We start from the raw sequence: 57671 nt of genomic DNA on the forward strand, positions 1-57671 counted from the left end.
AGATACTTCTCTTCGAACACGGTGTAAGCTTCGTCATTGATCGCATCAATCGCATCCTGACGAGCATGCTTCTCCTCAATCCGGACCGCTTCAACAAGACGAGCTTCTGCAAATTCGCGAACTTCGCGATTCACAATTTCATTGACAGCGTGAAGCTTGACTTCCATCTTCTCTTTACCGCAAGCAGCTACGAGTTCTTCGATCTTGGCCACGACTTTCTTAATTTCTTCATGTCCAAACATAATCGCTTCCAGCATAACTTCCTCTGGAACTTCGTTAGCTTCGGCTTCAACCATCATGATCGCATCTTTAGTTCCAGCTACGACCAGATAAATATCGCTTGCTTCCTGCTGTGCAATATTCGGGTTCACGACAAAGTTGCCGTCCACACGGCCAACCGCAACTCCGCCGATCGGACCGTTAAAAGGCACATCGGAGATGCTCAACGCAGCAGAAGTACCAATCATCGCTGCGATTTCCGGCTCACAATCCTGATCTACGCTCATCACCAGATTCAGAACCTGTACGTCATTACGGAATCCTTCCGGAAACAGCGGACGAATCGGACGGTCAGTCAGACGACTTGCAAGAATCGCTTTCTCGCTTGGTCTGCCTTCACGCTTGATGAATCCACCGGGAATTTTTCCGACTGCATACAAACGCTCCTCATAGTTAACCGTCAATGGAAAAAAATCCAGGTCCTTCGGTTCACTGGAAGCTGTCACTGTACACAGGACTGCTGTTTCGCCGTAACGAACCATAACAGCCGCATTTGCCTGCTTCGCAAGGCGCCCTGTTTCAAATACGAGGGGTCTTCCGCCAAGCTCCATTTCAACACGTGTTTCCATGCAATCCCTCCTCATGGGGAACAATTTTTTGATAAATCACTATTTCAGCCTACTCTGCAAAGCACTGTCCGCATTTCTTAATCAGAGCTATCCAAGCGGTCCAACATCTACGAACCTATGTATAGGAACAATCCGAACCGTCTAAGTATATTCTCCGTATAAATTGCCCCTGGTTATACCCTCAAGCGAATTTATGCCAAACTTAACTTACATCCTTCAAGCATAAAAGAATCTATATGAAGATAACCCCACAAAGCGAAGTTTAGCCTATGAAGCGGACGCAGTACTTTGTGGGGTAAATCGACAACATAAATTGTACAATACTGAGAAAAGAGCCCGGCTGTCCGCTGTCGTTCCAAGAAGGACAGTGGACAACCAGGCTGTTTTCGGCACATCTTATAGATGATTAGCGACGCAATCCAAGCTTCTCGATCAAAGCACTGTAACGTTTAACATCCTTGTTTTTCAAGTATGCAAGCAACTTACGGCGTTGGCCGACCATTTTCAACAATCCACGACGGGAATGATGATCCTTCTTGTGCGAACGCAAGTGGTCAGTCAAGTTCGTAATATTTTCCGTTAGGATAGCGATTTGCACCTCTGGAGATCCTGTATCGGACTCATGAGTTTTGTGCTCGTCAATCAGTTGTTGTTTACGTTCTTGAGTCAATGCCATCCTGTTCACCTCCCTCATTATAATCGCCATTGGCCCAGGTACCGACGGTGAGATCGAGCATCCAAGCCAAGGTTAAAATTGCCCGTCTTCCGGGCAACCTCTAAGAGTATAGCATACTTTACCTGAAAAAGAAAATCAGTTTGCCAACAAATTGTCCTAAAATTTTGATTCGCTGGCGTTCAATATTTTACGTGCTTCATCCGCATCGCGCTGAATCCATTCCACCAGTTCTTGAACCGATTCAAATTTATGCTCTTTACGGATATAATGGACCAAATCCACCGTCATGATCTGGTTGTACAGATCCCCATCATAATCAAACAGATGTACTTCGAAGATCGGCTTCGTGATCCCTTCATGAAACGTAGGTTTTACGCCAACATTCATCACACCAGGAATCCAGTTGTCATGATGTTCCATGCGTGCACGGACAGCATACACACCTAAGGCAGGGACCACATAAGGGTCCGTCAATTCCAGGTTAGCCGTTGGAAAACCAATCTTTCTTCCTCGCTTCTCCCCATGGATGACACTGCCGCGGATATGATAATTTCGTCCGAACCAACGGTTAGCATCAGATAACTTGCCAGTCTTTAGCGCAATCCGAATGGCTGAACTCCCTACCTTCTCGCCATCAACCAAGAATGGCGGGACTGTAACGACAGACATCTTACCATCGCCAAGCTTCTGAAGTTCGGCCGCATCGCCTGCTCCCTTATGTCCAAAGCGGAAATCAAAGCCGACCACAGCCGTTTGCAGATTCAGCGGAAACAGCATCTCTTCAACAAATGTGTCCGGACTGATTTGGGAGAACTCCTTATTAAACTCGACAACGTACAATATATCGATGCCCATCTCCTCAAGCAATCTTTGCTTGTCTGGCTGAGGTGTCAGATATCCTTCGTAATTTCCTTTACCGATTACATCTTTCGGATGAGGATAAAAGGTAATAAGTGCAGCGGGCACTCCTTTCTCCCGAGCGATATTGATCGCTGTCGTAAGCACGCTGGCATGTCCCTGATGAAGACCGTCGAATTGACCGATGGCAGCGACCTTCGGCTCGGCAGCTTCTTTTGCGATTTCAGCAGATACAGGATAAGACAAAGAAACAATCCTCATGATCTCTCACCTCCACTCACTAAATCCGGTCTTGCTTAGGAAAATACTTTCACAGGAATGATAGCTCCCGTCTCTTCTTGCTGCTTATAAATCCCTAGAAAATTCCCATTTATATCGTACAAGCGAATAGGCTCCAAGCTGTTAACAGCTGGTTCTACCGCTCTTGCAGACAAGCGTTGTCCCTGCAAGGCCGCGTCCTTCTTCTCTTCGGAAACGGTATGCCTTGGCAGGTATTGAATGGATTGGTCCACCGGTATAAGCCGGGAGTGCAGGCTTTCATCCTTCATAAACTGCTCAATTTGTTCCAGCGTCAAGCACTGTTCTTCCGTAATTCCTGCCGATACCGTCCGCACCAGCTTAACCATAACAGATGGAAGGTCAAGCTTTCTGCCAATATCCACACAGAGCGTACGAATATATGTACCCTTCGAACACAGAACACGGAAAGAAATATCCGTATAGCCATCCCCGGGATGGAAATCCGTCATTTCGATTTCGTGGATCGTTACTTCACGGCTTTTGCGTTCTACCGTCTTTCCTTCTCTGGCAAGCTCATATAATCGTTTGCCGTTGACTTTTACAGCAGAAAACATAGGGGGAACTTGGGATATCCGGCCTGTAAAAGATTGCAATGCTGCAAGCGCTTCGCTCTCAGTCACATTTACTTCATCTGCAGTTTCGATCACGTTACCGGTTATATCCTCGGTATCCGTAGCATAACCGAGCCGCAGAACTGCATAATACTCTTTAGGCAGTTCTTGCAGATACTCTACTACTCTTGTGGCTCTTCCCAGACATAACGGGAGTACCCCTGTAACTTCCGGATCTAGCGTTCCCGTATGTCCAATCCGTTTCAGACGAACAATGCCCCGTACCTTGGCAACCACATCATGCGATGTCCAGCCTGCCGGTTTGTGCACAGCCAAGATGCCTTCTAATTGCGTCATAACTTCAATTTCACCTGCTCTACTACTCTCGGAATGATATCTTGAAGCGAGCCCTCGATGCTGCAACCTGCTGCCCGGACATGACCGCCTCCGCCAAAAGTCTGAGCCAATGACGCAACATCTACCCTTCCAGCAGAACGCATACTAGCCTTGACCATACCCGATTTCAGCGATTTAAACAGAATCCCTACTTCCACGCCCTGAATATTTCGTGGATAATTTACAATCCCTTCGAGATCCTCGCTAACGGCGCCGCATGACTCCATCTGTTCCGGTGTTACGTATACCCAGGCGATCTTACCATCTTCCGACAGAGTCAAGGTATTTAAAGCCTCAACCAAAATCTTCGTCTGCGAGAGTGTCATCTCTTCAAGTAGAGTTTCGGCAATTTCCGGCCCGTTTACACCATAAGATAAAAGATCAGAAGCGATCCGCATCACCTTGGGCGATGTATTGGAATAACGAAACCCGCCGGTATCCGTTAACAGCCCTGTATAAATAGCAGTGGCAATCTCCGAGTCCCAGTTCACTTCGAACAAATTCAGCAAATCATAAAGAATCTCTGCTGTTGCTGCCGCCTCCGGTACAACCAGGTTAACAGCTCCATAACCATCATTCGTCGGATGATGATCAATATTAACGATGCTTGCATCATCTGCAAATAGCTGACTTGTATACCCCACTCTTGCAAAATCCGCACAATCAACACAAATAACATGCGAGAATTTTCTATCCGGCTGCTGCTGTTCAGACAGATTTAGAATGTCCTCAGCATGCCAAAGCATTTTCATGCGTTTCGGGATAGATCCTTCATTTATCATCGTAAATTTCTTGCCCAGACATGAGAGAAGCCAGCCCACCGCAAGGGTGGAACTGACTGCATCTCCGTCGGGCTGAACATGCGACACAACCAAATAATCATCGTGCTCCAGCAGGAATGACTTTACCTGCTGCAGCTCTTGTTCATAGGTCTGCATTCGCCCTCTCCTTTATAAGAAAACGTATAACATCGAAACTCCATAAAACGGATAGCGATCAGGGAATTCTTAAACGAAATCCCTTACTTCTCTTCTTGATCCACAATCTCGGTCAGCAGCTTTTCAATACGGCTTCCGTAAGCAATGGAATCATCGAATTTGAAGATCAACTCGGGTACATGGCGGAGACGAATCCGCTTGCCGAGTTCGGAACGGAGAAAGCCGCTTGCTTTCTCCAGCCCCTTCAAGGAAGCTGCCTTCTGCTCATCGTCGCCGAGAACACTCAGGTATATCTTCGCTTGAGACAAGTCATTGGTTACATCAACGCCAGTCACCGTAATAAAACCGATTCTTGGATCTTTTAACTCCGTTTGGATCAGTTGGCTGAGCTCTTTTTTAATCTGCTCGCCTACGCGCCCAGTTCTAATTTTTGCCATGGTCTGATCACCTCATTCGTTAGCGCTCTACTGTCTCCATGATGAAGGCTTCGATTACGTCTCCTTCTTTCACGTCGCTATAGCTCGCCAAGGTAATACCACACTCGTACCCCTGTGCCACTTCTTTAGCGTCATCCTTAAAACGCTTGAGGGAGTCGATCTTGCCTTCATGAACGACAATGCCGTCACGGATCAAGCGAACTTCTGCGTTACGCGTAATTTTACCGGATGTCACCATACATCCTGCAATCGTACCTACTTTGCTCACTTTAAAGGTGTTGCGGACTTCCGCATGACCGATCACGACTTCTTTATATTCCGGATCGAGCATCCCCTTCATAGCTTGCTCAATTTCCTCGATTACATTATAGATTACACGGTGCAGACGAATATCAACCTTTTCCTGATCGGCAGTTTGTTTCGCTTGAACGTCCGGACGAACGTTAAATCCGATAACAATCGCGTTGGAGGCAGCTGCTAGGATAATATCGGATTCCGTGATCGCACCGGCGCCGCTGTGGATAATCTTGACGCGAACGCCTTCCACTTCGATTTTGTTCAAGGAACCTTTCAGTGCTTCAACAGAGCCCTGAACGTCACCTTTGATGATCACGTTAAGATCCTTGATCTCACCGTCTTTAATGTGTTGGAACAGATCATCCAGCGTCACGCGGGTATTCGTGTTCAATTCGGATTGACGATGAGTAATTGCACGCTTATCAGCGATGTTACGCGCTTTACGCTCATCCTCAAACACCATGAACGGATCGCCGGCACCCGGAACTTCAGTCAAACCGGTAATTTCAACCGGCGTTGAAGGACCTGCTTCTTTTAAACGACGGCCTTTATCGTTCACCATCGCACGAATACGGCCGAAGCAATTGCCTGCTACGAAGGCGTCGCCTACTTTCAGCGTACCATGCTGAACGAGAATACGTGCTACCGGGCCTCTGCCTTTATCCAGCTCGGCTTCAATAACGGTACCGCGTGCGCGCTTGTCAGGATTTGCTTTGTATTCATTCACTTCTGCTACCAGAAGGATCATTTCAAGCAGGTCTTCCAGACCCATCCGCTGTTTCGCCGAAACGTTAACGAAGATGGTGTCTCCGCCCCATTCCTCAGGCACTAATTCATATTCAGTCAATTCTTGTTTCACTTTATCCGGATTGGCTTCCGGCTTATCGATTTTGTTCACGGCAACGATAATCGGCAATCCCGCTGCTTTCGCATGGTTAATAGCTTCCACAGTCTGAGGCATTACACCGTCATCAGCAGCAACTACAATGATTGTCATATCCGTTACTTGTGCACCACGGGCACGCATAGCTGTAAATGCTTCGTGACCCGGAGTATCCAGGAACGTAATCTTCTTGTTGTTGATCTCAACTTGATACGCACCGATATGCTGCGTGATACCGCCTGCTTCACCACTTGATACATTCGCGGAACGGATCGCATCAAGCAGCGTGGTTTTCCCGTGATCGACGTGACCCATAATGGTAACGACCGGTGGACGTTCTTTCAGATCTTCCGGCGCATCGTTTTCTTCTACGGTTTCAAAACGATCTTCCTCCACCGGAATTTTCACTTCGACTTCTACACCAAATTCGCCAGCGAGCAGCAGAATCGTATCGATATCAAGCTCCTGGTTAATGGTGGCCATCACGCCGAGGAAAATCAGCTTCTTGATGACTTCGGAAGCGTCCTTATGAAGCAGCTTCGCCGTTTCACCGACGGTCATGTTGCCACGGACGATAATTTTCTTCGGCGTGTTGTCGATTTTCTCACGAGGCGGCTGCTGATTATGTTGATTCCGTCCACGGTTGTTCTTCCCACCGCGATTGTTGCCACGGAACCCTTGACGATTGTCATCAAAACGCTTGGAGTCTGAACGATTGTTGTTATTATTTCTGGAACCGCGGTTTTGATTGTTCCCGCTATTGTTATTGGAGCTGGAAAATCCACCACCGGTTCCACCCTGCCTGTTCTGAGGACGTGCTCCGCCTTGGTTGTTACTTCCCTGCGGACGCGACCCTCCCTGATTATTCCCTTGCGGACGTGCTCCGCCTTGATTATTGCCTTGCGGACGTGCGCCTCCTTGACTCCCGCCCTGTGGACGTGAGCCGGTCTGCGTGCTGCCGCCCGGTCTGGATGATTGGCTGCGATTGTTCTGCTGGCTTCCTTGTGCGGAGCCGGATTGGTTTCTCCGGCTGTCCTGTCCACTGTTCGGACGCTGGGAGCCTGTACTGTTCTGCGTGTTTTGGTTCGTTCTACTATTCATACCTACCTGCTTTTCCTGTTGTTTTTTGGGCTGGCTTTGACTTTGTTGGCCTGATCCTCGTTGTCCTGAATTATGCGAACCGTCCTGCCCGTTACGGTTGCCTTCTGCATCCACATTTGTGGAATTGCCTGCTGTTTTTGCATTGGATACGGATGCCGCTGCTGCACTTGAACTCGATGGCTTACGGGAAGCGTCTCCACCATCCCGCTTAGCTGCTGCATTCGATTTGATATCCTTAAAAAACTGTTCCACCTTGGATACTGTATCGTTCTCCATTACGCTCATATGATTGTTGACCGGAATGTTCAAACGTTTGAGTATCGTGATGATTTCTTTGCTGCTCATGTTCAACGATTTAGCATATTCGTATACTCGAAGTTTATTGTCTTTGTTTTCCTGTTTACTCAATATACTCCACCTCCGACATTGTCTCCATTTTCTTGGAGATCATTTCTGCGAATCCTTGATCCGTAACTGCCAGCACAACTCGTTCGGGTTTACCTACACTTGTGCCCAGACTTTCCCGGTCAAATCCGATTACCAGAGGGATATTATAAGAACCGCATTTATCGCGGAACTTTTTTGTAGTATTATCTGAGGCGTCACCCGCCAGAATAACCAATTTTGCTTCAGAAGACCGGATGGCTTTGAGCACGATCTCATCTCCGGTAACCACCTTACCTGCCCTCATGGCCAGACCGAGTTGAGAAAGCGCCCTATTCATCATCGGCAGCACTCTCTTTTGCAGCCAGGAATTCATCTTCTACCTTGATAAAATCCTGCGCCAACTGTTCATAGATCTCAGGCTTCACATGTTGTTTCAACGCTCGATCTAGTGCTTTATTTTTGTGTGCCAGCTTGAAGCAGGAAACTTTGCCGCATAAATAAGCTCCCCGTCCCGATTTTTTACCGGTAAGATCGATCAGGACAGCATCCTCTGGAGTTCTTACAATTCGGATAAGCTCTTTCTTGGGCATCATTTCCTGACAAGCTACACATTTACGAAGCGGTATCTTTCTCTGCTTCAAGACGACAACCCCCCGTCATTGGAATTAATCGACAGAGACGGAATCCTGATGCATTTCGCCTGATTGGGATTTCGGTCTGCCAAATTCCTGCTCCGCCTGACTTTCACTCTTGATATCGATCTTCCAGCCGGTCAGCTTCGCCGCGAGACGAGCATTCTGGCCTTTGATTCCAATCGCAAGCGAGAGCTGATAATCCGGAACAATTACACGTGCCATCTTCTCATCCTCAAATACTTGAACTTCGAGAACTTTGGATGGACTCAGTGCATTGGCCACGTATTCTTCGACCTGCTCAGAATAGCGGACAATGTCAATTTTTTCCCCGCGAAGCTCATTTACGATAGTCTGTACGCGCATACCTTTTGGTCCTACGCAAGAGCCTACCGGATCAACTTCGTCGTTGCGGGAATAAACCGCGATTTTAGAACGGAATCCAGCTTCGCGCGCGACCGAGCGAATTTCAACGACCCCGTCAAAAATTTCTGGCACTTCCAGCTCAAACAGGCGTTTCAAGAGGCCGGGATGCGTACGGGACAGCATAATTTGTGGCCCTTTGGTCGTGTTCTCTACCTTGGTGATATACGCTTTAATCCGGTCGCCATGCTTGAACTTCTCGTTAGGCATAAGCTCAGTGAGAGGCAGTGCTGCTTCGATCTTGCCAAGGTCGATATAAATGTTACGCATATCTTGACGCTGCAGCGTCCCTGTTACGATATCATCTTCCTTGTCAATAAAAGCGCTGTAGATCAGGCCGCGTTCGGCTTCTCTAATGCGCTGGGTAACAACCTGCTTTGCCGTTTGCGCTGCAATTCGTCCGAAATCACGCGGTGTAACCTCGATTTCCGCGATATCTTCAATCTGAAAATGCGGATTGATTTCACGGGCGGCATGCAATGAAATTTCGGTCCGCGGATCCAGAACTTCTTCCACGATCAGCTTGCGTGCGAAAACCTTGATAACGCCCGTGTTGCGGTTCATATCGACCCTTACATTTTGCGCCGTGTTAAAATTGCGTTTGTAACTTGAAATCAGTGCCGCTTCAATAGCTTCAAACAGCACATCCTTGCTGATGCCTTTCTCTCTTTCCAACTCATTCATCGCTTCAATAAAATCCATACTCATTGAAAATCGGTTCCCCCTTTCAAAACTTCCGTTTAAAAAATGATGGCCAATCTGGCGCTGGCTACTTTTGTATATGGAATGATGTACTGCTTCTTGACGGTTTGAATGACTAGCTCCTCGTTATCAAAGGATTCCAGCTTGCCTTCAAACTCTTTCAGTCCGTTAATCGGCTCATATACCGTAACAAATACGTTCTTGCCGACCGACTTGGCCACATCCTCTTTCTTCTTCAGAGGACGTTCCGCGCCAGGAGAAGAGACTTCAAGAAAATAAGCTGTCGGAATCGGATCATTCTCGTCCAGCTTTTGGCTCAGGTATTCACTGATTAAACCGCAATCGTCGATGTCGATGCCGCCGTCCTTATCAACAAACACGCGCAAGAACCAATTACTTCCTTCCTTAACGTATTCCACATCTACCAGTTCAAAGCCGTGTTCGTCCAAATACGGCTGCACCATTTCTTCCACAGTCGTTTTAATCTTTGATGTGCTCAAAGAACATAACCTCCAAGTTCATTTCCTATATACCAAAGAGTAAAGAGTGGGTTGCCCCACTCTTTACACAACGGTTTTATCTCCATGATTACCAAAAAAATTATAACATAGTCTGGTAATAGTGACAAGTACGACTCCTTGACTGTCAAGGCGTCACGGCAAGCTAGAGTAAGCTAGAAAAAGTTAGAATCAGAACAATGACAGCTGATTGCTCTCAGGCAGACCGCGGAAGCATCCCATTTGAGTCAGCAGCTCTACGGCGGTTTTACTTGCTTTTGACTTCTGCTGGAAATCCTCTATGGATAAGAACTCCCCATAATCGCGTGCGGCAGCAATGTTCCGGGCGGCATTATCGCCAATCCCTTGAAGAGCTGAGAATGGAGGAATGAGTGAATCTCCTTCCACCTTAAATCTAAGAGCATCCGATTGATAAAGATCGATGTTCTTGAATGTAAAGCCCCTTGCTGTCATCTCCAGCGCCATCTCCAGAATCGGCAGCATCCCTTTTTCCTTGGGGCTGGCCCCGAATCCCAGCTGTTCGATCTCTTCGATCCGGCGATAAATGGCCTCATAGCCCTGACAGCATAATTCGATATCGAAGTCCTCAGCTCGGACCGAAAAATACGTCGCATAGTATTCGATCGGATGGTACAGCTTAAAATAAGCCGTGCGTACCGCTGAAATAACATATGCAGCAGCATGGGCTTTCGGAAACATGTACTGAATTTTGAGACAGGAATCAATGTACCACTGCGGTACCTTGCATTTCTTCATCTCGTCGATCCATTCCTGGGACAAGCCCCGTCCTTTACGCACGCTTTCCGTAATTTTAAATGCGAGGCTCGCCTCCATGCCTGCTTTGTATATCAGGAACAGCATGATGTCATCACGACAACCAATAACGGTTTTGATGTTGCATGTGCCATTCTTGATAAGCTCCTGGGCGTTGCCTAGCCAAACGCCGGTTCCGTGCGACAATCCTGAGATTTGAAGTAAGTCCGCAAAGCTCGACGGCTGCGATTCCACAAGCATCTGGCGAACGAACTTGGTACCCATCTCCGGTACGCCGAAGGTAGCCACCGGAGAGCGTATTTGCTCCGGCGTTACACCCAATGCTTCGGTTGAATTGAACATGCTCATCACTTTTGGATCATTCATCGGAATGGTCGTTGGATCCACTCCGGTTAAATCCTGAAGCATCCTCATCATCGTCGGATCATCATGCCCGAGTATATCGAGCTTGAGCAGATTCGCTTCGAAGGCATGATAATCGAAATGCGTCGTTTTCCACTCGGCGTTCACATCATCGGCAGGATACTGCACAGGTGTAACTTCTTCCACTTCGATATAGTCTGGAACTACAACTATACCGCCGGGATGCTGACCAGTGCTGCGTTTGACGCCGGTACAACCTGACGCCAGGCGGTTCAATTCCGCTCCCCGCCAGCGCTTGTTGTTGTGCTCCTCATATTTCTTGGCAAAGCCGAAAGCCGTTTTCTCCGCCACGGTACCGATAGTACCCGCCCGGAAGACGTTCTTCTCGCCAAACATCTCCTTGGTGAAATTATGGGCATGCGGTTGATATTCGCCAGAGAAGTTCAAGTCGATATCGGGAACCTTATCCCCTTTGAAACCTAGGAAGGTTTCGAACGGAATATCCTGTCCCTCGCCCTTCATCTTGTTTCCGCATTCCGGACAATCCTTGTCAGGCAAGTCGAATCCGCTCGGTATGCTGCCGTCAAGGAACCATTCACTGTGCTTGCAGTCGCTGTTCGTGCATATATAATGCGCAGGCAGCGGGTTAACCTCGGAAATGCCGAGGAATGTGGCAACAACCGAGGAGCCTACGGACCCCCGGGAACCGACCAGATATCCATCCCGGTTTGACTTCTTCACCAATTTCTCGGAAATCAGATAGTTCGCTGAGAATCCGTATTTAATAATCGGTTCGAGCTCTTTTTCCAGCCGGGCAACAACGACTTCAGGAAGATTCTCGCCATAGATTGACTTGGCCGTCTCATAGCAGGTATTTCGAATCTCTTCATCTGCGCCTTCCAGAATCGGTGTGAACAGCTTATCTGGAAAGAGCTCCAGTTCTTCAAAGCGGTCAGCCAATTCGCTTGTATTTGTTACCACGACTTCATAACATTTTTCCGGTCCCAAAAATTCAAACTCTTCGAGCATTTCATCCGTAGTCCGAAAATGCGCGTCCGGCTTGCGCATATCCTTGAGCGGACTGAAACCGGTAATACCATGAATAGTAATGTCACGGAACAGCTTGTCCCGCGGTTCCAGATAATGCACATTTCCTGTAGCAATGACCGGCTTGTTCAGCTTTTCGCCGATACGTACAACTTTGGAAATTGCAGTTTTAATTTCTTCCGGACTTCCTACCAACCCTTTGTCCACCAGATGCATGTACATCGTTAACGGCTGAATTTCCAATACATCATAGAAGTCGGCAATTTCCTCCGCTTCTTCTTCTGTTTTGTTCAGCACCGTTTCGAAGAACTCTCCCTTTTCACAGCCGGAAAGCACCAGCAGTCCATCCCTCATCTCTTGGAGCTTGGATTTAGGGATACACGGCACCCGCTTGAAATACTCGGTATGCGACATGGAGACCAGCTTGTACAGATTCTTCTTGCCTGTCATATTCAATGCATAAATACCACAATGAAAAGGGCGGGTATTAGACAGATCAGTCCCTACATAATCGTTGAGACGATCAAGCATTTTGACGCCTTTTGTTTTTTCTACGTCATTTAAAAGTCCGGTCAAGATTCCAGCCAGTGCAATCGTGTCATCGATCGCCCGGTGATGGCTCTCGAGCAAAACTTTATATTTATCAGCCAATGTGTTCAGGCGGTGATTCTTCATCCCTGGGTGAACCAGTCTGGCCAGCTCCAGTGTATCCAGGGACGGATTGGCAAGCGTATCCATTCCGGCATTTTTGAGTGAAGCCTGAATGAACCCCATATCGAATCGGGCGTTGTGAGCCACAAGCACGCCATCTCCCACGAATTCAACAAACTCCTTCAACACTGGTTCCAGTTCAGGAGCATCCTTAACCATATCGTCATTAATATTGGTCAACTGCTGAATGTGGTACGGTATGCGTTCGTGCGGATTGACAAAAGTCGCGTATCGGCCAATCTCCTTGCCTTCGTGCATCTTAACGGCAGCAAGCTCGATGATCTTGTTTGCCGTAATAGACAAACCGGTGGTTTCAATATCGAATACCACGTAAGTTGCGCTGTTCAGTTCAATCGGCTGGGCTTGTTCCACGATATTTACAGCGTCATTTACGACATTCGCCTCAATACCATACATCATTTTAATGCCATGCTTCTTCGCATTCTTCGCTGCATCCGGATAACACTGGACACCGCCATGATCACTCACCGCAATCGCTTTATGTCCCCAGGCTGCAGCTGTCTTGACATAACGGTCAATCGGCGTGACGGCATCCATCGTGCTCATCGTCGTATGCAAATGGAATTCCACCCGCTTCTCCGCCGCATTATCCTTGCGGGATTTTGGCGAAGGAACTTCGACGAGATCCGAAGGGATCATGACCAGCTCGGGCACCTGCATAAACCGGTCATATTCAACCCGACCGCGTGCCTTTACCCATTTTCCGTTCTCAAGAAGGCTCAGGACCTTCAAGTCATCTTTCGTTTTGCCAAACATTTTCATTTGCAACGAATCGCCGAAATCAGTCAGGTTGAACGTAAACAACGTGCTACCGTTGCGCAGTTCCTTGCGATCTAATCCGAAGATGGTTCCCTGTATCGTAATTTTCTTCTCTTCATCCTGAATCTCCTGGATCGGAACCGGCTGATCCTTGATGTCATACCCAACCTGCAGGCGAACATCGCCTTCTTCCTCATCCTCTGCTTCCAATTCAGCTTCCATACTGCTCATAAGCTGCTCAATGACCTTAAGCTCTTCTTCTCGCTTCTTCTGCTCGAACTCCTCATAAGCTGCCTGTCCGTTATCCCCAACCTGCATCTTAACGCGGAGTGTGAGATCAAAATATTGACCGAAGAAACGGGTGATGGCCTCATCGATCTGCTTCTTACGAGCGAGCTCAAGTGACATGGCATCTGACATGGAGAGAAGGACTTGTCCGTCTTGCACCTCGTGCTTGGCTCTTGCCATCCATCCGTTAACCGAAGGGATTTCGCGATGAGCCCATTCCAGGAACAGTCCCCAATATTCCTGCACGATATCAGCTTCGGAAACGCCGCTTCCATATCGGAATACGAACTTGATCTTTGCGATATGTCCCATTTTTTCCTGAATTCTCAGACAAAATGTGCGGTATACCTCTGCCGGAACCAAGGTTTCCTTAAGCAAGGTTATTCTCCAATCCTTACTGGCCCTGCTCGTCTCTACCCTTTCAATCACACCATCCAAAAAATAGGGTTCCACCAGATTGGCCGGAACTTCTCCCTGCTTGATCAGCAGTTCAAATCGCTTCCTTTTATCTTCTGTTGTGCCCATGGTTCCCTCCCCCTGCATTGCATAAAGCGATAATACAAACTTCTAAGCGACATACATCTAGTGAAGACAAACCTGCATTAAGCAGATATAAAATAGAATAAAGCTTCCATAGCGGCAGCACTCATTCGTCCTGCCCCAAAGGAAGAGCGTCCGCAATACTGCCACCTGGAAGCTTGCTCCAGATGTTAGAGTTCCAGATCCAATGCGAAGCTTGGTAACTTCTTAGCACTTGATCCGAATATCATTATATCATGTTACTAGTAGGCTCTGGCGAACAAAACGGTATGTTTTGCTTCTGCTTCGCATACAAGACATTTGGTTTTCTTCTCAGCAGGTTCAAATGGAATGTTTCTGCTCGTAGCACCGGTTTCTTGCTTCACCGCATCCTCACAAGCTTCCGAACCGCACCAGCCCGCCAAAGTAAAGCCGCGCTTCTCCACCATGCTGTCCTTCATTTCATCCAGTGTCTCCACGGAATAGAAATGATCTTCACGGAACTGCTTCGCACGATCGAACATCTCCTGGTGCACCTGCTCCAGCATATTCTGGACTTCTTGAGTCAGGTTGGCTTGTTCTACGACTTTCTTCTCGCCTGTAATCCGGGAGACAAGGACGCAGACGCCATTCTCCATGTCACGCGGGCCAATCTCAAGACGTACCGGCACTCCACGCATTTCATATTCATTAAACTTCCAGCCAGGACGCACATCCGGATTATCATCTACACGCACACGAATGCCAGCAGATTTCAATTCACGGAACAGCTCATCCGTACGGCCCACTACCGCATCTCGTGTCTTCGGAGGACCGATCGGGATCATGATGACTTGTGTCGGTGCGACTTTAGGAGGCAGCACCAGACCACGATCATCTCCATGAACCATAATCAGAGAGCCAATGAGACGCGTGCTGACACCCCATGATGTTGTATGAGCATATTCAAGCGTATTTTCACGATTCAAATATTGAATCTCGAATGCTTGCGAGAAGTTGGTGCCCATATAATGCGAAGTACCTGCTTGTACAGCGCGTCCGTCTTTCATCATCGCTTCGATTGAGAATGTATCCACAGCACCCGCAAATTTCTCCGAAGGTGTCTTTTGTCCCTTAATAACCGGAATTGCAAGATAATCCTCTACAAATTGCTGATAAATATCAAGCATTTGCATCGTTTCTGCTCTTGCCTCCGTTTCCGTTTCATGAGCGGTATGACCCTCCTGCCACAGAAACTCACTGGTGCGGAGGAACGGCAGTGTACGCTTTTCCCAGCGAACCACATTGGCCCACTGATTAATCTTCACGGGCAGGTCGCGATAGGATTGAATCCATTTGGAATACATATGCCCAAACATCGTCTCCGAAGTAGGACGAATAGCCAGACGCTCTTCAAGCTTCTCACCTGCTGCTTCAGTTACCCATGGCAGCTCGGGATTGAAACCTTCTACATGCTCCTTCTCCTTCTGGAAAAAGCTCTCGGGAATAAACAACGGGAAATAGGCATTCCGGTGTCCCGTTTCCTTGAATCGTCGATCCAGCTCCTGTTGGATATGCTCCCAAATCTCATAACCATCTGGTTTAAAGACGATACAGCCTCTAACCGGAGAATAATCCATCAGATCTGCTTTTTTGATAACATCAATATACCACCGTGAAAAATCTTCTCCTTGCGGCGTGATCTCTGTCACGAATTGTTTATCCTTTGACTCTTTAGACATATAAATCCTGTTCCTCCCATTGATCAAAACATATGTCCGCAGCTCCTAATTGTGAGTGCTGAACAAACGTTATGGCGATATGTGTGAGCAAGGCCAAGACAATAGCCTGCTCTGAATTAGAGCAATTTACAGTATCTGATGCAATAAAAAAGGTACGGCTCCGTTATGGCTGGCACACCGAGCCGTACCTCAAGGCTATCCGGTTATCAACCGTAGAATATCGTTATAGGTGACGGCAATCATTAACAGGAACAGCATCGCGAACCCGATAAAGTGAACCATACCTTCCCTGTTCGGATCAACAGGCTTGCCTCTTAAAGCCTCGATCCCTAAGAACACCAGACGACTTCCATCCAATGCCGGTATTGGAAGCAGATTAAATATGCCAAGATATAGACTGAGAATCGCAGCCCACTTGGTGAGCTGTGCAATTCCTTGCTTGGCAATCTGCCCCGTAACCTCAAAGGTTCGTACAGGACCGCCTAAATCATCCATGGAAAACTTCTGGATCAATTGTCTGAATCCCTGGAAGATGATATTCGTTGTATCTACCATTGCTGTACCGGAGCCGGTAATCGTCTCCCCAAACCCTGCTGGGCGAGTAGGAAGCTCTGGGATGATTCCCACCTTGCCGCCTTCTTCTCCCTCCATCGTCCGAGGAGTCAATGTAAGATCGAAAGATTCATCACCCCGACGAACCTTCCATTCCATCGGCTTGTCCTTGGAAGCGGAGATCAATTCAATCATCTTCTGATAATCAGCACCGATCGCGTTCCCATTAATACTCTCGATGATGTCGCCCTCTTTCAGATTGGCTTCATCTGCAGGCATGCCCTTCGTAATCTCGCCAATCTGAACGTAGGTTGGATTTTCTACCGGGATGCCTACCATCTGGATGTTAAGTGCAAAGAGCACAAATGCCAGAATAAAGTTCATAACTGGACCGGCAAATATCGCAAGCGCTCTTTGGCCAACCGTCTTACTGCCGAACTGACGATCTCTTGGCGCGATTTGCGTCTCAACACCTTTGGCCACCGTATGTGCTTGGGGATGAATTTCATACTGCTGAAATTCACCATCCACATCAAGCCTAACTGACAATCGATCGATCATATCGATAAACTGGACTTCACCGCGGATCACATTCTTGCGGTTATCAAGTTGATCTAAATAAATCTTCTTTACTTGGTTCTCAGCATTTAATCGAACCGCAATCGTTTGACCAGGCTGGATCTCGACAAGTTCCGGATCCTCCCCCGCCATACGTGCATATCCGCCGAATGGCAGAAGACGAAGCGTAAATTGCGTTTCATTGCGTTTATATGAGAACAGCTTTGGACCAAATCCAATCGCGAATTCGCGGACCAAAATCCCGGCACGACGGGCAAAGTAATAATGACCCCATTCATGCACGGTCACAATCACAAAAAACATAAGCACCGTTAAAAAAACGATCCGAACCATTTCCAATTATTTACATCCCCCTTTTCTCTCAGAAACGCAGTATGTCCCTATAGATTATCATTATTCTCCTGTTGTCCACAAGAGAATCACTAGCTATCTGATTTTTTAAGGGAGATTTCAAAAAACGGCTTCAGGCTATAGCCGAGAAGCTAATTGGCGCGCTAACCGGTCATTCTCTTCAATCGTTTCCAGTTCGGGCTCAGGTATAAGCTGGTGCTGCTGCACCACTTCCTCGATGATTTCTTCGATACGCAGAAAAGAGATCTCGCCCCGAAGAAACCGTGCTACTGCAATCTCATTCGCAGCATTGAATACCGTCGGAACTGTCCCACCCATCTTACCACATTCATAAGCAAGCCTTAAACAAGGAAATCGTTCAAGATCCATTTCCCGGAAATTCAGCTGGCCCGCTTCTGCTAAAGACAGCCTTTTGGCAGGTGAAGACCATCGCTCCGGATAAGTCAGCGCATATTGAATCGGAACCCGCATGTCCGGATTGCCAAGCTGCGCAATAATACTCGAATCACGGAATTCGACAAAGGAATGAATGATGCTTTCCGGATGGAGAAGGACGGATATCTGCTCGTACGGGATATTGTACAACCAGTGAGCTTCCATCACTTCAAGCCCTTTATTAACCATCGTCGCGGAATCAATCGTAATTTTCGCTCCCATGGACCAGTTTGGATGTTTCAGCGCATCCTCCACCGTAACATTAACGAGCTGATCACGGGTGTAATCCCGGAATGATCCGCCGGAAGCCGTCAACGTGATCCGTTCAATATCTTCATGCCGTTCTCCGTTTAAACATTGAAAAATAGCGGAATGCTCACTGTCAATCGGCAAGAGCTTTACCCCGTTTGCCGCTGCCCGAGCCGTCACAAGGTGACCAGCAGTAACAAGCGTTTCCTTGTTGGCAAGCCCAATTGTCTTGCCCTCTTCAATGGCAGCAAGTGTAGATGAGAGGCCCATGCTGCCAACAACGGCGGTAACCACTAACTCCGCATCTGTCGCTGCGGCAATCTCTATGAGCCCTTCCTGCCCATGGAACACTTTGGTGCCAGCGGGAAGTTCATGGCGGATGCTGTCAGCAAGCTCTTTCGTGGCAACAGATACTTTGCGTGGTGCAAATTCCGTAATCTGCTGAAGTAATAATTCTTTATTGCTTCCCGCAGCAAGCCCCTCAATCTGAAATTGATCCCGGTGTTTTCTCACAACGTCCAAGGTCTGAGTACCAATAGAACCTGTGGAGCCGAGTACACTGATTTTCTTCATGCACATCGTTCCTTTCGTTAATAAGGCAGGAGACCCAATATATGTACAAATGGAAATACGACGATCCAGCTGTCACACCGGTCCAATATTCCACCATGTCCAGGCAATAGCTTACCCGAATCCTTAATGCCATAGACCCGCTTATAAGCGGACTGCACCAAATCCCCAAGTTGGCCAATAACGGCACAGGAAAACCCGATAAGAACCGCCTGACCAGCCGTCAGGAATCCATCTGAGAAGAATGCAAAGAGCAGCGCTGTTACTACGGCGATCAAAACGCCTCCGAGCGCCCCTTCAACCGTTTTATTCGGGCTAATGGAGGGCCATAATTTATGACGTCCCATTGAGCGACCGACAAAATACGCTCCAGCATCACTTGCCCAGATCGAAACCAGAAGCAAAAAAGTCCAGAATACGCCATGACCGTCAGGCGCATGTCTTGATTCCGCTATGAACGAAAATCCGATGCCGATATAAGCCGAAGCCAAAAACAGTAGAGAAACCCGCTTGATATCGATCGTATTCTTCGTAATCACCGTTACGAGCATGAATAAGAGCAATAATAGCCACAGAACATGCCCCCACGGCATATTAAAATTCAATTGAAGTGGCCCCCAAGGGAAAACAAAAAGAATTACCCCTACATAACCAATCCATGCTGTTCCACCAAATGGTGCCGTATTTGTCATGCGTACAAATTCATAGTAACCGATTAGCGCCATCGCCAGAATAAGAAGATGGTACCATAGACCGCCAATGAAACATAATCCTAAAAAGACCGCTCCCGCTATAATTCCGGTAATCAATCGCTGTTTCAAAACGTTCCATCCTCCATCGGCTACGACAAACCACCGTAGCGCCTAGTTCTTTGTTGATAATTTGCTATCGCCTCAACCAAATGGTCTTTGGTGAACTCGGGCCAATAGACATCTGTAAACCATAGCTCACTATATGCCAGCTGCCATAACATAAAGTTGCTCAAGCGCAGCTCGCCGCTGGTGCGAATCAATAAATCCGGATCCGGTAACTCGCCTGTGAGGAGCCGCTGGCTAATTAGTTCCTCTGTGATATCTTCTGGACGAAGAATCCCATCACGTACTTCTTGCCCCAGCGTCTTAACACTTTCGGTGATCTCTTTACGGCTGCCGTAATTGAGCGCAAAATTCAGAATGAGACCGTTATTACCGGCTGTCTTCGCAACTGCTTCTTCCATGGCAGACAGAGTATGGGAAGGAAGGTCTTCCGGATGCCCCATCATGCGGACCTGGACATTCTTCTCGATCAGCTCCTCCAACTCAATGGCCAAAAACTCTTGGGGAAGTTTCATCAGGAAATCGACCTCATCCTTCGGCCGCGTCCAGTTTTCAGTAGAAAAAGCATACATCGTCAACACTTTGATTCCCAAGTCATTGGCCGCTATGGCCGTCCTTTTGACAGCTTTCATACCATTCTGATGTCCAACGATCCGCGGCATACCACGCCGTTTTGCCCAGCGTCCGTTACCATCCATAATGATGGCAACATGCTCGGGGATGTTGTCCGGAGAGAGCTGATGCGTCTGCTGACTGTTCTCCTGATTCAACCACGATCGAACCCGTTTGATCATTCCATTTCCTCCAGGCATCTTTCTGCAAAAAAAGAGACAAACCCCACCATTGACAGGAGGGGCCATAAGTCTCTTATACTTCCATAATCTCTTTTTCTTTGGCAACGAGGACTTTGTCGACTTCTGCGATAAACTTATCCGTCGTTTTTTGGATATCATCCTGATGTCTCCGGGACTCGTCCTCGGAAATATCTGTTTTCTCCAATTTTTTAATGTCATCGTTGGCATCACGACGAATGTTGCGGATGGCCACTTTCGCTTCTTCGCCGAATTTTTTCGTCATTTTAACCAGATCAGTTCTGCGTTCTTCCGTAAGTGCAGGTACAACGAGACGAATCTGATTGCCATCATTCGCCGGAGTTAATCCGATATCCGATTTCATGATTGCTTTCTCAATGTCGGCTAAGGACGACTTGTCCCAAGGCTGGATCATAAGCGTTCTGGAATCCGGCGTACTAATGTTAGCCAGCTGATTCAGTGGAGTGGGTGCTCCGTAATATTCAACTGTAATCCGGTCAAGAAGCGCTGGAGCTGCCCGCCCTGCACGCAAAGTTGCCAAGTCACGTTTCAAAGCTAAGATCGCTTTTTCCATGCGTTCTTCTGCATTCTTTTTCACCGATTGCGGCATTAGTCTACACTCCCTTTGACGATGGTTCCGATTTTTTCACCCAAAACGACGCGCTTGATATTACCTTGCTCCGTAATAGCGAAGACGATGAGCGGGATGTTGTTGTCCATACATAACGATGAAGCTGTAGAGTCCATTACCCCAAGGTTTTTGTTCAATACGTCTAGATACGTCAGCTGCTCGTACTTCTCGGCAGTTTCATCCTTAAATGGATCAGCAGAGTACACACCGTCCACTTTATTCTTCGCCATAAGAATCACTTCTGCTTCGATTTCCGCCGCGCGAAGCGCTGCAGTCGTATCAGTGGAGAAGTATGGGTTCCCTGTTCCTGCTGCAAAAATAACGACACGGCCTTTTTCCAAATGCCGAATAGCTCTCCGGCGGATATAAGGCTCGGCAATTTGCTGCATTGAGATAGAGGTTTGTACCCGAGTCGGCACATCAATCTGCTCCAAAGCATCCTGAAGGGCCAAAGAGTTCATCACCGTTGCGAGCATACCCATATAGTCTGCTGTCGCACGGTCGATTCCGTTCGCGCTGCCAGCAATGCCGCGCCAGATATTTCCCCCGCCACATACGATGGCGACTTCAACACCAAGCTCGACAACTTCACGAACCTGCTCAGCGATCGAAGAGATCGTCTCAGCATCAATACCATATCCATTCTGCCCTGAAAGGGATTCCCCACTGACTTTCAATATCACTCGTTTATATACAGGCTGTTCCAAATGATAACCCTCCACTTTAAGACGGCGCCTACGTATTCGACGCCCGTTTGAAAAACGACAGACAGACACACCGGCACTGCTTGACGGTTTATAAAAATCGGGTAAAAACATCCGTCTCAAGTAGAAACTACTACTCGTCTAGTCAAGACTAAGGTCTATTCTTTCTTGTGAGATAAGGGTAGCCTTTACACCGAATTTATAACAATCTTATCTCGTTTTTGTTTATTTATCTCTTAAAAAAGAAGGAACACGGGTGTGTTCCACTCTTTTCTATAACTTATATTAGCCTTTATGGCTTATTTATTCACCTGGGACATAACTTCTTCAACGAAGTTGTCTTGTTTTTTCTCCAAGCCTTCGCCAAGTTCAAAGCGAGCAAAACGACGAATGGAGATGTTTTCACCAATCGTGCTGATTTTTTCGTTAAGAAGCGTGTTGATTGTTTTGTCCGGATCTTTGATAAAGGATTGCTCAAGCAAGCAATACTCTTCATAGTACTTGTTGATACGGCCTTCAACCATTTTCTCAACGATTTTCTCAGGCTTGCCTTCATTCAAAGCTTGGTTTTTCAAGATTTCTTTTTCTTTCTCAAGCTCTTCCGTTGGCACTTCTTCACGACGAACATATTTAGGGTTTGCTGCAGCGATGTGCATAGCGATGTCGCGAGCAAACTCTTTAAATTGATCCGTTTTGCCTACGAAGTCGGTTTCACAGTTGATTTCCACGAGAACGCCGATTCTTCCGCCAGCATGAATGTAGGATTCTACAACGCCTTCAGTTGCGATACGTCCAGCTTTGTTAGCTGCTGCAGACAAGCCTTTCTCGCGAAGAACTGCGATTGCTTTTTCGATATCACCATTTGTTTCATCAAGCGCTTTTTTACAATCCAGCATGCCCGCGCCTGTTCTTTCGCGAAGTTCTTTTACCGCACTAGCTGATACTGCCATTAGAATTCCCTCCAAATTGGTAAGTTGATGTTTGCGTTCTGCTTATGATACCGGTCATTTTCATGCACCATTCTCAAAACACAGTCCGCTATAAGTATCTCTTGCATGCCAGAAGAATGTTAATTTCATATGTTATCCGTCCTGACATCTTAAAAAAAGGGCAGTGAGAGGTTATCCACCTACCAACCACCCTTTTCATTAAATTCATTCTTTATACGTTTTAATCCCGATTAAGCTGTTGTCTCTTCACCTTGGTGAGCTTCAACAACGGCATCAGCCATTTTACCAGTCAACAACTTGACAGCGCGGATCGCGTCATCGTTACCTGGGATTACATAGTCGATTTCATCAGGATCACAGTTCGTATCAACGATACCAACGATTGGGATACCCAATTTGCGAGCTTCCGCTACAGCGATACGCTCTTTGCGAGGATCGATAACGAACAATGCGCTAGGAAGACCCTTCATGTTCTTGATTCCGCCCAGGAACTTCTCAAGACGATCTTTCTCTTTGCGGAGAAGGATAACTTCTTTCTTAGGCAGCACTTGGAATGTGCCATCTTCTTCCCAAGCTTCGAGTTGCTTCAAACGATTGATACGCTTTTGGATCGTTTCGAAGTTGGTCAATGTTCCGCCGAGCCAACGTTGGTTGATGTAGAACATACCGCAACGTTCTGCTTCTTCTTTCACGGAATCTTGAGCTTGTTTTTTCGTGCCGACGAACAGGATTGTACCGTTCTCACCAGCTACGTTTTTCACAAAGTTGAAAGCTTCTTCAACTTTCTTGACCGTTTTTTGCAGGTCGATAATGTAGATACCGTTTCTTTCAGTGAAGATAAATTTATCCATTTTTGGGTTCCAGCGACGAGTCTGGTGACCGAAGTGTACACCAGCTTCCAAAAGCTGTTTCATGGAAATTACTGCCATCTTCACGCACCTCCTAAGTTTGGTTTTTGTGTGTCCCTCCGCCAAGATCATTTTCCATTAAGACTCTCATTCCTGAAAGCACCCTCAATGAAATCACTCTGGCGTGTGTTTTAACACCGTCAATTACTATAACATAACCAAGGTCAGGTTGCAATGTCTTTTATGTACATAACCGGAGCTTCCAGCATATTAATTTCTGAGTTGATCCACAAAGAAAAACCACTCTCAACCAAGTGTGCTAGCTGGAGGGTTTTGCTGTGATTTTGGCTATAATCGAATTGTAGCTTTCACCTGCTGTAAACGAATATGTGCCGCTCTGAATGGTTCTGTTGATCTTTTTTTCGGTGGCTTTATTAATAAATGCCTGTTTATCCTCTATTACGCCTGCCGTCAAGAGACTGTTAGCTACATCGCTGAGATTGTTACCTGCAGGAATTCTAACTTGTATAGACGCCTTGACTTTCGCTGGAGTTTTCGGTTCCACTGGCTTATTTACTTGTGGAGATTCTTGCTTGTCCGCATCTGCTCCAGGCTGTTTCGGCTGCTGCGGTATTGCTGGCTTCTCTGAATTAGGCTTCAATGAAGAATCTTTATCGGCTGACTCACTGCCATCATTATCAGCAAGCTTCTTCTCTTCCCACTGCTCCTCTGTCAACAGTTCATCCGAACCTTCAACAACTTGTAGATCCAATGCCTCCGCAGCAGCTGTCAGTTCTTCCTTCGTTAAAGACTGCGTTACCGAAGCCGTTGTGCCTTGACCGACCCACATCAGCTGGAGCAACACTGCACCTATTACAAGACCGGTGCCGACGCCCATCATAAATGTACGGTTCTTGATCACACGGATTCCTCCTGTTTGGCCAACTGGATGATAAGCTGAACTTCGCCCCGTTGAAAGCCCGTGTTCTTGGCAATCACATCAATAGATTTCCCTTGTTCATATAGATCGAACAGCTCCGCGTATCTGGATTTGATGGAAGGAACCGGAGGAGGCATATCTTCAACCTCTGAAGTGGCAGCAGCTAACCCTTCAGACGACGTAGCGGGCTTGGTAAGCTGGTCTTCTGCTATACGCAGCCGGGTGTCGGATTCGGACAGTTTCTGTTCCGCCACAAGCATGCGTTGACGCAATTCGCTAACCTGCTCTTGTTGCGCTTGTTGTTTAGCCGTAAGTTCTTGCTTCATTTGACTAACCAGCTCAACAAGCTGCTCATTCTCATTCTGAACTTCCGCCATATAAGCCTCAAGTGTGCTCTCCACTTCTTTTACCACCCGTTCACTGGACACGGTCTCTTCGCGGCGTTTCGGCAGCATCAGAGCATATAATACTGCCGCTATACCGAGCAGCACGATATATATCCAAGGTTTCAAATCTATTACCCCTTTGTGCCTTAAATTGTCTAGAGTGAAACATCAAAATTCTTGCCTTTATACGGGTGCTCCGCCGGATGCTCCATCATTTCGTCCGATTTCGCTTCTCCCCCGTCTTGTTGTTTACCAGAGGATTGGCGGCTTCCATCATCACGTACGGCCGTTTCTGCCGTCTCACTTACTTCCGAGCTGCGCTGAGCATCCGCCCGGCTGTTCTTAAGTTGCTCACCTGCAAGCAGTGCCTGATCGTTCATCGGACGTTGCTGAAATTCATTATGCACCTTCCCCGCTTCATGGGTTCTGGGTACCGCAATTTGCATTTCTACCGATTTCATACTCAATGGAATCACCTCATGAGATAGGATCGTTTCCACACACATACGATATCTCTTTTATCCTACAATAGCGGTACCATGGTGATATCTCCCTCATGATAGTAAAAAGAAACCCGTTGTGTGGGGTCCTTAATATACCGGGTATACCGCCCGATGACGATTTTGGCACCTCCATAAATCGTCTTTACTACATTCACTCTTGCCTTACCGGTATCCTCGAGCATCTTTTCTATCTCCAGCATTCGGTCTTTGAGATCAGATTGTTCCGCCATGTTGGATTTTTTGGTGGCATTCAATTTCACTCGGAGCGCCAGCTTATCCGTCGACAATTGACCTGAGGAAGCCAGCTGATTCAAGAGATAAAGCGCTTTATCCGTTTTATCCATACTTTCTATAGAAAGCTTCAACTGGGCTCTTAAATCCGCCAGTTCATTCCGCAGCTCGGGAAGTACACCAACCTCTAATACAGTGGCTGTTGACATGCTGTTACCGATCGTGCGCGCAACCACTTTCTCTCCAGCCTGCAGAATACCGCCAACTACAAGTCCCTTCGTTCCGTTGCACTCGATATTTTGAGCAGCTCGGATATTGGAATGCATGATGCTCTGTGAGACAAATACACTAGCACCAGCAATCACATTCCCATCTTGGATGAATGAGCTTTTGACATCCTGGCCAGCCTGAACATGGCCCTTGTTATAACCGATAATACCACCGGATATATCGATTGAGCCTCCAGCATCCAGCTCCGCTCCTTCAACAAAGCCCGTTACACGGATATCGCCAGCCGCTTTAATTCGGAATCCGGTAAGCACATTGCCACGTATGACCACTGTGCCAACAAAGTCGATGTTGCCTATACTATAATCAACATCACCATTAATCTCGTAAACCGGAAAAACATTGATCTTTCCTTTTTCGGTTTTGGTAAGAAGTCCGTCCAGCGCAGCATACATGGCGCTGTTCTCGGCATTGACAACAACGTTTTTCCCAACCTTGAAATGAGCTTCCTTCCCAGGCTTGCTCGGAATCTCTTCTCCTGTCACTGCCGTTCCGGGAACTCCCTTGGTGGGCGGAATACGGGTCGCGATTAATTGCCCCTTCTTTACGTTATTTAAACGAATGACTTCCTTATAATCGACTTTGCCATCTTCAATCTCTAGTGGCTTTAGATTTGCTTCATTTCCAAAATCAACGGTAAATTGAATTTTTCCGTTATGCCCGTGCACAGGTTCCGTTCCCATTGCTATTGGCGTCTTGCTATACTGATATTCTTCCGCATGCTCTGCAATTCGCTGCAGTATATCATGCTGAAGACCATAGCGTACCTGATGACTTCTTAAGAATTGTTCAAGGGCCTCGACGGTGCACGCAAAATCCTTCTCCCAATTGGTGAACTGTATATAGGCGACAACCTTGTCATCCGATAGCGTAACGCTAAAGTATTGATCCAATGCATAATCTACAGACAATCCAGGAACCCCCTTCATAAATGGCAAGCGTCAGTCGTTTTGCATTAGCAAATCCCGATCTTTATCGAGCGCGCCCCGAAGTCTCAAAATCGCCTTAGAGTGAAGCTGAGATATTCGTGAAGGTGATAGCGACATCACTTCAGCAATTTCGCTGAGTGACAAATCCTCATAATATAGCAAGGAAACAACGGTCCGCTCTTTCGGAGTTAATTTACCGATTCCCTTCATCAGGGCTTCTCTCAGAAAAAATTCATGGACCTTATGATCGGGATTCTTCGCCTTCTCATCAATTAAAAGCGACATTCGGGTCTCAGACTCCTCCTCGCGAATCGGATCTTCCAGCGATGTCAATGTCATGACCGCTACTTCCTGCAGCATATGCCGGAACTCCTTCTCGGTCACGTCAAGATAATCGCTCATCTCGGAATCACTGACGCTGCGTAAATATTTCTGTTCCAACTTCTGATATGCAGTTTCTATCTTCTTCGCCTTCTCACGGACAGAACGTGGCACCCAATCCCCTTGACGCAACGAATCCAGAATAGCTCCTCGAACGCGCCAAGATGCATAAGTTTCAAATTGCAGCCCTCGTTTGTAGTCAAACTTCTCGATGGCGTCAATCAAACCCATTACCCCATTGCTGGCCAAATCTCCCTTAGAAACGTTCTTCGGAAGACCGATGGCCAATCGGCTTGAAACATAGTCTACGATGTGCAAATGATATTCGATTAGTTTCTTCTTCGCTTCATGGTCTCCATCTTCCTTCCACGCACTCCATAATTCCCCATGGTTCAGCACAGAAGCTTTACGTTCGTCCAATTGCCTTCACCCTCCTTATTCTTCCGTAAGGTGACGAACGGCCTTGGCCAGTTCTTCAGGATCTTTCGTTGAGACCAGCTTAGGTGGATTCAGCGGTACAAATTCTCCGCCTTCTTTACGGCTGGATTCGGATTGAATCAAATCCATCAACTCCCGATCCTCATCAGGCGTAGATAAATCAAGAACAGTTCCTCGTTCGTGAGCATTCTGCATCTCTTCATCATCTGATCCATCGACCCGCGGTCCCGTTATGGCTGCTAGCACCCAATTCAACAGGAACGCTAGAAGAAACCAGATCGCACATGCAAGAAGTGCCCGGTACATACTGGTCATCCACAGATTGTTACGGATGGAAAAAATAAATGTGAACACAAACCCGACTATTCCAGCTATCAGATTAAAACGGAGTTTTCCCTTCATGGCTACAATTCCTTTATGCCCTTTTGTACACTGCGTATTGTAAACTTACCCGTTGTGCAGTCGAGCTCAACGGTCCTACCATAATTTCCTCCAGTATCCTCGCCAATCAGCTTGATGCCCATCTGTTCGAGCCCTTCCTTGCAAGACTCAACATTGCGGGGACCAATTCTCATCGAGTCACCGGAACCAGCGAAAGCGAACATCTGAGCTCCGCCGGCCATTTTGGCTACCATGCGTGCCTGAGAGGCTCCCAGCTCTCTCATCTTGTTTAATAATATAGGAAGAGCTGTGTCAGCGTATTTTGCCAGATTCAGTTGTCCTTCTCTAGCAATTGCTGAAGATGGGAGCATCACATGCGCCATTCCGCCAATCTTCGTTACCGGATCATACAGCGTCAATCCAACACAGGAGCCAAGACCGGTAGTACGCAATATACCACTTGGACCTGCGACGTTCAGGTCCGCCATTGCTACCTTCGTGATGCTCCGTTCTTCAATCATGCTCTAAGGATACTCCCAATGCTTCGAAAATTTGAGCAAAAGTTTGTGGGTCGGGTATCAGGAAAAACTGTCCTTCTACCTCGTTCTGCCCTTCCAGGAACGTCGTGTTGATTAAGAGGGCATCGTCTCCCATTTCTCCAAACTGCAGCAACCCGTAACTGAGGATCGCACCCGCCATATCCATCGCCAATGCCGGTACCGTCGGCGTCATCGATAGATTGGTGAAATCGGCTAGCGAGGATAGGTATGACCCCGCCAGAATATTCCCGATCTCTCCCAAAGCGGACTGTTCCATATCCGAGAACTGCTCTTCCTCCGACACTTCAATGCCCGCCAGATTCTGCAACAGATTCTTGCCGGCTTCCGGACTCATGATAAAAAAGAGGTTGCTGGGAGCATCGCCTTCAACCCGTAAAAATATGGCAATAACGAGCTGCTCGCTCCCTCCAACGCTTTCAGCGATCTGTTCAAAAGGCAATAGCTGAACTTTGGGAACAGCCATATCGATAGGCTTGTTAAGCAAGCGGGATAGTGCGGTTGCTGCATTGCCCGCTCCAATGTTCCCTACTTCCTTCAGAACATCCATCTTAATTTCTTTGCCGTGTTTAAACAGTTCCACTGTCTATTCCTCAAGGCCTTCCAGCTGAATAATCTCACTCTTGTTCAATACTTCTGATAGATTCAGCATGACGAGAAGGCGTTCCTCTCCTACCTTCGCAACACCACGAAGATATTTCGCTTTGATTCCGCCGACAACCTCAGGTGGAGATTCAATGTTGTCCGTATTCAGATCAATGACATCACTCGCGGAATCAACAATAAAGCCAACTTGCATTTCATTTACGGCCACGATAATAATACGTGTTTGATCTGTTGCATCGATCTCATCAAGTCCAAAACGGCCGCGCAGATTAATGACCGGAATCACGACACCGCGCAGATTAATAACCCCTTTGACGAAAGCAAATGTTTTGGGAACACGCGTTATCGGCATCATTCGCTCAATGGTCTGAACCTTCTCTACCTCGATGCCGTATTCTTCCTCGCCAAGTTTAAAGACAATAACCTTGATTTCTTCTCCCATGAATAAGTCCTCCTTCAGATTGTGCTGCCTGCATGCCAGTTAAATTCCGTTATTTGATAAATGCATTTGCATCGATGATGAGGGCAACTTGTCCATCTCCCAAGATGGTCGCTCCGGATATCCCCTGGATGGCCGGAAGATATTTGCCAAGATTCTTGATAACAATTTCACTCTGACCGATGAAATCATCGATGGTTAGTGCTGCTAAGCGGTCTCCCTTACGGATTACCACAATCTCGGTTTCCTCTTCGGCTTCTTCATCAAAATCCGGGACATCAAAGAATCGGCTTAGCGAGACGATCGGTATGAGCGATTCCCGGAACTGAACCATGCGGCTGCCATGCACATGCTTGACTTGCCCGCGTTTGATGATACCCGTCTCAACAATGGAAGACAGCGGAATTGCATATTTCTCGGATCCCATCCGAATAAGCATCGCCGCAATGATCGAGAGCGTTAGTGGAAGCTGAACGGAAAAATTAGTGCCTTTACCCGGCGTTGAGTAAATCGTAACATTGCCGCCCAAGGCAACAATCTTGGATTTAACCACATCAAGTCCTACGCCGCGTCCCGAAACATCTGAAATTTTCTCAGCGGTACTAAATCCTGGTGCGAACAGCAGTTGATTGACCTCATCGTCGGTCATGGATGCACCTTCTGCTTCAGTGACAACGCCTTTTCCGATCGCATTCTTCAGGATTTTTTCACGGTAGATGCCGCGTCCATCATCTTCGATCTCAATGAAAACATTGTTACCGCTGTGAAATGCACGCAGATGCACAGTACCGGTTTCCGGTTTACCGGCCGCGATTCGTTCAGCAATGGATTCAACACCATGGTCAGCCGAATTTCGCAGTAAGTGGACCAGAGGGTCGCCGATTTCATCGATAACCGTACGATCGAGCTCCGTCTCAGCTCCGGTAATAATCAAATCAATTTTCTTGTCCAATGTTTTGGCAAGATCCCGAACCATCCTTGGGAAACGGTTAAATACTGTATCAACCGGAACCATGCGGAGTTTAAGAACGATATTCTGCAAATCGCTGCTTACCCGGCTCATATGCTCCACAGTATCTGTCAGTTCCTGATTATTGGACTCACTGGCCAGCTGTTCAAGCCGTACCCGGTCAATCAACAGTTCGCTAAACAGATTCATTAGCACATCTAACCGCTCGATATCCACGCGGATCGTTCTGGAAGGGTTGCCTCCTCCTGTATTGCGTGGAGCAGATGCCTTCGATTCCTTGGCAGTATTCGTCTTAACGGTAGTTTCCGATGAAGATACAGGTGCAGATTCCGCCGCTGAATCGTTCGATTTCACAACTTCAGCTGTTGCCGCGCTCTCCTGTACCATCTGCTGTAAGGATTCATGGTCAAGAGCTACAACGCTAGTAGTTTCAATCTCGGAGATGGACTTGATTTGATTGTCAATGTCCTCAGTTTCTCTCTGCGTTATGTAATACAACGAAAATACGCGATCGAATTCACCTTGTTCAATCTCTTGAACATCAGGGTAGGTCTTCACGATTTCTCCAGACCTTTCCAGCGCCTCGAATACCATGTAGGCCCGAACCGCCTTCAGTTGGCAATCCTCTCGCAATGTAACTTGTATATATAGAACCTGATGCCCTTCTGAAATGGACTGATCCAGGACAGAAAACTGGAACTCATCCAGTTCAATACCCTGAACGGATACAGCTGGGCTCGCGCCATCAGCGGCTCCCTCACTTGTCGGAGCACCCTCGCCACGCACAATGGACTGTAAAGATGCCACGATGGAGGATACATCCGATTTGCCGTCTCCGCCTTCGGTAATATCCTGCACCATCGATTCAAGAGCGTCCAAGCTTTTGAAGAGTGTGTCAAAGATATAATCCTGCATCTTTAACTTTTCGTTCCGGACAAGATCGAGTACATTTTCCATTTGGTGGGTTAGTGAAGCCAAATCCTCGTATCCCATCGTAGCTGCCATCCCTTTCAGCGTGTGAGCTGATCGAAAGATGATTTGTACGATCCCGATATCGTCCGGGTTGCTTTCTAATTGAAGCATGTTTTCATTTAATGATTGCAGATGATCATTTGACTCATCAATAAACATTGTCAAATATTGATTCATGTCCATTGAGAGACACCTCCTCTTCAAGTTCACTTTCCGTTGTTTACAGCTTGAACCAATCTTGGTGCGATATCATGAAGTGGCAGAATATAGCTCACACACCCGAGCTCTACAGCAGATCTTGGCATACCGTAGACAACGCAAGTTTGTTCGCTCTCCGCATAAGTTGACGTCACGCCGGCATCGTAGAGCTTTTTCATCATTCTCGCCCCATCGCTTCCCATGCCGGTCATTAGCACGGCATGGCGGTTAATCTCAGTCAGGGGAAGCAGGGATTCGAACAACACATCAACAGATGGGCGGTGACCATTTCGGATCTCATCCTGACTTATTTTAATCTGGTAATCACCACCGTCAGAGCGATATAGTCTCATGTGACTTCCACCTGGCGCGATGTACGCTTTTCCTCGTTCCAATATCATATCTTGCTCCGCTTCCATGACCTCAAGCTCACTAAATGAATTCAAACGTTGTGCAAGAGATTTGGTAAAGCTTGGCGGCATATGCTGAACGATGACGATCGGAGCACAAAAGTCACCGGGTATTTGCTCCAGAAAAACTTTTAACGCTCTTGGACCACCGGTTGAACACCCAACTGCAACGACATCTGTCAAATCCAAAGAAGTCTGAGATTTGGTCTCACGCGGCGGTCGATTTTCATTCTTCGGCGGAGCAACAGGTTTAGGATGCACGGCAGGTATAGGCTCTGCACGCTTGCTCTTGAATTCAGAAGGCATCGTCCCTTTTGCTCGAGCTGGCTTCTCACCAGCACTTTGCATTTTAGGCAACGGATGGAAATCCAAACGTTTACTGCGCTGTTCAGTTCCTTGATTTGCCGACCTCGTTTCCTTCACCTGCAGCTTTTTGTCCAGCGTTTTGTCAGAAAGCTTTGGCGAAAGAGGAACCGTTTTGTCTACACTCCGGCGTCTTTGCTCTTCTTCTTCCCACAACGCCCTCCGCTGTTTAGCCTGCATCGCCGCATTCAGTTGCTTTAATAGTTCTGAACGCACCTGCTCAATATCTAGTGCATTAGAAATGGAAGGCTTTCGAATAAAATCAAATGCTCCAGCTTCAAGGGCTAGAATGGTTTCTCTCATCCCTTGTTCATTAATGCCTGACAACATAATGACCGGTCGAGGGCCTGCGGACATGATTAGCTTCAAAGCATCCAGCCCGTTCATCTTCGGCATTTCTACATCCAGTGTAATGACATCAGGGTCTAGCTCCATCACTTTCTCAACAGCCTCGAGTCCGTTATTTGCTGTTCCGACAACCTGAAAAGACGGGTCCCGCTCAATGAAGTCGGAAAAGATTTTCCGCATAAATGCAGAATCGTCCACGACAAGCACACGAAAAGGCTTCATAGATGTCCACCTCTGTTTCCATTAATCCAAACAAAGAATCATTTTGTACGTTTGAGCCATCGATGCATAAATCCTTTGATTCCCTTCGGAGTTTCGGACTCCGTGGCAGCAGGAACGGCCATGTATCGTAGTGCAATCCTCCTAATATCGCTGGATGCGTTGCATCGTGGATAAGCTGCAGTAAAGGGAATCTGCCTCTTAACGGCTTGGACAACATGCGTATCATCAGCAATCGAACCAAGCAGCTGGATGTCCAAATCGAGGAAACGCTGTGCTGTCAGTATTATTTTATTGGCTGCTTCCCGAGCCTCCTGCTCATCTCCAGCACGGTTAACCACCAGGCTGAATGGTACTTGGTTGTCCATACCATGCACTACTTTGATTAAAGCATAGGCATCGGTGATGGAGGTCGGTTCTGGCGTCGTGACAACCAGGCATTGATCAGCAGAAACGATGAATTTCATATTTTCCTTGGATAAACCAGCTCCTGTATCGAAGATGATATAATCCATCTCGGAAGCAATGCGTTCGATTTCAGTTATGAAATAATCCATCTCGGCTTCAGACAAAGACATCATGTCGGCTAGACCCGACCCGCCAGCAATAAAAGGTAGCTTGTCGGGTCCATACTGAATCACCTCTTCAATACGCTTCTCACCGCGAATAAGATGATACAAACTATATTGGGAGCTTACGCCCATAAGAACATCGATGTTCGCCATCCCGATATCTGCATCAAACACCAAAACCTTTTTCCCCATCGCTTGCATAGTCAGGGCAAAGTTCAATGTGAAATTGGATTTACCGACTCCGCCCTTTCCACTGCTGACTGTTATGATTTTAGCGGTTCTATTGGACTTTGCTATCGGACTGCCTACCGGCTGTGCCGAGACGAGCTGACGAAGCGATTGGGCTTGATCCGTCATGTGCGAATCGCTCCCAACAGCAGATGGCTTAACCGCTTCGCATCAGCCAACAGCAGATCGTCGGGTACATTTTGACCATTGGTCATATAGGACAGGCGCAGATTATGGGCATCCAGCAGATTAAACAAGGACCCGTAACTCCCTGTTTCATCCATCTTCGTGAAAATAACCTTATCCAGCACATACTTGTTGAAATGATCCGCTATTTCGATCATATCGCTGCTCTTCGAAGTCAGACTAAGGACAAGATAGGTTTCACTTTGATCGGAATGAGAGAATAGGCTCTGGAGTTCGGAAACAAGCAGTTCATTTCGGTAATTCCGGCCTGCCGTATCCATCAAAATCAGATCGCACTCCTGCAGCTTCTGAAGGGCACGCTGCATATCACCTGGTGATTGAACAACCTCCATCGGAATATTGAGAATTGAGGCGTAGGTGCGCAACTGTTCGACGGCAGAGATCCGATACGTATCCGAAGTAATGAAACCCACTTTGCGCTGGTTTCGGAACAGCTGCTCCGCTGCGATTTTTGCGATTGTAGTTGTCTTGCCAACCCCGGTTGGCCCGGCAACGTACACGATCCGTGTCTCAGGCTGAACGCCGTCCCCGATACGGTCTGCTAGAAATTTCTCAGCCTGCTGATAGACCACATCAAACAGCTCCGTCTCACTCATCTGCATCTGACTGGCATTCCAAGCCTCTTCAGCAGTTGTGATCCACTCTTCCGTCAGCTTGGCCGACAGATCTTGATTCAAGAGCAGATCACGGATATGCTGCAGCGGTTCCGGAATAGGCATCGCCTGGAGATTTTGCCTTGACAATCTCGCAATCCATTCTTTCATTTCTTTCAGTTCTGCCAAAACTTTCTCTTCGGATTCACTGATTCCCAGTCTAGAAGCTAATGGCTCTTCTTGTCTTTCGCCCGATGACTGCATCGAGGCGGGAGAAGCAGCTGACTCTGGAAGATCCATGTTTCGCTCTAATGCTGTGGTAGCTGCAGTCTGCAAAGCCTGGTTATCTGCCCGTTGTTCCCTGGTCATTTGTTCAGAAGCGGCAACCTGACTAAGAATCGTGGCAAATCGATTATAGTCCTCATCTTGCTGTGCTCCGGATATGTTATCCGCATTACTTACCTGGGGCTTGGAGCTCGGTGAAGCCAGCTTCGCTTGTTCCGCCGTTCGCTGGTATGCCTTGGGTACCGCACCTGATGGAACGGACGGAATAATGTTTGGTCTGGCTGAAGCAGAGCCTTTGGCTTTCTCCGCTTGCTCTACCGCTGCGATCACCTCGATCTTCTTCCGGGTAAACATGCCGAGAAAACCGCCCACTTTGGTTTCTTTTGTGCTTAGTATGACGGCATCCGTACCAAGATCGGTACGGATATGCTGCATTGCCTCAGGCATCGTGTCGACGATATACCTTTTCACTCTCATAAGTTCACCACTCCGACACTTTGAATTTCGACGTTAGGCTCGAGTTCGCTGTAAGACAATACTGGTATATCCTGCATGCTTCGTTCAATGACTTGCCGCAAGTACATCCGTATGGCGGGCGAGGTAAGAAGGATCGGCTGCTGCCCCATCTGGATAATCCGGTTCACCTGCTCACTGAGCTTCTGGAACACGCTCTGCGTCGACACAGGGTCCATCGCAAGGTAGCTTCCCTGATCGCTCTGCTGCACGCTTTCGGCGATCTTCTTCTCAAGCTGTGGTCCAACCGTAATCACCCGCATCGCCTCTCCGTCTTGGGCATATTGCTGAGTAATCTGCCTTGAGAGGGCCTGTCTTACATATTCGGTAAGAACATCGGGATCCTTCGAGTAATGTCCGTAATCGGCAAGGGTTTCGAGAATCGTTACCATATCCCGAATCGAGATTTTCTCACGAAGGAGCTTAGCTAGTACTTTCTGCACTTCCCCAATCGTCAGAACGGAAGGAATGAGTTCGTCGACAAGAACAGGATAGGTCTCTCGAATGTTGTCGACCAAAGCTTTGGTCTCCTGGCGACCAATCAGTTCGTGAGCATGTCGCTTGATTAATTCAGTTAAATGTGTAGCAACAACGGATGGAGGATCTACTACGGTATAACCGGCAAGATCCGCTCGTTCTTTCGTAGCTTCATCTATCCACAGAGCCGGGAGTCCGAATGCCGGTTCGGACGTTTCAATTCCGGTTACGGTATCGTCCTCATACCCGGGACTCATGGCGAGATAGTGATTTAATAATAATTCACCACCGCCGACAACATTCCCTTTAATTTTTATGACATATTCATTCGGTTTTAGTTGAATATTGTCGCGAATTCGAATAACCGGTACTACAAGTCCTAGTTCAAGTGCGCACTGTCTCCGAATCATGATGATCCGATCCAGCAAATCTCCACCCTGCTGTGCATCTGCGAGCGGAATCAACCCATATCCGAATTCGAATTCGATCGGGTCAACTTGGAGCAAGTTGATCACGCTCTCTGGACTCCGGACTTCTTCGATCTCTTGCTCCTCCTCCAGCTGCTCAACTTCCACTTGTTTGCGATCCAGGTTGTTCTGCATCGTCCTTGCCGCAATGAATAATATGAGCGCAATCGGAGCGGTCGTAATCAGATGAATCGGTGTGAAGAGTCCCAACAGCAGAACCGTTCCTGCAACAATATACAAGAGGTGCGGGTAGGAGAAGAGCTGCCCCGTCAGATCTTCGGCAAGATTTCCATCCGAAGAGGCTCTTGTAACTATAAGACCGGCGGCTGTGGAAATCAGAAGAGCCGGAATTTGGCTGACCAATCCATCCCCGATTGTGAGAATCGAGTATGTGCCCATCGCGTCTCCGAATGACATACCATGAATCGAGATCCCGATGATGAATCCGCCAATCAGATTAATCAGCATGATAACAATCGTCGCGATTGCATCACCTTTAACGAATTTGCTCGCACCATCCATGGCGCCGTAAAAATCAGCTTCCCGCTCGATTTTGCTTCTGCGTTCCCTGGCTTGCTGTTCATTGATCAGGCCTGCGTTCAAATCCGCATCGATACTCATCTGCTTACCTGGCATCGCATCGAGCGTAAATCTTGCCGCAACTTCGGCTACGCGCTCAGAACCTTTGGTTATGACAATGAACTGTACAACAACAAGGATCAAAAAGACGATAAATCCAATCGCTATTTCGCCATTGGCTATCCATTTACCGAACGTTGCGACAACTTCACCCGCATTCGCTTCCGACAGGATCAGCTTCGTTGTCGAAATATTGAGCGCAACACGGTACAGCGTCGTGATGAGCAATAACGAAGGGAAGATCGAGAAGTCCAATGCTTCCTTCGTATTCATGGCCACCAACAAAATAATAAGCGCCAGCGAGATATTGATAATTAGCAGTACATCGAGCAGCCATATCGGGATCGGAAGAATCATCATGAGTACGATGCCAATTACACCCGCAAGGACAGAAAGATCTTTTATTTTCACTGCACTGACGCCTCCGGTCCCTAGTTATTTCACTTTACCTTTAAGTTTATATACATAGGCCAGCACTTCCGCTACGGCCTGGAACAGGTCTCCCGGAATCGAATCCCCGATTTCCGACCGTTGGTACAATGCGCGTGCCAGCGGCTTGTTTTCCATCGTAATAATTCCATGGTCCTTCGCTATTTCTTTAATCCGCAAAGCCATAAAATCTTGGCCTTTCGCAATGATTTGCGGAGCGTCCATCATAGCCCCGTCATACTTGATCGCTACTGCAAAGTGGGTCGGGTTTGTGATGATGACATCAGCATTCGGAACTTCCTGCATCATCCGCTGAACTGCCATTCGACGCTGGCGTTCCCTGATCTTTCCTTTGATCAGTGGATCGCCCTCCATTTTTTTATACTCATCTTTAATATCTTGCTTGGACATGCGTATGTTTTTTTCGTAATCGTATCTTTGGTACATATAATCAAGAATAGCTAGAATAATCAGCCCGATGGCTATTTTGAATCCCAGTGACATCGTAATGTCGGCCACGAAGTGAAAGATCGTGTCTGGGCCCATCGTTGACAAGGAAGATAACCCTTCCCTTGCAGCCCATAAAGTACTGTAAGCAAGGTAACCAATAATAGTCAGCTTAATGACCGATTTCAAAAACTCGACCAATGAACGCATCGAGAAAATATTTTTGAATCCTTTGATTGGATCTATTTTGCTGAATTTCATTTTCAATGTTTCGCCCGTCAACATAAATCCGACCTGCAAATAATTAGCGATTAATGCGACGATAAATACCGAAATAAATAAGGGAGCCACTATAAGCATAATTTGAATCCCGTACTCCCCGAAGAGGTTCATAACATTGTCCTTCGTAACATTCATAGAGAGCTGATTAATGTAAATATCGCTGAATAATCGAACAATGCGATCCCGCATGTACCCACCGAAAATTAACAAACAGAAGAAAGCGGCTAGCAAGACCGATGCACCCGATACCTCCATGCTCTTGGCAACTTGGCCTTTCTTACGTGTATCTTGGCGCTTCTTCGGTGTGGCTTTCTCCGTCTTTTCGCCAGCGAACAACTGTAAGTCGACCGGATACCGGTATGACATCCACTTCACCTCCATCTCCTTAAGTCGGCCCGTCGCCAAGAACACCGAGCAGCTGCCGGAGCGCTTCAAACATTTTGGCAAACAGATGATCGAATAACGATACCAGCATAGGCATGAGCAGCATCAACAAGACGAGTCCAACCATGATTTTAAGGATAATCCCGATTACAAACACGTTGAACTGGGGAGCTGTTCTTGCCAGAAAGCCTAGCCCTACATCAGTCAGGAACAGAGCTGCCACTAGCGGTGCTGCCATTTGCAGTGCCAACACAAAAGAGTGTGAGAACGTCCGAACGAGAAAATCCGTTACATTGCCATCATGAATCTTGGAAAACACATCTCCGGTAATCGGTATCCATTCATAGCTGTACATAATGGCATCCAGCAGATAGTGGTGACCATTCATGCTCAGAAAGACCAGCAAGGAAAGATAGAACTTAAAATTACCGATTAAAGGAGTAGAACTACCTGTGAACGGGTCGATGACATTGGCCATACTGAATCCGATCTGTATGTCAATCAATGCTCCTGCTGTCTGAACAACAGCCATAATAAGATAAGCCGTGAATCCAAGGAGGAGCCCTACCAATACTTCCTGGACGATTAATATCGCGTAAGACAAGTCCTGCGGAACCACTTCACCAAGCCCGGTTGATAAGTAAACGATCAGGGCGATAATAGCCGAAAGGGCTATTTTGAATGAGGATGGTATGCCGCGTGAAGCGAATACTGGCGATATTACAAAAAAAGATGTTATTCGACAAAAAATAAGCATGAAAACAGGTAAACTTTGCTGTAACCATTCCATGGACACTCAGCCTATCCAATATATTTGTAGAGATTGTCCAAAATACCCTCGGTGAACTCCACTAATGTCGTTAATATCCAAGGACCAAACAACAGTAATGCTACGAGAACCATAACAATTTTCGGCACGAATGCCAGTGTCTGCTCCTGGATCTGTGTCGTTGCTTGAAAAATACTGACTAAAAGTCCTACAGCCAGTGCGAGTACAAGCATCGGTGCGCTCACCTTGAGCACAGTATAGACCGCTTGCCCTGCCAGGCCGATAATAAATTCAGCGCTCACGGCTTAGTCCCCCTGTATTCGAATTACTTGCCGCTTATGCTACGGGTTAAAGCTCATCAGCATCGACTTCACTACCAGATACCAGCCGTCTACCAGAACAAAAAGCAAAATTTTGAATGGCAGTGAGATCATAACCGGTGGCAGCATCATCATCCCCATCGCCATGAGCACGCTGGCAACCACGATGTCGATGACCAGAAACGGAATGAATATCATAAAACCCATCTGAAAACCGGTCTTCAATTCACTGATGGCAAATGCAGGTACCATAACCGTTAATGGGATATCCTTATACGATTCGGCTTTCTCTGCTCCTGTGTAGTTCATAAACAGCAATAGATCTTTCTCACGAGTGTGAGAAAACATGAATTTCTTCATGGGATCTTGAGCCTTATCCAGCGCTTCCGCTTGGGTAATCTCTCCCTTGAGATAGGGCTGTAACGCGACTTCATTGATCGATGACAGTGTAGGAGCCATCACAAACAAAGTAAGGAAGAGTGCCAGGCCAATCAACACTTGATTTGGCGGTGTTTGCTGTGTGCCGAGAGAAGTACGGACAAAGCCAAGCACGATCACAATCCGTGTAAAACTTGTCATCAGCACCAGAATTGCAGGCGCAATGCTAAGAACGGTAATTAGGAGTATCAAGGACAAGGAACTTGTCCCCGGGGCGTCTCCCTCATTGCCGATTTGAATATCAATGTTCGGAATCGGATCCGCAAAGGCCGAGTGGGAGAACAGAAATCCGAACATCAGGAACATAATGATAGCGCACGAGATTTTTTTATTCATGAATCCTTATGATCCTCCCGCAGCAATTCTTCGACCTTCTCTTTCCGGTTCGGCACGCTGCGCAGCTTGGATTCGAACACTTCATGGAAAGAAGATGTATCTTCCAACTCAATCTCTTCCGATGGTGGTTCTTTACGGAGTTTTGCCGCCAATTTTTTCATGAATGGCGGCATTGCCCCACTATGGATTCCTGACTCCTGTTCGAATGCGGCTTGGATAAGCGCAACTTCAGCCGGATCCGAAATTTTGTCCACCAACCGGACGTCTTCACCAACACCAATCACATAGATGCTCCCCCCGATTTCGACAATCTGAAGGGATTTATTAGGGCCCATCCCAACCGCACCCAAGGTGCGAATAGAGCGGCCCTGCATCCAGCTCTGATTCTTTCTGCTGAGAAAGCGAATCAGGAGCACGATCAACGCAACGATGATGGCAAGTACGACAAAGACATAGAATAACTGTAAATAATACCCGGTAGTACTTCCTGAACGTAATCCATCAGAGGCTGCCATCATCATAATGATTCTATATTCCTAGTGTCTTATTGATAGCTTCAATAACTCTGTCGGATTGGAACGGTTTAACGATAAAGTCCTTCGCTCCAGCTTGGATGGCGTCGATAACCATCGCTTGCTGTCCCATAGCGGAACACATGATTACTTTTGCGTTTGCATCCACTTTTTTGATTTCTTTCAATGCAGCAATCCCATCCATTTCCGGCATGGTGATATCCATTGTAATAAGATCAGGGCGAAGCTCTTTAAATTTTTCGATTGCTTGTGCGCCGTCCTGCGCTTCCCCTACAACTTCAAATCCGTTCTTGACCAGAATGTCACGGATCATCATTCTCATAAAAGCAGCATCGTCCACAATCAGAATTCGGTTAGCCATTGATAAAAATCCTCCCTAAAATGTATGTGCTATTGTAATTTTTGTATCCGGTCCCATTGGCTCACGATATCTGTCACGCGTACACCAAAGTTCTCATCGATGACAACGACCTCTCCTTTGGCAATCAGCTTGTGATTGACAAGGATATCTACAGGCTCTCCGGCCAGTTTGTCCAACTCGATGATCGAACCTTGAGACATTTCCAAGATATCCTTAATTTGCTTCTGGGTCCTCCCTAATTCTACGGTGACTTTAAGGGGAATGTCCATCAGTAAGTTCAGATTGTTTTCATCCACCTGGTTGTATGGCGCAGATTGCAGATTAGCGAACTGCACGGGTTGAACATTAACATTGCGATTAGGCATGCCGCCATATTGCTGTGGCTGCGCCTGATATGGTGCTTGATAAGGCGTCTGCGGCTGGCCATACGGCATTTGAGGGACAGGTTCTCCATATCCTTGCATAGGCTGACCTTGGCCTTGTCCGTTATCATATCCGTGGCCCGTCTCATTCCCCATCACAGGGTTGTTAGGGGCTTGAACGGGCTCTTCCACATGACTCGGTGCTTCGACAGCTGGTGCCGCTTCCTGCTTGGCTGGCTCCGGCTCATCCGTACCGTTAATCAGCATGTGAACCATATCCTTCGAAAACTTGACAGGCAGCAGCTGCATAATCGTTGAATCGATAAGATCACCGATAATGAGTCGGAATGATATCTTGATTAATGTTTCATCCTGCGGGAGGTTATTAACTCCTTCTCCGCTCTCCATGTTCAAAATATCAATGCCCGGAGGCGATATATTGACAAATCGGTTAAAGATCGTGGACATGCTCGTCGCCGAAGATCCCATCATCTGGTTCATAGCTTCCTGAACAGCGCTGATATGAATTTCGTTCAATTCCTCTTCTGCTGGATTGCCTTCTCCGCCTAACATCAAATCTGCAATCACTTGGGCATCCCTTGTTTTAATGACGAGCGAATTAATCCCTTCAAATCCGTCCACATAGGTAACATGTACCGCTACATGCGGTTTCGGAAATTCTTCCTCAAACTTGCTTCGCGTAATGATCGACACTTTAGGTGTCGTAATATCTACTTTTTTGCCCAGTAAGGTAGACAGAGCGGTTGCAGCACTGCCAAACGTAATGTTACCGATCTCGCCGAGTGCATCCTGCTCAAGAGGTGTTAGTACATCATCGACTGTCGCCGCCGAAGGAATTGATGCTGGTGATGCCATTTCCGACTGTTTTAGCAAAGCGTCGATTTCTTCCTGGGATAAATAATCTTTACTCGTCAAATTCTTCAACTCCTTCGATGACTATTTCATCGATTTGTACAGCAACCCGGTCTTTTATCGTTCCGGGACTGCCAATAAACTTCAATTTATCTCCAACCTTAATGGAAAGACCGTCATGCATCGGTTTGTTTAATGAAATGACGTCACCGATGTTCAGGCCTAAGAATTCGGACACGGTTAGCTGTGACACACCGAGCTCGGCAACGATTGGAAGCTTGGCTTTGCTGACACGCTGTTTGAGAGCCTCGACCTCTTCCGGAACGCTAGCTTTTTTCTCCGAAATAAACCACTGGTGCGCGGACAGCTTGGACATAATCGGCTCAAGCACAACATGAGGAATACAAAGATTGATCATACCCGTGTTATCACCGATTTTGGTGCTAAGGGATATTAGCGCAATGGTCTCGTTCGGGGAAACGATCTGCATAAATTGCGGATTGGTTTCCAAGGCTTCAAGACGCGGAGAAATATCCAGCACCGTTTTCCATGCTTCCTGCAAGCTATCAAATGCCCTGCTGAATATTCGCTCCATGATAATCGTTTCGATCTCGGTCATCGAGTTGATGGAAGAAGGAGCAATTCCGGTCCCCCCCAATAAACGATCCAACATCGCGTAGGCGATGTTCGGATGAACCTCAAGCACCATCCTGCCAACTAGAGGTTCCGCCTCGAAGATATTAAGAACGGTCATTTTGGGTATAGAACGAATAAATTCATCATATGGAAGCTGCTCAACCTGCACAACATTGATTTGCACAAAAGTACGCAATTGTGCAGAGAAATATGTTGTTAAGTAGCGTGCAAAATTTTCATGAATTCGGGTTAAGCTCCGAATATGATCTTTGGAGAACCGAAGCGCCCTTTTAAAATCATAGGAGCGAATTTTTTTCTGCGTTTCCTCTTTTTTCAGTTCTTCAGCATCCATTTCCCCTGAAGAGAGAGCGGCCAACAAGGCATCGATCTCATTCTGCGATAATACATCAACCATCTACTCACCCCCTTACAGGTCATCCAACGAACAGTTTAGATTTCTGCGATCAAAATATCCGTAATATCAATTTGAATTAATTGTCCAGACGTTAACGACTTATTGATCAAATTCTGCAGTTTGGCAATAAACTGTTCGCGCCCTTTGGAGTCATTAAGCAATTCGGGTTTGGTATCAGCCAAAGTCTTGATAATAATCGGCCGGATCTTGATCTCTTTGATCTTGTCGAATTCTTCCTTCGCTTTTTTATCGTTCAACTGAAACGCGAAGGCCATAGAAGCAATATGGTAAGGATCAGCAAGATTCGTCTTGATACCGGTTATTTCTGATGACATTGAAACAATTTCGTTGGCGGATAATTTGGCTGCTGCTGCCGTGGCCTGATTCTTGCTATTATCGCCTAGAAACTTGTCCGATAGCAGGACGATGGCCACAACAATTAGCGTAATCGATAATAGAATTGTAATTAACCAGGGTAACATCTTTTTCATGAAGGTTCCTCCCATTGCTGCACTTTAATGGTGGCTTGATGAATGCCTACCTCGTGATGATACGCCTTAATGGAAGAAATGACTTCATTTGCACTTTCTAGCACAATCATTCGTTTTCCATTAATCAAAGTAATATAGGTATCAGGAGTCTCCTCAACCAATTCGATTAACAGCGCATTAAGCCACAACTGCGAGCCATTTAACCTCGTTACCGATATCATGGATAGCCTCCTTGTATAATTAGGGAGGAGATGTCCCCCTCCCTATCCATCCTTATCGTTTCAGATTGACAACTTCTTGCAGCACTTCGTCCGAAGTTGTGATAATCCGCGAGTTAGCCTGGAATCCGCGCTGAGCAACAATCATTTCTGAAAATTCGCTAGTCAGGTCAACGTTTGACATTTCGAGCTGACCTGCAATGATCGCACCCGTACCTGCTGCAGCATCATTTGCTTCAAACATAACGGCATCCAGATCGCCATCAGGGACAGCATTCAATGTCACACGGTACATATTGCCGCCTATTTTCTCAAGACCCTCCGGATTCGGGATTTTGGCCACACCGATAATCGCTCCCTCTTCGGTCGTTCCGTCACTCATCTTCTGAATAATGGCTCCATTCTGGGCGATAGTAAACGCCGTTACGTCATCATCCAACTGGATCGGATCACCGTTTGAATCGAGAACGAGCATTCCATCAGATGTAACCAGATTGCGGGCCACGTCGATGTGGAAATCGCCTGCACGGGTCAAAAAGGCTACCTCTTGATCCTCGCTCAGCTTCACCAAGAAGAAGCCGTCTCCGTCAATTCTCAGATCTGTAGGATTATTCGTAGTCATCGCGCTGCCTGGCGTGTGTAATGTATCAATCGAGCCGATGGATACACCAAGACCGATCTGCTTGGCATTCACACCACCAGATGGATCGTCAGTGCCGGGAGTAACTCCGGACATCGTCTGGCTAAGGATATCTTTGAACATCACGCGCCCTGACTTAAACCCGATCGTATTAACGTTGGCAATGTTATTACCAATGACGTCAAGTTTGGTTTGGAAACCTCTCATCCCGGAAATACCAGAATACATAGATCTTAACATCCATATTCCTCCTTCAATTTTGGACCGCTTCTGTCGATCAGCGGCCGCCTGGCTTCCTCACGGGCCAGCCAGATGCTATGAAATAATGACTGCACTATCGATTTGCGTGAATACGTTATCCTTCATTGCTGTTCCGTCCATCGCTGTAACTACGGTTCGATTCGGAATATTCACAATCAAAGCCATATTTTCCAACAAAATAAGCGATTCCTTGCTCCCCTTCGCTGCTGCTTTATCCACAGCATTCTGGATCTGCGTGAGCTGGTCAGCCTTTAACTCAATTCCCCGCTGTTCCAGCCTCTTCGCCGCATGATTGCTGATTTTGAGGAGATTTTCATTTAAAATTTCCTGAAACTTCCCATGGGATGGATTGGATTGAGCCTGCACTGATTTTCGTTCATTATGAAATGCGGCAGGGTGTATTTTCCCTGGGTATAAATGTCCAATCATCATGCGATCGCTCATGATTCGGTTCCCCCAAGCCCATCCTCCGCTTGACCTGGATCTTCGGTTTCTGTATCAGTTCCGGTTTCAGGAACTGTCACATCCGGATTGCTTGTTACAGGATTGGTTGGATTCGGATTCACTGCATCTGGATCTTCACCATTTCCAGTCACTTCTGGGTTTGGATCACTTGTTGGTTCAGCTGGATTCGGATAAGGAGCTTCAGTATCCTTCTCATTTACAGCGTTCTCGATCTTAATAATCTCATCGAGAGCTACCTCACTGCCGCCAACCTGAGCATAATGAATGCCTTCACGCACAATGATGGAATCAACAATACCGCTCTTCATGATCGTTCCCGATCCATCCTCCGGTGTGAACATCCAACTGATCTGCTTTCCGATCAAACTCGAGGCCGCGCCTAGGGATTGGCTCATGGCGGTTAATTGAGTATTGATATTCATCAACTGCTCCAGGGAAGTAAACTGTGCCATCTGGGCAATAAATTCCCGGTCCTGCATCGGTTGAAGTGGATCCTGGTTTCGCAGTTGTGTAATCAATATGCTCAAGAACTGATCCTTCCCGAGTTCTTGACCGTTACCGCTTTTGTTACTAACGTTCCCTTTAGAATAATTAGGCCACATATTACTCGTAGATACCGGATTTGTTGCCATCCATTCCTCACCTCCTCACGGTTAAGCTTTAGCAGTAAATGTTCCTGCTTGTACTTGCTCGTCATCCATTTGATGTTCTTCAATCCAATCGTTCAACTCTTCAGTCAAGTTTGCAGCAAGTATGGCATCCTCGGAAGGTCGATCTTTCTCCTTAGAACGCTGCTGCTGTGACTGTTGTTGTCCAGAACCCGGCTGACGACCACCATCCTGATACAGGTTAGCATTTGATGCCTGGCTGCTCTGCGTGACTTCAATTCTCTCTACCTGAAGTCCCTGTGCATGCAACGCGCTTCGTAGATGTGCCATCTGCTGGTCGATCATTTCTTTAGCATCCGTTGACCTTGTCATAAACTGTGCGATCAACTGACCATTCTGCATCGTAAGCTTGATGTCGACTTGACCCAAATGCTCCGGATTCAGCGAGATTCTCGCTTCGGTGAATCCCGTTTGTTTCACAATTTCCATCTTATTAATAATGAACGTAGTCATTTCATTGGAAAAGTTCTCAACCGGTACGGGCGGGGCAGCAGGTTTTACTGTTACTTGCGTTCCTGAACGCAGGGCAAGCTGACCGGCAGTAACGGTTCCTTGTCCCAGCAATGCATCCGCTTCATTCATACCAGACTCCGGTGTGGCATTATCAATGCTAGTAGCTGCTAACGACATCCCTTTGGCATTAGTCGATGCTGTTGTTTCCGATGAAGTCTTTTGATTTGCAGCATCAGCTGTAACTGTAGGTTGAGTCACTTCCGGCTGTTGGCGGTTTAAGATATTGCTGAATGTACCATCAGCTTTCCCTTCTCCCGTCGCTGCACCTTTCCCAAGCAGACTGTGGAAAGATTGAACAAGCTGTTTGACAGCAGCCTCCGTATTGGGATCTACCTGTGTGGACTTCGATAGCACAGAAGCCAGTTGACTAATTGTATCCTGCACAGCAAATCGGATGGTTTCTGAACTTGAAGCTAGCATCGGCATCTCATTTTCGAGCATGTCCCCTTGAGGTTGTGGGGCAGCTCCGCTTAACAGAATGTTAGCTTGCGTCAGCCAACTTTGAATCTCTTGTAACAAGGCTGGATCCTCAATCAGTGCCTGGTCCATGGTATCAAGCTCCTGCAATAAACCTTGGAGCAGTTCCATCAAGCCATCGAGCGACTCATCGGTTTCCGTCGATTGCTGCCCAAGCATGGATACCAGCTTTGTGGCAACTTCCGTTGGAGTGGTTGCAGCGTTGCTCTCGCCACTGTTCATCTGGTAAGCCAAAGCTGAATCGAAAGTAGCTCCAGCTGTCGTTTGACCAGCAGCACTTGTCTTCCCGCTTGCTGAAGAGCTGCTCACAGTAGAAGTCATGGTTTGTACAGTCATTGTCATCGTCTCATTTCACCTCCTTTCCTCGAGGGTGGAGATTCATTTCCAGAGCTTATTTAGAGCCCATCAGGCGATTCAATATCTTCGCTGCCAGCTCCGCGTCTTTAGAGGACATCGCATTCAAAATGCGTGAGCGTGTACCGTCATCCACCGTATTGAGAATCGTCATGGTCTTGGCAGGACTAATCTTATAAGTTTGCATCAGCAGATCGGCGGCATTACTCGGAGTCATTCCCGCAAAGGTCTGGGTCAACTGATTTTTATCCAAGTTATTGGATGTTTTCTTCTCGTTTTCAGCTACTTCATTCTTCTTAAGTCTGGATTGCAACGCCGCTATCGCCATATCTTCGGAAGTTTTAGCATCCTTCAGCTTCATCGTAACGTCTGCTGCCACCTTTGGATCCATCTTCTGAAGGATGGCCACCCGGTTGCCGCTCTTCATCTGGCTAAGCATAAGCACCATTTCTTCCTGCGTAAGATTCTGCATGATAGGCGCTGCTTTGCTTGGACTCATATCTGCATAGAGCTTGGACAATTCACGAATCTGCTTGGTGTATGCATCTTCCTCTTCCGTCTCATTGCTTTGGGCTGTACTTTGCATCGACTCAATTTGAGTTTCCAGTTCTTTTACTTTCTTTGCCTGGGTTGCTTTTTGCTCAGTTACTTCATTTAAAGTTTCTTCACTTTCAGCGAGCTGCTTCTTAAGCTCAACAATTGTAGCCTCTGCACTTTCTTCCTGCTGCTTAGCTTCCTTCAGCTTCTGCTCTTCCGGTGTAAGCACTGGATCCGGAACCCAATTCTTGACGACTGGGATTTTATTGGCCATATCAATCAGTCCATCACGAACATCGGCTCTAAAAAACACAGCAAGGGCTCCGAGCAAAACAATTGTGAATATTGCAGGTATTAATATAAGTAATACTCGTTCAAATCCTCCGCCGGATTCTTCCTTCTCTAGCGGCGTTTCTTTTCTTGCCACATTCATTCCTCCTTCGCGGTCATAACCCACCGGGTGTCAATGTTTCCTAACCTAAGCGGGCATTGATCGCAAAACGTACCGTCGCCATTTCGTCCAGCTCGTTTTGTTCCCGAAGGAGACTTTCATGCCGGAACTTTTCTTGGGATTTATCTCTTGCTTTGAGCCAAACCTTTTCATCTAGCATTTTGTCGGACAACACTTTTTTCTTCTTCGTCACATTGACATGAGCGAGCCGTATATCATCCCTTTTTCGCTCAATGCATTCTTCCAGATGTTCTGCGTATACCTGAATATTGCGGATCTCAGAAATCGGGGCACATCTTGATGCAGCTTCCTGCTGAGCGTGATACATTTGGTCCCTCATCTCGTACAGCTCATTCAGACTTTTCTCTTCAGCTTGCAGCTGCCCAATCGCGCTTGAGAGCATCCATTCGGCTTGCGTTTTTTCATTGCTCTTCAGGTCTACAATTTTCTGGAATGCATATTGAAATTTCATTTTTCAAAGTCAGCTCCTTGAAAACTCGGAAATCAAACGTTTCTGGACCTCATCCAATGTGGTCTTCTCATTCACCTTTTGCTTCGTAAAATCCCATATCCGCCCGATATATTCTATCGATTCATCAATATCAGCATTGGAGCCCTCTTGATAAGCGCCTATATTAATCAAGTCTTCTGAATCCTTGTAAATGGCCATCAGTCGTTTCACATTCTCGGAAGCATCAATTTGATCCTCTGGTGAAATATCCTTCATGACCCGACTTATGCTGGCCAGTACATCAATCGCTGGAAAATGACCCTTGTTCGCAATATTCCGATTCAAAACGATATGGCCATCCAGAATCCCCCTGACCGCATCGGCGATCGGTTCATTCATGTCATCTCCATCAACCAACACGGTGTAAAATGCAGTAATCGAGCCAGTCGGGCCAGTCCCTGCACGCTCCAACAGTTTGGGAAGACTAGCAAATACCGACGGAGTATATCCGCGCATGGCCGGCGGTTCCCCCACAGCAAGCCCAACTTCACGCTGAGCCATTGCATACCGGGTAACCGAATCCATCATCAGCATCACATTCAAACCGCGATCCCGAAAATACTCGGCGATAGTCGTGGCGATCAATGCTCCCTTAATACGGATAAGAGCGGGTTGATCCGAAGTAGCAACAATCACAACAGACCGTTTCAGCCCTTCAGGACCCAAGTCTCGCTCTATGAAGTCCAACACTTCGCGCCCACGTTCCCCGATCAATGCAATCACATTGACATCCGCTGAAGTATTTCGGGCAATCATCCCCATCAAGGTACTTTTACCAACACCCGATCCGGCAAATATGCCAACCCGCTGGCCTTTACCGATGGAGAGCAAACCATCAATCGCTCGGACGCCGATACTGATTGGCTCCTGGACACGCGGCCGATTGAGCGGGTTTTGCGGGATGTTGTGGGTGGAGTAATGTGGCATTCGTGCAGGAATGATCGATCCATCAAGTGGTTGTCCCAATCCGTCCAACACTTTGCCAAGCAGCTCCGACCCCACCTGTACGCTAAGCGGTTTGCCAGTCCCGACGACATCGCAGCCTGGGCCGATAGAGTGAAGCTCACCAAGCGGCATCAGCAGCACCTTATTGTCTCTGAAACCTACAACCTCTGCTTTGAGCGGCGCCGATTGCTTCGTAGGATAGATGTAGCACACATCGCCTATACTGGCATCCGGCCCCTCCGATTCGACCATCAGTCCAATAACCTGTGTCACTTTACCATTGATGCGAACCGGGTCTATATGTTTCAGATAATCCAAATACCGTGCGCTATTCAGCTTCTTCATCATGACTTCTCCGCTCCTCGTCATCCAGGGCGTACCGCACCAGTTCTTTCTTGATCTCCGATAGCTGTGTATCGATACGGGCGTCTACACTTCCGAATGATGACCGGATAACACAGCCGCGATCCTTCACTGTAGAATCCGGCAGAATTTGAAGCTCTGCCTGTGAATCGATCGATAATCCAAGCTCTTCTCGGGCCGCATTTACAAATTCAAACTGTTCAGGTGCTACACAGAGTGAGATAATTCCCTTTTCCCTTTTGCGGGAAAGATTCTTCCGAATCAGCTCCAGCGTAAACTCTGGCTCTATAGCAAGCTGGTGATCCAATATTTTCTCAGCTATATTGCAGCTTAGCTCTACCAAGAATGGTTCTGCTTCTTGTATCAGATCTTCCTTGGTTTGATGAGCCAGTTGAAGCAACTCGCTAGCTTGGTGCGTCGCTTGCTCCATCAATTCCTTCATCTCAAGCTCTGCCTTAGCTGAACCTTCAGCGTATCCCTGACTGTAACCCTCCATCTTGAGCGTTTCTGCCAGGTCCTCGTCCTGAAGCCTTTGTTCTGTCCACCATGCTTCAATCTGTTGTTTAGCTTCTGTCAGCAGACGTTCAGCCTCTTCCGAAGCCTCTCGAATTTGTCTTTCAGCGAATTCCTGTGCATCCTTTAAAATTTCAGCCTTTAGGCGTTCTGCTTCAGCCACTGTCTGGATGGCAGCCGGCTCGGCAGGCGGTGGAATGTATTCCTCCTCCATCTCCTCGGTCGGTGAAGCATAACGTCGTGCAAGATCCAACTCTTTCAACACATCCATTGATTTATAGTGGGACGATTTGATCAAGTTAGACAATGATGTCATCTCCTCCGCCACGTGCGATAATGACCTCGCCCGCTTCTTCGAGTCTTCGGATCGTGCTCACAATCCGAGTTTGAGCTTCCTCCACATCACGCAGCCGCACCGGGCCCATATACTCCATTTCCTCACGGAAGGTTTCAGCCATACGCTTGGACATATTTCGGAAAATAACATCCCGTACTTCTTCGCTTGCCACTTTGAGCGCAAGCTGCAAATCGGCATTCTCGACATCGCGGATAATCCGCTGAATCGAACGATTGTCCACATTGACGATATCTTCGAATACGAACATCCGCTTCTTGATTTCTTCGGCGAGTTCCGGATCTTGGATCTCAAGCGAGTCAAGAATCGTGCGTTCCGTTCCGCGGTCAACGCCGTTCAAAATTTGAACGATGGATTCAATGCCTCCGGCACTGGTGTAATCCTGCGTAACCGTCGCCGACAGTTTCTGTTCGAGCACGCGTTCCACCTGAGCGATGACTTCCGGTGATGTACTGTCCATTACTGCGACCCTGCGAGCCACTTCGGCCTGCTTCTCTTGCGGAAGCGACGATAGAATCGCGGATGCCTGCTCATATTGGAGATACGATAAGACGAGTGCAATGGTTTGTGCATTCTCATTCTGGATAAAGTTCAGAATTTGGCTTGGGTCCGCTTTGCGAGCAAAGTCAAATGGCCTTACTTGAAGCGTTGCAGTCAGCCTATTGATCACTTCCATCGCTTTTTGCTGTCCAAGTGCCTTTTCCAGAATTTCTTTAGCGTAATTGATGCCACCTTGCGAGATGTACTCTTGGGCCAGGCAAATCTGATGGAACTCCTGAATAATGCTATCTTTTTCTTCGCTATCTACTTTGCGAACATTCGCAATCTCCAGCGTTAATTGTTCAATCTCTTCATCTCGGAGATGTTTAAATATTTGAGCAGACACTTCAGGGCCAAGCGTAATGAGCAGTATAGCCGCTTTCTGACGTCCGCTTAACATTTGGTTGTTTCCCTTAGCCACGCTTCCACCTCTATTCCTCAGCTAGCCATGTGCGAAGTAAATTCACGAATTCATCTGGCTTTTTCTTCGCCAAGGTTTCGAGTTGTTTACGAACCTGGCTTTCATTGGTCACACTCTCGAGATTAATCGATGGGAATTCTGTCACAGGCGGAAGCTGAATATCATCTTCATACTCTTCCTCCTGCTGTCTGCGTTTGCGGATGAAGAAAAAGGCTCCCCCGGCAATCAATGCCAATGCTGCTATCCCAATCCCCCATAAAACGGGCTGTGAAAATACAGTTTTAGGCTTTTCTTCCGTATCAACATTAAATACTTGCGAAATTACCGAAACTTTTTTGGACAAATCAGCGTCTGTATAAGTAGTATCAGAATCCGAAAGCGACGCTCTGACGATGTTCACCAGAATGTTCTGTATAGCCGTTCTTGTAGCATCATCTATAGTTTGTTGTCCAGCGGGTGGTTCAACCGAGACATTAATGGTTAAATCTTTAACAGTATATGGACTTGCGATTATATCCCTCGTGATTCGGTTTACCTCGTAGTTGACTGTTTTGGATAGTTCTTCCGAATTAGTCTCGCCACTTCCAGAATCGCTTGGATATCCCGGAACGGCCTCTTGGCCTACACCGGCAACTCCACCGGAAGGACTGCCTGTTCCTGAATAGTTCTTCTGGATTTCCTGAACACTGAGCTCGATCCCCTTCATTTCTTCCTCATCTACAGGGGTCACGATATTTTCCTTGCTTTGCATCTGATCGAAGTTCAGTTTGGAGACAACGAGAACATTGACTTTATTGGAACCCATGTATTGCGAGAGGAATTGCTGTACATTTTGTCTAACTTCGTTGTCAAACTTTTTTTGAAGGGCGAAGTTTTCTTCAACCTTGCCAAGTAGTCCGCCTTGACCGCCCTTGGCCGTTGCAATTAACTCGACTTCGTCATTGGTAATCGTAATATTCTCAATAGGCAAATTGGGAATTGCAGTCTTCACGAGGTTATAGTAACCATCGATGACCTCTTGATTAGGACGATAGCCTGGTTTAAATTGCACAACTACGGAAGCAGTAGCTTTATCTTCGTTTCCGTTTTTTGCAAACACACTTTCTTTGGGAAGGTTTAATAGAACCGTTGCATCTTGAACACCCTGCATCTTTTCGAGCAGTCGTTCAACTTCCCCATTGAGTGCATTTACATATTTCACTTCGAATTCTTTATCAGTCATTCCGATAGCAGAAGCATTCTGCTCAAAGGTCTCGAACCCAATTGTACCGTTCTGTACAAGCCCTTGAGAGCCCACGTCGATCTGAACCCTTGCTGCGTTCGTGCTCGGCACCAGGATGCTTCTTCCATCATCGCTTAATTTATATGGAATACCTTGGGTCTCCAAGTGGTTAATGATCCCTGCAGCGTCGCTAGAGTTCAAATCTCTAAATGCTACATCATATTTCGTCTTAGAGAATTGCATCGTTAATACGATCAACGCAATCAGAACGAATGCTACAGTAGCGATTAACATAATCTTTTGCTTATTGCTGAACTGGTTCCAATATTGGGTAATTTTTTCCCGGTATTGGATCATTCTCTCGTTCACATTGTCACCCCATCCGAAACTTTGCTAGAAACAATTAGATTTGCGTGCGCATGATCTCTTGATAGGCTTCTACCACTTTGTTTCGGACCTGTGTTGTGAGTTGAATACTCAACAGAGCCTGTTGGGCGGATATCATCGCCTGATCTACGTTTACTTGTCCAATCATTAACTTGTCGTTCATCACATGAGCATTCTGTTCCTGTGAAGCAACAGAGTTTAATGCATCACTCAAGTAAGAACCAAAATCGCGGATCGATTCGGAAGGAGTCGCTCCATTCTTCACTTGCTCCTGAACTTGAAGTGGCTGTATGCCCTGGACGCTGAACATAGCATTTTGAATCATAAATCTTCCCTCCTAAATAGTACCCGCTATGTAATTTTTCTATTATCTTCCAATCTCCAAAGCCTTCATGATCATGGCTTTTGAAGCGTTGATCGCTGTAACGTTAGCTTCATAAGAACGGGTAGCTGCAAGCATATCTACCATTTCCTTGGTTATATCTACGTTAGGCATAAGAACATAACCTTCCGTGTTTGCATCAGGATGTGTAGGGTTATACACCTGTTTTAACGGAGCCTGATCTTCCCGTATCTCTGCCACCTTTACACCTCGCCCTGCAGTCTGACCGTTCATCTGGGCTCTGAGCAGTCCTTCAAATGATTCCTGCTGCGGTTGAAATACAACTGTCTTGCGGCGATAAGGAACAGCCTGACCGTTCTCAATCCGAGCACGGGTAGTTTCTGCATTGGCGATATTGGAAGAGATGACATCCATTCGAAGCCGCTGTGCAGTAAGGGCTGATGCATTAATACTGAAGCTATTGCTAATATTCACTATTTTTATCTCCCTTCAACAGCTGTACGCATCATTCGAATCTGCTCGTTTACAGCTTGTATGTATGAGTTATAACGAAGCTGATTCTCTGCTAGAAGCGACATCTCCCTGTCTGCATCCACATTATTGTCGTTGTTATTCATGGAACTACTGCCATCCTTCATAACCGAAGCCTCAGGAATCTTCCCCGTTGGACCAATAACAAAATGTCTAGGATCCGTTCTTCTTCCCCGAAGCGAAAGCTGAGCCCCATCCATTTCTTTTTTCAGAAGACTCTCAAAGGATACCTCTGATCTCTTAAAATGAGGAGTATCCACGTTGGCGATATTGTTTGCAATCACGTTGTTTCTGAGATTTGCAGCATCCAAACCGCTTTGAAGCCGTTGAAAAGAACTGTTATTCAACAGATTCACTAGCTCATTCCTCCTGACTAGACTATGCAAGAAAAGATATTCCACTCTTCCTAGCAAAATCCTCTTTTTTCGACAAATGATATAATCCGTACGTACTAACCTAGGTCTTAAGTAGAAAAAGACAACATGATGTCACATAAACTAAGTTTCTTAAAGTTTGGGACTTTTTACAATAAGAAAAAAGCCCTATCTTTTGCCAAAAAGAAGGGCTTTATATCCATTTTTATTCGGTTTTTTTCTATATTATTGCAAATCATACCACTAATTCTGTAAAATTTACTTGGTTTCATCCAATGTATAGGTCCTGATGCGACCCATGGCACACTAGTAATTTGCGAAACCCTGCCCGATTTTTCCCAAGATGTGAAACTAATTCGACAATATGCTCCCGGAAATCGATCGCACCTCTCGACAATTATCTTCTTTCACCTACCGTGCGGATAGACCTATACGCCTGTTATGTGAGAGATTACAGAATATATTGACTCAGGTCCCGATCCTGGGCAATGCCTGAGAGCTTCTCCTTCACATACTGGGGCGTAATCACCATACGGTCCAATGTTAGTTCCGGCGCCTCAAAGGATAGGTCTTCGAGCAGCTTCTCTAGTATCGTATGGAGTCTTCGTGCACCGATATTTTCTGTATTCTGATTAACCGACGCCGCGATCTGGGCAATCTCGCGAATAGCCTCTGGCGAAAATTCTACCTCGAGATCTTCTGTACGCAGCAGATTGACGTACTGCTTGGTAAGCGCATTTTGGGGCTCGGTTAGAATGGATACAAAATCATCCAGCGACAAGCTGCTTAGTTCTACCCGAATTGGAAAGCGGCCCTGGAGCTCAGGAATCAAATCTGACGGCTTCGCAATATGAAAAGCACCTGCGGCAATAAACAAGACAAAGTCTGTTTTGACAGGTCCATATTTCGTCATAATCGTGGAACCTTCCACAATTGGCAATATATCACGCTGTACGCCTTCCCTGGATACATCCGGCCCCGATTGGCGACCTTGGCTGGCAACCTTATCGATCTCATCAATAAAAATAATGCCGGATTGCTCAGCACGAGAAATGGACTCCTGAATCACATCGTCCATATCAATTAGCTTGCCCGCTTCCTCTTGGATGAGTACTTTTCTCGCTTCCTTGACGGACAACTTACGACGCTTCGTTCGTTTTGGCATCAAGTTGCCAAACATCTCCTGCATGTTCATGCCCATCTGATCATTGCCCTGTCCGGCAAACATATCAAACATGTTCGGAGCGGCATCCTCAACATCAATCTCGATCATGTCGTCTTCAAGCTTGCCTGCTAGCAAATTAAAACGCACCTGTCTCCGTTTCTCTTTGAGACTTGCATCCTTCTCGCCCGCATCTTCATCATCTTCTCGACTAGAATCATTGTTGGCGCCGCCAAACAGCATTTCAAAAGGATTACGCTGGCTCTTCTGTCCTTTGGCTGAAGGTGCCAACAACTGAACGATCCGCTCGTTCGCCATTTCCTCAGCCTTGTCCTTCACCTTCTCCGTACGCTCCAGCTTCACCATCCGAATAGCGGTCTCCACCAGGTCGCGCACCATGGACTCTACATCACGTCCCACATAACCAACCTCGGTAAACTTCGTCGCTTCCACCTTCACAAAAGGAGCATGCACCAGCTTGGCAAGCCTTCTCGCAATCTCCGTCTTACCGACACCGGTAGGACCAATCATCAAAATATTCTTGGGTACGATTTCATCCCGCTCGTCATCCGTCAGCAAACTCCGGCGATAGCGGTTCCGAAGAGCTACCGCTACGGACTTCTTAGCTTCCTTCTGGCCTACAATGTATTTATCCAGCTCGGATACGATTTGTCTAGGCGTCATCGATTCTTTACTCATCGCGAATACCTCCAACTCTGATATGGCTTATATTGCCGCAGGGCATTCTTACAGTTCTTCTACAATAATATTGCTATTCGTATAAACACAAACCTCAGAAGCAATCTGAAGCGCTTCTCTGGCTATGTCCTTCGCTTCCATATGCCCAGCATGACGCTTCAGCGCACGACCTGCTGACAAGGCAAAATTGCCGCCTGAACCAATGGCCAGCACATCATCATCCGGCTCAATAATTTCGCCTCCGCCGGAAATCAGCAGCATACCTGTCTTATCCATTACAATCATCAAGGCTTCAAGCTTGCGCAACACTCGATCTTGACGCCAATCCTTTGCCAGTTCGACAGCAGCCCGCTGCAAATTGCCATGATGCTCCTCCAGCTTGCCTTCGAATTTCTCAAATAACGTAATTGCATCCGCCACAGAACCGGCAAAACCGGCGACAACTTGTCCCCGGTAAAG

General features: G+C 47.0%; 60 protein-coding genes (2 of these 60 running past the window's edge). All 60 read right to left on the reverse strand.

Translation table 11 applies throughout. From position 1 onward, the window contains the following. Nucleotides 1-848, reverse strand: the 5' portion of a protein-coding gene (gene pnp / locus ABEQ74_RS04670; protein WP_430119945.1) for a polyribonucleotide nucleotidyltransferase. Its footprint begins 1258 nt before the window's first position; the window shows 848 of its 2106 coding nt (coding positions 1-848); the start codon lies at nt 846-848; its stop codon lies beyond the left edge, outside the window. Between the two features lie 406 nt (nt 849-1254). Continuing rightward, nucleotides 1255-1524: a 30S ribosomal protein S15 gene (gene rpsO / locus ABEQ74_RS04675; RefSeq protein WP_119847488.1), complete on the reverse strand. Its 270-nt coding sequence runs from the start codon at nt 1522-1524 to the stop codon at nt 1255-1257. A 156-nt stretch (nt 1525-1680) separates the two neighbouring features. Then, on the reverse strand, nt 1681-2643 hold the full coding sequence (locus ABEQ74_RS04680; RefSeq protein ID WP_430119948.1) for a bifunctional riboflavin kinase/FAD synthetase: 963 nt from the start codon (nt 2641-2643) through the stop codon (nt 1681-1683). A 35-nt stretch (nt 2644-2678) separates the two neighbouring features. Continuing rightward, nucleotides 2679-3590 (reverse strand): tRNA pseudouridine(55) synthase TruB, encoded by a 912-nt coding sequence (gene truB / locus ABEQ74_RS04685; protein WP_430119950.1) that lies wholly within the window; start codon nt 3588-3590, stop codon nt 2679-2681. Continuing rightward, entirely contained in the window at nt 3587-4567 is a 981-nt protein-coding gene (locus ABEQ74_RS04690) for a DHH family phosphoesterase (protein ID WP_430119952.1), read from the reverse strand. The genes truB and ABEQ74_RS04690 overlap by 4 nt, the downstream gene beginning before the upstream one ends. An 83-nt stretch (nt 4568-4650) precedes the next feature. Next, complete coding sequence (rbfA, locus tag ABEQ74_RS04695) at nt 4651-5004, reverse strand: 30S ribosome-binding factor RbfA (protein WP_430119954.1); 354 nt, start codon at nt 5002-5004, stop codon at nt 4651-4653. A 19-nt stretch (nt 5005-5023) separates the two neighbouring features. Beyond that, nucleotides 5024-7693, reverse strand: a complete 2670-nt coding sequence (infB, locus tag ABEQ74_RS04700) for a translation initiation factor IF-2 (RefSeq protein WP_430119956.1) — start codon at nt 7691-7693, stop codon at nt 5024-5026. Continuing rightward, a complete protein-coding gene (locus tag ABEQ74_RS04705) occupies nt 7686-8009 on the reverse strand; it encodes a YlxQ family RNA-binding protein (protein WP_175320809.1) in 324 nt (107 codons plus the stop codon). Before ABEQ74_RS04705 ends, infB begins: the two co-directional genes overlap by 8 nt. Beyond that, a complete protein-coding gene (rnpM, locus tag ABEQ74_RS04710; protein ID WP_053492673.1) occupies nt 8002-8313 on the reverse strand; it encodes an RNase P modulator RnpM in 312 nt (103 codons plus the stop codon). Before rnpM ends, ABEQ74_RS04705 begins: the two co-directional genes overlap by 8 nt. A gap of 24 nt (nt 8314-8337) precedes the next feature. Then, entirely contained in the window at nt 8338-9435 is a 1098-nt protein-coding gene (nusA, locus tag ABEQ74_RS04715; protein ID WP_053492672.1) for a transcription termination factor NusA, read from the reverse strand. 32 nt (nt 9436-9467) lie between these two features. Further along, nucleotides 9468-9929 carry a ribosome maturation factor RimP gene (gene rimP / locus ABEQ74_RS04720; RefSeq protein WP_053492671.1) on the reverse strand — a complete coding sequence of 154 codons (462 nt, stop codon included), beginning with the start codon at nt 9927-9929 and terminating at the stop codon, nt 9468-9470. Between the two features lie 189 nt (nt 9930-10118). Then, nucleotides 10119-14435, reverse strand: a complete 4317-nt coding sequence (locus ABEQ74_RS04725; RefSeq protein ID WP_430119959.1) for a PolC-type DNA polymerase III — start codon at nt 14433-14435, stop codon at nt 10119-10121. Nucleotides 14436-14692: 257 nt separating this feature from the next. After that, the gene (gene proS, locus ABEQ74_RS04730; RefSeq protein ID WP_430119961.1) at nt 14693-16150 is read right to left on the reverse strand and encodes a proline--tRNA ligase; all 1458 of its coding nucleotides are present in this window, start codon (nt 16148-16150) and stop codon (nt 14693-14695) included. Nucleotides 16151-16345: 195 nt separating this feature from the next. Beyond that, nucleotides 16346-17620 (reverse strand): RIP metalloprotease RseP, encoded by a 1275-nt coding sequence (gene rseP / locus ABEQ74_RS04735; RefSeq protein ID WP_430119963.1) that lies wholly within the window; start codon nt 17618-17620, stop codon nt 16346-16348. 129 nt (nt 17621-17749) lie between these two features. After that, the gene (locus tag ABEQ74_RS04740; protein ID WP_430119965.1) at nt 17750-18889 is read right to left on the reverse strand and encodes a 1-deoxy-D-xylulose-5-phosphate reductoisomerase; all 1140 of its coding nucleotides are present in this window, start codon (nt 18887-18889) and stop codon (nt 17750-17752) included. A gap of 17 nt (nt 18890-18906) precedes the next feature. After that, a complete protein-coding gene (locus ABEQ74_RS04745; protein WP_430119967.1) occupies nt 18907-19707 on the reverse strand; it encodes a phosphatidate cytidylyltransferase in 801 nt (266 codons plus the stop codon). Nucleotides 19708-19727: 20 nt separating this feature from the next. Then, nucleotides 19728-20495 carry an isoprenyl transferase gene (locus ABEQ74_RS04750; RefSeq protein WP_053492665.1) on the reverse strand — a complete coding sequence of 256 codons (768 nt, stop codon included), beginning with the start codon at nt 20493-20495 and terminating at the stop codon, nt 19728-19730. Nucleotides 20496-20568: 73 nt separating this feature from the next. Next, nucleotides 20569-21123 (reverse strand): ribosome recycling factor, encoded by a 555-nt coding sequence (gene frr / locus ABEQ74_RS04755; protein ID WP_430119970.1) that lies wholly within the window; start codon nt 21121-21123, stop codon nt 20569-20571. Beyond that, nucleotides 21123-21851 carry a UMP kinase gene (gene pyrH / locus ABEQ74_RS04760; protein WP_006211297.1) on the reverse strand — a complete coding sequence of 243 codons (729 nt, stop codon included), beginning with the start codon at nt 21849-21851 and terminating at the stop codon, nt 21123-21125. Before pyrH ends, frr begins: the two co-directional genes overlap by 1 nt. Nucleotides 21852-22147: 296 nt before the next feature. Further along, nucleotides 22148-22798 carry a translation elongation factor Ts gene (gene tsf, locus ABEQ74_RS04765; protein WP_430119973.1) on the reverse strand — a complete coding sequence of 217 codons (651 nt, stop codon included), beginning with the start codon at nt 22796-22798 and terminating at the stop codon, nt 22148-22150. A gap of 230 nt (nt 22799-23028) precedes the next feature. Next, the gene (rpsB, locus tag ABEQ74_RS04770) at nt 23029-23727 is read right to left on the reverse strand and encodes a 30S ribosomal protein S2 (protein WP_053492662.1); all 699 of its coding nucleotides are present in this window, start codon (nt 23725-23727) and stop codon (nt 23029-23031) included. 238 nt (nt 23728-23965) lie between these two features. Next, entirely contained in the window at nt 23966-24568 is a 603-nt protein-coding gene (locus ABEQ74_RS04775; RefSeq protein WP_430119975.1) for an endolytic transglycosylase MltG, read from the reverse strand. Continuing rightward, nucleotides 24565-25098 (reverse strand): hypothetical protein, encoded by a 534-nt coding sequence (locus tag ABEQ74_RS04780; protein ID WP_430119977.1) that lies wholly within the window; start codon nt 25096-25098, stop codon nt 24565-24567. The genes ABEQ74_RS04775 and ABEQ74_RS04780 overlap by 4 nt, the downstream gene beginning before the upstream one ends. A gap of 29 nt (nt 25099-25127) precedes the next feature. After that, the gene (locus ABEQ74_RS04785) at nt 25128-25439 is read right to left on the reverse strand and encodes a hypothetical protein (RefSeq protein WP_430119979.1); all 312 of its coding nucleotides are present in this window, start codon (nt 25437-25439) and stop codon (nt 25128-25130) included. Between the two features lie 56 nt (nt 25440-25495). Continuing rightward, nucleotides 25496-26905: a DUF342 domain-containing protein gene (locus ABEQ74_RS04790; protein WP_430119981.1), complete on the reverse strand. Its 1410-nt coding sequence runs from the start codon at nt 26903-26905 to the stop codon at nt 25496-25498. A gap of 30 nt (nt 26906-26935) precedes the next feature. Beyond that, nucleotides 26936-27724: a FliA/WhiG family RNA polymerase sigma factor gene (locus ABEQ74_RS04795; RefSeq protein ID WP_430119983.1), complete on the reverse strand. Its 789-nt coding sequence runs from the start codon at nt 27722-27724 to the stop codon at nt 26936-26938. Between the two features lie 15 nt (nt 27725-27739). Continuing rightward, the gene (locus tag ABEQ74_RS04800; protein WP_430119985.1) at nt 27740-28144 is read right to left on the reverse strand and encodes a hypothetical protein; all 405 of its coding nucleotides are present in this window, start codon (nt 28142-28144) and stop codon (nt 27740-27742) included. A gap of 2 nt (nt 28145-28146) precedes the next feature. Then, the gene (locus tag ABEQ74_RS04805) at nt 28147-28644 is read right to left on the reverse strand and encodes a chemotaxis protein CheD (RefSeq protein WP_430119987.1); all 498 of its coding nucleotides are present in this window, start codon (nt 28642-28644) and stop codon (nt 28147-28149) included. Continuing rightward, on the reverse strand, nt 28637-29230 hold the full coding sequence (locus ABEQ74_RS04810) for a chemotaxis protein CheC (protein ID WP_430120919.1): 594 nt from the start codon (nt 29228-29230) through the stop codon (nt 28637-28639). Before ABEQ74_RS04810 ends, ABEQ74_RS04805 begins: the two co-directional genes overlap by 8 nt. A 36-nt stretch (nt 29231-29266) precedes the next feature. Further along, complete coding sequence (locus ABEQ74_RS04815) at nt 29267-29728, reverse strand: chemotaxis protein CheW (RefSeq protein ID WP_054402956.1); 462 nt, start codon at nt 29726-29728, stop codon at nt 29267-29269. Between the two features lie 49 nt (nt 29729-29777). Beyond that, entirely contained in the window at nt 29778-31850 is a 2073-nt protein-coding gene (locus tag ABEQ74_RS04820; protein WP_430119990.1) for a chemotaxis protein CheW, read from the reverse strand. Nucleotides 31851-31873: 23 nt separating this feature from the next. Beyond that, the gene (locus ABEQ74_RS04825) at nt 31874-33208 is read right to left on the reverse strand and encodes a protein-glutamate methylesterase/protein-glutamine glutaminase (RefSeq protein ID WP_430119992.1); all 1335 of its coding nucleotides are present in this window, start codon (nt 33206-33208) and stop codon (nt 31874-31876) included. 38 nt (nt 33209-33246) lie between these two features. Beyond that, on the reverse strand, nt 33247-34134 hold the full coding sequence (locus ABEQ74_RS04830; RefSeq protein ID WP_430119994.1) for a MinD/ParA family protein: 888 nt from the start codon (nt 34132-34134) through the stop codon (nt 33247-33249). Beyond that, complete coding sequence (flhF, locus tag ABEQ74_RS04835; protein ID WP_430119996.1) at nt 34131-35567, reverse strand: flagellar biosynthesis protein FlhF; 1437 nt, start codon at nt 35565-35567, stop codon at nt 34131-34133. The genes ABEQ74_RS04830 and flhF overlap by 4 nt, the downstream gene beginning before the upstream one ends. Further along, a complete protein-coding gene (gene flhA, locus ABEQ74_RS04840; RefSeq protein ID WP_430119998.1) occupies nt 35564-37597 on the reverse strand; it encodes a flagellar biosynthesis protein FlhA in 2034 nt (677 codons plus the stop codon). Before flhA ends, flhF begins: the two co-directional genes overlap by 4 nt. A gap of 24 nt (nt 37598-37621) precedes the next feature. Further along, nucleotides 37622-38710 carry a flagellar biosynthesis protein FlhB gene (flhB, locus tag ABEQ74_RS04845; RefSeq protein ID WP_430120000.1) on the reverse strand — a complete coding sequence of 363 codons (1089 nt, stop codon included), beginning with the start codon at nt 38708-38710 and terminating at the stop codon, nt 37622-37624. Nucleotides 38711-38729: 19 nt separating this feature from the next. Continuing rightward, nucleotides 38730-39518 (reverse strand): flagellar biosynthetic protein FliR, encoded by a 789-nt coding sequence (fliR, locus tag ABEQ74_RS04850; RefSeq protein WP_430120002.1) that lies wholly within the window; start codon nt 39516-39518, stop codon nt 38730-38732. A gap of 11 nt (nt 39519-39529) precedes the next feature. Next, nucleotides 39530-39799 carry a flagellar biosynthesis protein FliQ gene (fliQ, locus tag ABEQ74_RS04855; protein ID WP_430120004.1) on the reverse strand — a complete coding sequence of 90 codons (270 nt, stop codon included), beginning with the start codon at nt 39797-39799 and terminating at the stop codon, nt 39530-39532. Nucleotides 39800-39838: 39 nt separating this feature from the next. Next, nucleotides 39839-40591 carry a flagellar type III secretion system pore protein FliP gene (fliP, locus tag ABEQ74_RS04860; protein ID WP_430120006.1) on the reverse strand — a complete coding sequence of 251 codons (753 nt, stop codon included), beginning with the start codon at nt 40589-40591 and terminating at the stop codon, nt 39839-39841. Further along, a complete protein-coding gene (locus ABEQ74_RS04865) occupies nt 40588-41112 on the reverse strand; it encodes a FliO/MopB family protein (protein WP_430120008.1) in 525 nt (174 codons plus the stop codon). The genes fliP and ABEQ74_RS04865 overlap by 4 nt, the downstream gene beginning before the upstream one ends. Nucleotides 41113-41119: 7 nt before the next feature. Continuing rightward, entirely contained in the window at nt 41120-41485 is a 366-nt protein-coding gene (locus ABEQ74_RS04870) for a response regulator (protein ID WP_053492643.1), read from the reverse strand. 29 nt (nt 41486-41514) lie between these two features. Next, on the reverse strand, nt 41515-42783 hold the full coding sequence (fliY, locus tag ABEQ74_RS04875) for a flagellar motor switch phosphatase FliY (RefSeq protein ID WP_430120010.1): 1269 nt from the start codon (nt 42781-42783) through the stop codon (nt 41515-41517). After that, the gene (gene fliM, locus ABEQ74_RS04880; protein ID WP_430120012.1) at nt 42773-43771 is read right to left on the reverse strand and encodes a flagellar motor switch protein FliM; all 999 of its coding nucleotides are present in this window, start codon (nt 43769-43771) and stop codon (nt 42773-42775) included. The genes fliY and fliM overlap by 11 nt, the downstream gene beginning before the upstream one ends. Nucleotides 43772-43806: 35 nt before the next feature. Beyond that, a complete protein-coding gene (locus ABEQ74_RS04885; RefSeq protein WP_430120014.1) occupies nt 43807-44262 on the reverse strand; it encodes a flagellar basal body-associated FliL family protein in 456 nt (151 codons plus the stop codon). After that, entirely contained in the window at nt 44259-44483 is a 225-nt protein-coding gene (locus ABEQ74_RS04890) for a flagellar FlbD family protein (protein ID WP_430120016.1), read from the reverse strand. Before ABEQ74_RS04890 ends, ABEQ74_RS04885 begins: the two co-directional genes overlap by 4 nt. 52 nt (nt 44484-44535) lie before the next feature. Then, nucleotides 44536-45360, reverse strand: a complete 825-nt coding sequence (gene flgG, locus ABEQ74_RS04895; protein WP_430120018.1) for a flagellar basal body rod protein FlgG — start codon at nt 45358-45360, stop codon at nt 44536-44538. 75 nt (nt 45361-45435) lie between these two features. Further along, nucleotides 45436-45825: a TIGR02530 family flagellar biosynthesis protein gene (locus tag ABEQ74_RS04900; RefSeq protein ID WP_430120020.1), complete on the reverse strand. Its 390-nt coding sequence runs from the start codon at nt 45823-45825 to the stop codon at nt 45436-45438. Continuing rightward, nucleotides 45822-46478, reverse strand: a complete 657-nt coding sequence (locus ABEQ74_RS04905) for a flagellar hook capping FlgD N-terminal domain-containing protein (protein ID WP_430120022.1) — start codon at nt 46476-46478, stop codon at nt 45822-45824. Before ABEQ74_RS04905 ends, ABEQ74_RS04900 begins: the two co-directional genes overlap by 4 nt. 21 nt (nt 46479-46499) lie before the next feature. Continuing rightward, nucleotides 46500-47846: a flagellar hook-length control protein FliK gene (locus ABEQ74_RS04910; RefSeq protein ID WP_430120024.1), complete on the reverse strand. Its 1347-nt coding sequence runs from the start codon at nt 47844-47846 to the stop codon at nt 46500-46502. A 49-nt stretch (nt 47847-47895) separates the two neighbouring features. After that, nucleotides 47896-48828, reverse strand: a complete 933-nt coding sequence (locus ABEQ74_RS04915) for a MotE family protein (RefSeq protein WP_430120026.1) — start codon at nt 48826-48828, stop codon at nt 47896-47898. A gap of 40 nt (nt 48829-48868) precedes the next feature. Then, nucleotides 48869-49318, reverse strand: a complete 450-nt coding sequence (gene fliJ, locus ABEQ74_RS04920) for a flagellar export protein FliJ (RefSeq protein WP_430120028.1) — start codon at nt 49316-49318, stop codon at nt 48869-48871. 9 nt (nt 49319-49327) lie between these two features. After that, a complete protein-coding gene (gene fliI / locus ABEQ74_RS04925; RefSeq protein WP_430120921.1) occupies nt 49328-50647 on the reverse strand; it encodes a flagellar protein export ATPase FliI in 1320 nt (439 codons plus the stop codon). Beyond that, nucleotides 50631-51485, reverse strand: a complete 855-nt coding sequence (locus ABEQ74_RS04930) for a FliH/SctL family protein (protein ID WP_430120030.1) — start codon at nt 51483-51485, stop codon at nt 50631-50633. Before ABEQ74_RS04930 ends, fliI begins: the two co-directional genes overlap by 17 nt. Continuing rightward, on the reverse strand, nt 51478-52494 hold the full coding sequence (gene fliG / locus ABEQ74_RS04935; RefSeq protein WP_053492631.1) for a flagellar motor switch protein FliG: 1017 nt from the start codon (nt 52492-52494) through the stop codon (nt 51478-51480). Before fliG ends, ABEQ74_RS04930 begins: the two co-directional genes overlap by 8 nt. Before the next feature lie 10 nt (nt 52495-52504). Beyond that, a complete protein-coding gene (fliF, locus tag ABEQ74_RS04940; protein WP_430120032.1) occupies nt 52505-54085 on the reverse strand; it encodes a flagellar basal-body MS-ring/collar protein FliF in 1581 nt (526 codons plus the stop codon). A gap of 34 nt (nt 54086-54119) precedes the next feature. Beyond that, nucleotides 54120-54428, reverse strand: coding sequence for a flagellar hook-basal body complex protein FliE (gene fliE, locus ABEQ74_RS04945; RefSeq protein WP_430120034.1), 309 nt, complete (start codon nt 54426-54428; stop codon nt 54120-54122). 42 nt (nt 54429-54470) lie between these two features. Beyond that, the gene (gene flgC / locus ABEQ74_RS04950) at nt 54471-54920 is read right to left on the reverse strand and encodes a flagellar basal body rod protein FlgC (RefSeq protein WP_430120036.1); all 450 of its coding nucleotides are present in this window, start codon (nt 54918-54920) and stop codon (nt 54471-54473) included. 5 nt (nt 54921-54925) lie between these two features. Further along, complete coding sequence (flgB, locus tag ABEQ74_RS04955) at nt 54926-55333, reverse strand: flagellar basal body rod protein FlgB (RefSeq protein WP_430120038.1); 408 nt, start codon at nt 55331-55333, stop codon at nt 54926-54928. A 469-nt stretch (nt 55334-55802) separates the two neighbouring features. Beyond that, nucleotides 55803-57212 (reverse strand): ATP-dependent protease ATPase subunit HslU, encoded by a 1410-nt coding sequence (gene hslU / locus ABEQ74_RS04960; protein WP_430120040.1) that lies wholly within the window; start codon nt 57210-57212, stop codon nt 55803-55805. A 48-nt stretch (nt 57213-57260) separates the two neighbouring features. Further along, nucleotides 57261-57671: the 3' portion of an ATP-dependent protease subunit HslV gene (hslV, locus tag ABEQ74_RS04965; RefSeq protein WP_053492625.1), read on the reverse strand. It continues 132 nt past the right edge of the window; the window shows 411 of its 543 coding nt (coding positions 133-543); its start codon lies beyond the right edge, outside the window; the stop codon is at nt 57261-57263.

Source organism: Paenibacillus solani (assembly GCF_050475945.1).
Lineage (GTDB): Bacteria > Bacillota > Bacilli > Paenibacillales > Paenibacillaceae > Paenibacillus_AQ > Paenibacillus_AQ solani_A.

Excerpts from the sequence above, each read along its gene's own strand:
- fliJ (WP_430120028.1), bottom strand. The coding sequence starts at position 49,318 with ATGAAATTTCAATATGCATTCCAGAAAATTGTAGACCTGAAGAGCAAT.
- ABEQ74_RS04915 (WP_430120026.1), bottom strand. The coding sequence starts at position 48,828 with ATGAATGTGGCAAGAAAAGAAACGCCGCTAGAGAAGGAAGAATCCGGC.
- fliM (WP_430120012.1), bottom strand. The coding sequence starts at position 43,771 with ATGGTTGATGTATTATCGCAGAATGAGATCGATGCCTTGTTGGCCGCT.
- ABEQ74_RS04820 (WP_430119990.1), bottom strand. The coding sequence starts at position 31,850 with ATGGACATGAATCAATATTTGACAATGTTTATTGATGAGTCAAATGAT.
- ABEQ74_RS04825 (WP_430119992.1), bottom strand. The coding sequence starts at position 33,208 with ATGAAGCCTTTTCGTGTGCTTGTCGTGGACGATTCTGCATTTATGCGG.
- hslU (WP_430120040.1), bottom strand. The coding sequence starts at position 57,212 with ATGAGTAAAGAATCGATGACGCCTAGACAAATCGTATCCGAGCTGGAT.
- ABEQ74_RS04705 (WP_175320809.1), bottom strand. The coding sequence starts at position 8,009 with ATGAATAGGGCGCTTTCTCAACTCGGTCTGGCCATGAGGGCAGGTAAG.
- ABEQ74_RS04740 (WP_430119965.1), bottom strand. The coding sequence starts at position 18,889 with ATGAAGAAAATCAGTGTACTCGGCTCCACAGGTTCTATTGGTACTCAG.
- ABEQ74_RS04810 (WP_430120919.1), bottom strand. The coding sequence starts at position 29,230 with ATGGATGTTCTGAAGGAAGTAGGGAACATTGGAGCGGGCAATGCAGCA.
- flhF (WP_430119996.1), bottom strand. The coding sequence starts at position 35,567 with ATGAGAGTGAAAAGGTATATCGTCGACACGATGCCTGAGGCAATGCAG.
- ABEQ74_RS04900 (WP_430120020.1), bottom strand. The coding sequence starts at position 45,825 with ATGAGCGATCGCATGATGATTGGACATTTATACCCAGGGAAAATACAC.
- ABEQ74_RS04905 (WP_430120022.1), bottom strand. The coding sequence starts at position 46,478 with ATGGCAACAAATCCGGTATCTACGAGTAATATGTGGCCTAATTATTCT.
- ABEQ74_RS04885 (WP_430120014.1), bottom strand. The coding sequence starts at position 44,262 with ATGAAAAAGATGTTACCCTGGTTAATTACAATTCTATTATCGATTACG.
- ABEQ74_RS04870 (WP_053492643.1), bottom strand. The coding sequence starts at position 41,485 with ATGGCTAACCGAATTCTGATTGTGGACGATGCTGCTTTTATGAGAATG.
- tsf (WP_430119973.1), bottom strand. The coding sequence starts at position 22,798 with ATGGCAGTATCAGCTAGTGCGGTAAAAGAACTTCGCGAAAGAACAGGC.
- ABEQ74_RS04865 (WP_430120008.1), bottom strand. The coding sequence starts at position 41,112 with ATGATGATGGCAGCCTCTGATGGATTACGTTCAGGAAGTACTACCGGG.
- ABEQ74_RS04800 (WP_430119985.1), bottom strand. The coding sequence starts at position 28,144 with ATGAAGGGAAAACTCCGTTTTAATCTGATAGCTGGAATAGTCGGGTTT.
- ABEQ74_RS04680 (WP_430119948.1), bottom strand. The coding sequence starts at position 2,643 with ATGAGGATTGTTTCTTTGTCTTATCCTGTATCTGCTGAAATCGCAAAA.
- ABEQ74_RS04805 (WP_430119987.1), bottom strand. The coding sequence starts at position 28,644 with ATGATTGAAGAACGGAGCATCACGAAGGTAGCAATGGCGGACCTGAAC.
- frr (WP_430119970.1), bottom strand. The coding sequence starts at position 21,123 with ATGCCGCAATCGGTGAAAAAGAATGCAGAAGAACGCATGGAAAAAGCG.
- rbfA (WP_430119954.1), bottom strand. The coding sequence starts at position 5,004 with ATGGCAAAAATTAGAACTGGGCGCGTAGGCGAGCAGATTAAAAAAGAG.
- ABEQ74_RS04815 (WP_054402956.1), bottom strand. The coding sequence starts at position 29,728 with ATGGGAGAAGAAATCAAGGTTATTGTCTTTAAACTTGGCGAGGAAGAA.
- fliR (WP_430120002.1), bottom strand. The coding sequence starts at position 39,518 with ATGGAATGGTTACAGCAAAGTTTACCTGTTTTCATGCTTATTTTTTGT.
- ABEQ74_RS04910 (WP_430120024.1), bottom strand. The coding sequence starts at position 47,846 with ATGACAATGACTGTACAAACCATGACTTCTACTGTGAGCAGCTCTTCA.
- rpsO (WP_119847488.1), bottom strand. The coding sequence starts at position 1,524 with ATGGCATTGACTCAAGAACGTAAACAACAACTGATTGACGAGCACAAA.
- proS (WP_430119961.1), bottom strand. The coding sequence starts at position 16,150 with ATGTCTAAAGAGTCAAAGGATAAACAATTCGTGACAGAGATCACGCCG.
- truB (WP_430119950.1), bottom strand. The coding sequence starts at position 3,590 with ATGACGCAATTAGAAGGCATCTTGGCTGTGCACAAACCGGCAGGCTGG.
- ABEQ74_RS04750 (WP_053492665.1), bottom strand. The coding sequence starts at position 20,495 with ATGATCAAACGGGTTCGATCGTGGTTGAATCAGGAGAACAGTCAGCAG.
- fliI (WP_430120921.1), bottom strand. The coding sequence starts at position 50,647 with ATGAAGAAGCTGAATAGCGCACGGTATTTGGATTATCTGAAACATATA.
- ABEQ74_RS04830 (WP_430119994.1), bottom strand. The coding sequence starts at position 34,134 with ATGACGGATCAAGCCCAATCGCTTCGTCAGCTCGTCTCGGCACAGCCG.
- fliP (WP_430120006.1), bottom strand. The coding sequence starts at position 40,591 with ATGAATAAAAAAATCTCGTGCGCTATCATTATGTTCCTGATGTTCGGA.
- fliE (WP_430120034.1), bottom strand. The coding sequence starts at position 54,428 with ATGATTCAAAATGCTATGTTCAGCGTCCAGGGCATACAGCCACTTCAA.
- ABEQ74_RS04890 (WP_430120016.1), bottom strand. The coding sequence starts at position 44,483 with ATGATATCGGTAACGAGGTTAAATGGCTCGCAGTTGTGGCTTAATGCG.
- ABEQ74_RS04690 (WP_430119952.1), bottom strand. The coding sequence starts at position 4,567 with ATGCAGACCTATGAACAAGAGCTGCAGCAGGTAAAGTCATTCCTGCTG.
- flhB (WP_430120000.1), bottom strand. The coding sequence starts at position 38,710 with ATGTCATACCGGTATCCGGTCGACTTACAGTTGTTCGCTGGCGAAAAG.
- flgG (WP_430120018.1), bottom strand. The coding sequence starts at position 45,360 with ATGTTAAGATCTATGTATTCTGGTATTTCCGGGATGAGAGGTTTCCAA.
- nusA (WP_053492672.1), bottom strand. The coding sequence starts at position 9,435 with ATGAGTATGGATTTTATTGAAGCGATGAATGAGTTGGAAAGAGAGAAA.
- rpsB (WP_053492662.1), bottom strand. The coding sequence starts at position 23,727 with ATGGCAGTAATTTCCATGAAACAGCTTTTGGAAGCTGGTGTACACTTC.
- ABEQ74_RS04725 (WP_430119959.1), bottom strand. The coding sequence starts at position 14,435 with ATGGGCACAACAGAAGATAAAAGGAAGCGATTTGAACTGCTGATCAAG.